The sequence below is a fragment of the Pseudomonas sp. IT-P260 genome, from assembly GCF_949768395.1.
GTDB classification, from domain to species: Bacteria; Pseudomonadota; Gammaproteobacteria; order Pseudomonadales; family Pseudomonadaceae; genus Aquipseudomonas; species Aquipseudomonas parakoreensis.
This window is the reverse complement of sequence record NZ_CATKPO010000042.1, coordinates 283383-339013: the sequence shown is the minus strand read 5'-3', so window position 1 is coordinate 339013 and position 55631 is coordinate 283383. Positions and strand designations below refer to the sequence as shown.

The following is a 55631-nucleotide window of genomic DNA, read 5'->3' as shown; positions in this document are numbered from 1 at the left end:
CAGCTCGGCGATGCGCGCGGTGGCGGCCGGCTTCTCGGCGCTCTTGCCCAGCTTGGCGTCCACGGCGAACTCGAAGTTCAGCTCTTTGGCGCAGCTGTCGCAGTTGACCTGCCAGGTGTGGATCGCCAGTTCGCCGAACACCGGGCCGGTGGTCATCGCGGTCCATTGTCCTGGCGGATTGATCAGGTGGCGCACAGTGTCGACAGTCAGGCGCATGGACAAGTCCTTGCTGCCTTTGAGCGTGACCAACAGGACATCACCGTTGCGGATCGAGCCACCATTGCCGGTGACCTGATAGCGGCCCGGTACGAGGGCGCGGCATTCGGTGAGGGTGTGTTGCGGGTTCATCAGGGTGTAGCGGAAATCGTGTTCGACCATGGGTCCTCCAAATCTGCGCGACATGCTAGCACGGGCTGGATTGCAGGATGGCGTACGCGTGCGACCTTCGATCCGGTTCAAATCGGTTGGCGCTCATGGCAAACTGCCGCCCTTCAATCTGAGGGAACGGAACATGGCGTTGATCGAATGTTATGAATGCAAGCGCAGCATCAGCTCGGAAGCCAAGGCGTGCATTCATTGTGGTGCTCCGATGGCGCAGCAGCACGAGCACACACCGGCGCAAGCCGCCGCGACGATTTCATTCGGCAGCCTGCCGCGCAACAAATCCGTGCCCGAAGCCTTTGTTCCGCCACCAGCTCCGGAGCCGACGCCGAAAGTGACACCGGCCGCTGTCGGCCGGCGCCGTCGGCAGCCCGAGCCCGCGCCGCAGCCTCAGGCCAACGCTGATGGTTCACGTCCGGTGGAAGGCTGGTTGAAGATCATGGTGTTTCTGTTGCCGATGGTCTTTGTCTGGTTCCTGCTGCGCAACGGCCACTCGATGAAACAGCGCTTTTTCGGGTTTGGCTGGCTGGCGCTGCTGATTCTGGCCTCGTCGCTGTCGCCCAAATAAGCCGCCAATCCTCAGCCTTCGACCTGGTTCTGCGGCGTGCCTGCGGCCCAGGTCGCGATGTTGTGCAGGGTGGTCGCGGCAATCGCATCCAAGGCTTCATGGGTCAGGAACGCCTGATGCGCGGTGACGATCACGTTCGGAAACGTCAGTAACCGCGCCAGCACGTCGTCCTGCAACGGCAGGTCGCTGCGGTCCTCGAAAAACAGCTGCGCTTCTTCCTCATACACATCCAGTCCCAGATAGCCCAATTGGCCGTCCTTCAGTGCATCGATCAACGCCGGTGTGTCCACCAGGCCGCCGCGCCCCGTGTTGATCAGCATTGCCCCCGGTTGCAGATGGGCCAGTGACTCCCGGTTGATCAAGTGTTTGCTTTGCGCATTGAGCGGGCAATGCAGGCTGATGATCCGCGACTGCGCGAGCAGCTCCGGCAGGCTCAGATACCGCGCGCCCAAAGCCACAACCTCCGGATTTGGATACGGATCGTAGGCCAGCAACTGACAACCGAAGCCATGCATTATTTTCGCGAACGTCGCGCCGATCTGCCCGGTGCCAACGATGCCGACCGTTTTGCCCACCAGATCGAAACCGGTCAGGCCGTGCAGGGTGAAATCGCCTTCGCGGGTGCGGTTGTAGGCGCGGTGCAGGCGCCGGTTGAGCGCCAGAATCAGCGCCACCGCATGTTCGGCCACCGCATGTGGCGAATAGGCCGGCACCCGCACCACGGCCAACCCGAGGCGTTTCGCCGCGAGCAGATCGACATGGTTGTAGCCCGCCGAACGCAGGGCGATCAGGCGCGTGCCCCCGGCCGCCAGACGCTCCAGCACTGGCGCACTGAGATCGTCATTGATGAAGGCGCAGACCACCTCGTGGTGCTCGGCCAGGGCGGCGGTGTCGAGACTGAGCCGGGCCTGCTGAAAGTGCAGTTCTATCCCGCCCGGGCAATCGACGGCGAGGAAACTGTCGCGGTCGTAGGTCTGGCTGCTGAAAACGAGCGTGCGCATGTATTCCTCCTGGAACGGGGTGGCGAGTCAATATTGACCACCACCACTTTAACGGCGGTTGCGAACGCCGGTATTGCCATGGGTCAGGCGCTGATTCTGGCCTGGGTCGCGAGGCGATTGATCGCCCGCTCCAATTCCTCCAACGCCGCCGGTGCTTTCGGATCGCCCTGTTTGAGCAGGGTTTCACTGCGCTGGCAGGCCGCGCGCAATTGCGGCACGCCGCAATACCGGGTCGCGCCGTGCAGGCGATGCACACGCTCGATCAGTGCATTCTGATCGCGGGCTTCACTGGCGGCGCGAATCGCTTCGCGGTCGGCTTCCAGCGAGGCAAGCAGCATCGCCAGCATGTCCGCCGCCAGATCGGCCTTGCCGGCGGCCAGGCGCAAGCCTTCTTCGTGGTCAATCACGGGCAGTTCGTTGCTGCCCGTCGCACTCTCGCTGGCGCGCTCCGCGCCTTGATTGCGCAAGGCCAGCCCCGTCCATTTCAGCACCACTTGCGCCAGTTGCCGCTCGCTGATCGGTTTGGTCAGGTAGTCGTCCATGCCGCTTTGCAGCAAGGCGCGTTTTTCGTTGGCCATGGCGTGGGCGGTGAGGGCGACGATCGGCAGCGGTGTGCAATGCCGTTCGCTTTCCCACTGGCGGATGGTTTCGGTGGTCTGGCGTCCGTCCATGCCCGGCATCTGCACATCCATCAGCACCAGATCGAAGGATTCGCTCTGCACCGCCTTGACCGCCGCGTAGCCGCTTTCCACGGCCAGCACCTTGGCGCCCATGTCTTCGAGCAGGGTCTGCACCAGCAACAGGTTGGCTGGGTTGTCGTCGACGCACAGCACTTTCGGAGCACGGCTCGACAGCGGTTCGCCCGGTTCATGGCGCGGCTGGCGCGGGTTGGCCAGATCCGCCAGCGCCCGACGCAATTTGCGCGTGCAGGCCGGTTTGGCCTGGAGCTGACTGTGCGGGTTGGGCACCGAGAGATGGAACAGCGTCTGTTCGGTGGTCGGGCACAACACCAGCACTTTGCAACCGAGGTGTTCGAGATCCCAGATGTGCTGGTTCAGGCGCTCCGGGAGCATGTCGTTGCTGGTGATGCCGAGCACCGCAAGGTCGATGGCCTGATCGGTCTGGTGCGCGCCGGTGACGCCGTTGGTCAGGCTCTCCAGGGTATTGAATGGCGTGACATCGAGGCCACAATCTTCCAGTTGATGCTGCAAGGCCTGGCGCGCCAGTTCGTGATTTTCCAGCACCGCCACGCGGCGTCCGAGTAGCGGTGGGGCCGGCAAATCTTCGGTGTCGTCGCGGGTTTTCGGCAGGCTCAGGCTGATCCAGAACTCCGAACCTTCGCCCGGGGTGCTGTCGACGCCGATTTCGCCGCCCATCTGTTCGATCAGGCGCTTGGAAATCACCAGACCCAGACCGGTGCCGCCGGGCTGGCGCGACAGCGAGTTGTCGGCCTGACTGAACGCCTGAAACAACGCTCGCACATCCTGACTCGACAGGCCGATGCCGGTGTCCTGAATGCTGATGCGCAGTTGCACGCTGTCTTCGTGCTCTTCCTCAAGCATGGCGCGCGCGACGATGGTGCCTTCGCGGGTGAACTTGATCGCGTTGCTGACCAGGTTGGTGAGGATCTGTTTCAGCCGCAGCGGGTCACCGACCAGCGACAGCGGCGTGTCGCGATAGACCAGGCTCACCAGCTCCAACTGCTTGGCGTGCGCCGCCGGCGCCAGAATCGTCAGGGTGTCCTGCAACAGGTCGCGCAGGTTGAACGGGATATGGTCGAGCACCAGCTTGCCGGCCTCGATCTTCGAGAAGTCGAGGATCTCGTTGATGATCCCGAGCAGGCTGTCGGCGGACTTTTCGATGGTGCCCAGATAGTCGAGCTGGCGCGGGGTCAGTTCGCTTTTCTGCAACAGATGCGTGAAACCGAGAATGCCGTTGAGCGGCGTGCGGATCTCGTGGCTCATGTTGGCGAGGAACTCGGATTTGATCCGGCTCGCCTCCAGCGCTTCTTTGCGCGCCAGATCCAGTTCGATGTTCTGGATCTCGATGGTTTCCAGGTTCTGCCGCACGTCTTCGGTGGCCTGATCGACGCTGTGCTGCAGTTCTTCGCGCGCGTTCTGCAGGGTCCCGGCCATGCGGTTGATGCCCGAGGCCAACTCGTCCAGCTCCTGGCTGCCGAGCGGTGGCAGACGGGTTTCCAGATGACCGTCCTTGAGCTGGGCGACCGCGTGTTTGATCTGGCTCAGCGGGCGGTTGATGGTGCGGCCCATGCGCAAGGCGAGCAGGGCCGCACCGGCGAGGCCCGCGGCGATCAGCAGCAGGCTGGCAAACAGACTGCGATAACCGCGCAGCAGCATGCCGTTGTGCGACAGCTCCAGTTCGACCCAGCCGAGCAGGCGCTCGGATTCTTGCGGGATCACGTCGCCGGCGAGGTTGCGATGCTTGCCGAACACCGGCATCAGATAACGTGTGGCGTCATTGCCGCTGCGCCGTTGCAGTTGTGCACTGTCGCCACTGGGGGCTTGATTGAGCATGGTCGGACCGGCGTGCGCCAGCGGTGTGCGATCAGGGGCAAGGAAGGTGACGGCGCGCACGTCAGGCTGTTCCAGCGATTGAGTGGCGATGCGCTCCAGCAGATCGGTGTTGCCGTGGCCCATGGCGGGCGCTACCAGTGGCGCCAGTTGCTCGGCGATCATTTCACCGCGCTGCATCAGTTGGGTCTGCAAATCGGACTGTTGCATCCAGGTGAAATAGCCACCGAGCACCAACGCCATCAGGCTGGTGGGCAACAGGGTCAGCAACAATACCCGACCTTTGATTCCCAGTTTCTTGAGCACACCCATCTCCTGCATCCCGCTGAACTGTTGACTCGCACGTGCGTCCGGCACGCGACATTGGCGCAGTGTAGCGATTTGCAGGCAGGCAATCTTCGGAAAAATCATCTCGCCCTCGGCCGTCAGGGCGAGGCGCGTTTGTCCGGCCGGTCAAGCTTGGGTTGCCCGATGGCGGGCAATCTTGAATAATCGGCCAACTGAGAATTATTTGCAGATACTCATGACTCCTGTTTCCACCGACCTGCCACGCATTCTTGCCATCGAGGACGACCCGGTGCTCGGTGCCTATGTTCACGAACACCTGGGCCGGAGTGGCTTTGCGGTGACCTGGTGCCAGAACGGGCAGGAAGGGCTGAACATCGCTCGCCATCAGCCGTTCGACGTGGTGCTGATGGACATTCTGTTGCCGGGGCTCGATGGCCTGAAGGTGCTGACGCAGTTGCGCCAGAGCCATTCGACGCCAGTGCTGCTGATGTCGGCGCTGGGCGCCGAGGCCGATCGCATCAGCGGCTTTCGTCTGGGCGCCGATGATTACCTGCCCAAGCCGTTCAGCATGGCCGAGCTGCATGTGCGGATCGAGGCGATCCTGCGCCGGGTGGCGCTGGATCGGCGCCCGGCAGCCATTGCACCGGCGGCGATTCATGGCGCGCTGCGCTTCGACGACGAACAATGCGAAGTCTTCTATAACGCACAAGCCGCCGGTCTGACTCGCAGCGAATACCGTCTGCTGGAAACCCTCAATCGCAACGACGAAGAAGTCCTGAGCAAGGCCTTCCTGTATCAGCACGTGCTGCAACGCGGCTATGCGGCCCACGACCGCAGCCTCGACATGCACATCAGCCAGATCCGCCGCAAACTCAAGGCCATCGGCTACACCGAACGAGAAGTGCGCACGGTGTGGGGCAAGGGTTATGTGCTGAGTGCGCCCGATGAAAGTCTCTGACTTGCCGGGGCGGCATTCGCTGTTCTGGAAACTGGCGTGTCTGCTGGTGGCGTTCTGTCTGCTGATGATCTGGCTGAGCTGGTCGTGGGGGCGCTACATGGAGGAGCGCAACCAGTTCCTCTCCGACGAGGCGCGCGGCACCCTCAGCCGTTATGCCGGCGAGGCCGAGCGGGCGTGGCAGCGCGGTGAGCGCGACGGTGTCGATAACTGGTTGCAGAGTATGGAGTTGCGCGAGGCGGCCTGGGTCGGGGTGATCGACCGCAATCTGCAATCGTTGAGCAGCGAGCCGCTGAATGAACAGGAAATCCAGCACCTGACCTTTTTGCGCGGCCTCGACTGGCCGATCCACAAAAAGGGCCGGCCGTGGCTGCGCGTGCCGTTTCCGAAGGACCCGTCCGCCGGCAGTCTGGTGATTGAGTTGCCCGAGCGTTTCCTGCCGGGGAAATACCGGGTGTTCTGGCGGGTGATCACCAACGGCGTGATTCCGGGGCTGTTCACCTTATTGCTGTGCATTGGCCTGTATCGCTTGCTGGTAGTGCCGTTGAATAACTTGCGTGAGCAGGCTAACGCCTGGCGTGCCGACCAATTGCATGTGCGTCTGTCGAGCGGCATCACCCAGCGCCCGGACGAACTCGGCGAGCTGGCGCGGGCCTTCGATTCCATGTCCGAACGCCTGCAATCCACCGTCGCCCTGCAACAGCAGCTGCTGCGCGACCTGTCCCATGAACTGCGTACGCCGCTGAGCCGGCTGCGGGTGGCCAGTGAGAGCGAGCAGGATCTGCGGCAACTGCGCGAGCGCATCGGCCGTGAAGTCGACGGCATGCAACGGCTGGTCGAAGACACCTTGCAACTGGCCTGGCTCGACACCGAACGCGCGCCGCTGCCTGACGAAGCGATCCAGATCCAGGCGCTGTGGGAAATGCTCACCGACAACGCCTGTTATGAAAGCGGCTGGCCGAGCCTGCAATTGCAGTGCGCGGTGCCGGCGTCGTGCTGGGTGCGCGGCAACCTCAATACTTTGGCGCAGGCGCTGGAAAATATTCTGCGCAATGCCATCCGTCATTCGCCCGAGGGCGGCATCGTGCGCCTCGATGGACGGCGCGATGGCGATTACTGGCATTTGTGGCTGGAGGATCAGGGCGGCGGGGTAGCCGAGGGCGATCTGCAACGGATCTTCTCGCCCTTCACCCGCCTCGACGGCTCACGCCCGGGGGATGGCGGGTTTGGGTTGGGGTTGAGCATTGCGAGGAATGCGGTGCAGCGCCAGGGCGGAATGTTGTGGGCGGAGAATGCCGGGGCGGGGTTGCGCCTGAATTTGCGGCTGGTGGCGGATGACGCTGCACTCAGTTCCGACGCCATCGCTGGCAAGCCAGCTCCCACAGTGAACTTCTGTCAGACAAATACCGTGTGAACACCTGAAGCCCTGTGGGAGCTGGCTCGCCAGCGATAAGGCCACTTGCATCACTCTGGAAACTTCAGAACTGCCCGATCATTTGTCTCACCACTGGTGAGACTTTTACTGCTTATTCCCAGAAACCATAAGCACCGCACTTTGCGTGATATGGCCTGCGAACGTTTGCCGGTATGATAGGCGCCCCCGCACGTCTGGATTGCGAATACGCCATGACCCTGCAGTACCCAACCATCGCCGATTGCGTCGGCAACACGCCGCTGGTGCGTTTGCAGCGCCTGCCCGGTGCTACCAGCAACACCCTTTTGCTCAAGCTTGAAGGGAATAACCCGGCGGGTTCGGTCAAGGACCGTCCGGCGTTGTCGATGATCACTCGCGCCGAGTTGCGCGGGCAGATTCACGCTGGCGATACATTGATCGAAGCGACCTCGGGCAACACCGGCATCGCGCTGGCCATGGCTGCCGCGATCAAGGGTTACAAAATGATCCTGATCATGCCGGACAACTCCAGCGCCGAGCGTAAAGCGGCGATGACCGCATACGGTGCCGAGCTGATTCTGGTCAGCCAGGAAGAGGGCATGGAAGGCGCGCGCGATCTCGCCCAGCGGATGGAAGCCGAAGGCCGTGGCAAGGTGCTCGATCAGTTCGCCAACGGCGACAACCCTGAGGCGCACTACACCACCACCGGCCCGGAAATCTGGTGTCAGACCCAGGGCACCATCACCCATTTCGTCAGTTCTATGGGCACCACCGGCACCATCATGGGCGTGTCGCGCTACTTGAAAGAGCAGAGCGACAGTGTGCAGATCATCGGTCTGCAACCGATGGAAGGCTCGGCCATTCCCGGCATCCGGCGCTGGCCGCAGGAATACCTGCCGAAGATCTATCAGGCTGACCGCGTCGACCGCATCGTCGACATGGCGCAAAGCGAAGCCGAGGACGTCACCCGACGTCTGGCTCGCGAAGAAGGCATCTTCTGCGGCGTGTCCTCGGGCGGTGCGGTGGCAGCCATGCTGCGCCTGTCCAAAGAAGTTGAAAACGCGGTGATCGTCGCGATCATCTGCGACCGTGGCGACCGTTACCTGTCGACCGGCATTTTCGACGCGGCCAACTGATGGCCAAGCATGAGAGAGGCCTGCGCTTCCAGCCCACCGGCGGCAGCAAGGCCGCGCAAATCCCGACCGGCAAAAAGCAGCGCTTGAACATCGAGCGCCTGGCCAATGACGGTCGCGGCATCGCGTTTTTCGAAGGCAAAACCTGGTTCGTCCTCGGCGCCCTCGCCGGTGAAGAGGTCGAGGCGCGGGTGCTTGGCGCCCGCGGCAAAGTGGTCGAAGCGCGCACCGAGCGCGTGTTCAAGGCCAGCGAACTGCGTCGCCCGGCTGCCTGTCAGCACGCCGGCCGTTGCGGTGGCTGCAGCGTGCAACACTTGCCCCATGCCGAACAGCTTGCCCTGAAACAGCGCATGCTCGCCGAGCAGCTGTCGAAGGTTGCCGGGGTCGCGCCTGAGGAATGGGCGGCGCCGCTGACCGGAGCGGAATTCGGCTATCGCCGCCGCGCGCGGATCGCCGTGCGTTGGGACATGAAAGCCAAGCAGCTCGAAGTCGGTTTTCGCGCCGCCGGCAGTCAGGACATCGTCGGTATCAACGAATGCCCGGTGCTGGTACAGCCCTTGCAACCGATCATGACCCGTTTGCCGGAGATGCTCCGTCGTTTGAGCAAACCGCAAGCGCTGGGGCACGTCGAGTTGTTCAGTGGTTCTTCGCTGGCGGTATTGCTGCGGCACATGGCGCCGCTGTCCGAAGCCGACCTGACGATCCTCAAGGATTTCTGCCAGTTCCATGACGCGCAACTGTGGCTGCATGGCGACGGCGAGCCGCAACCGGTGGATGCCACGCAGTCGCTGGGTTATCGCCTGGAACAGTGGGATCTGGATCTGGCCTGGCGGCCGGGGGATTTCATCCAGGTCAACGCCGGGGTCAACGAGGCGATGGTGGCGCAGGCACTGGACTGGCTGAAGCCGACCGGTGACGAGCGCGTGCTCGATCTGTTCTGCGGCCTGGGCAACTTCGCCTTGCCATTGGCCAAAAGCGTGCGCGAAGTGGTGGCGGTGGAGGGCGTGCAGACCATGGTCGACCGCGCCGCTGCGAATGCCGCTAGCAACAATTTGCATAACACAAAGTTTTTTCAAGCCGATTTATCCCAGCCTTTGACCGATGTCGAATGGATCGGAAACGGCTTTTCTGCGGTACTCTTGGACCCACCGCGTGACGGTGCTTTCGAGGTGGTGCGCAAGCTCGCGACCCTGGGTGCCGAGCGGTTGGTTTATGTGTCGTGCAACCCTGCAACTCTGGCGCGCGATACGGTCGAATTGATCAAGCAGGGCTACCGGTTAAAACGTGCCGGGATTCTCGATATGTTTCCTCAGACGGCGCATGTCGAGGCCATGGCGTTATTTGAAGCGAGCCAGGATGGCTCGTCTGAATCCGTCTGATCTGTCCGCGCAGCGCTCGCTTCAGCCCCGCGAGCGCAAACGGGCATTAGGGATCAGCGATTTGACGCATTGAATCTGCGTCGTAGGGAAGGTAAAGCAGCATGGTACAGGTGAGAGCACACCAGCCGATCAACACCGACGGCAGTATCAATCTCGAGGCTTGGCTCGATCACGCGGTCAGTGTCGACATGGCACTGGATCGCGAAGCCTTGAAAGAAGCCTGCGAGTTCGCTCGCGAGGCCGAACAGCAGTCCAATGCCAAGAAGAATCTGTGGGCCGAGGGCAGCGGCAGTTTCAGTACGGGCCTGGAGATCGCCGAGATCCTCGCCGACCTCAAGCTCGACCAGGATTCGCTGGTCGCGGCGGTGCTGTACCGCGGCGTGCGTGAAGGCCAGATTGAACTCGCGGCCGTCAGCCAGCGTTTCGGTCCGGTGGTGGCCAAGCTGATCGACGGCGTGCAGCGCATGGCGGCGATCAGTGCCAGCCTCAGCCCGCGCCAGTCGATGGTGATGGGCACCCAGGGCCAGGTGGAAAACCTGCGCAAGATGCTGGTGGCGATGGTTGACGACGTCCGCGTCGCGCTGATCAAACTGGCCGAACGTACCTGCGCGATCCGTGCGGTAAAAACCGCCGACGACGAGAAGCGTAACCGTGTCGCTCGGGAAGTCTTCGACATCTATGCGCCGCTCGCGCACCGACTCGGCATCGGCCATATCAAGTGGGAACTGGAGGACTTGTCCTTCCGTTACCTGGAACCCGATCAATACAAACAGATCGCCAAGCTGCTCCACGAGCGGCGGCTGGACCGTGAGCGCTTCATCAGCGATGTGATGACCCAGCTCAAGGATGAATTGCAGGCCACCGGCGTCGACGCCGACATCAGCGGCCGGGCCAAACACATTTATTCGATCTGGCGCAAAATGCAGCGCAAGGGTCTGGAGTTCAGCCAGATCTACGACGTGCGCGCGGTGCGCGTGCTGGTGCCGGAAATGCGCGACTGCTACACCGCGCTCGGCATCGTCCACACCCTGTGGCGGCACATCCCGAAAGAGTTCGACGACTACATCGCCAACCCGAAAGAGAACGGCTACCGCTCGCTGCACACGGCGGTGATCGGTCCGGAGGGCAAGGTGCTTGAGGTGCAGATTCGTACCCACGCCATGCACGAGGAGGCCGAGCTGGGCGTGTGCGCGCACTGGCGCTACAAGGGCACCGACGTCAAATCCGGCTCCAATCACTACGAAGAGAAAATCTCCTGGCTGCGTCAGGTCCTCGAGTGGCATGAAGAGCTGGGTGATATCGGTGGTCTGGCCGAACAGCTGCGGGTCGATATCGAACCGGATCGGGTCTACATCTTCACCCCGGACGGCCACGCCATCGACTTGCCGAAAGGCGCGACACCGCTGGACTTTGCCTACCGCGTGCACACCGAGATCGGTCACAACTGCCGTGGCGCCAAGATCAACGGGCGGATCGTGCCGCTCAACTACAGCCTGCAGACCGGTGAACAGGTCGAGATCATCACCAGCAAGCACGGTACGCCGAGCCGCGACTGGCTGAACCCGAACCTGGGCTATGTCACCACCTCCCGGGCGCGGGCGAAGATTGTTCACTGGTTCAAGTTGCAGGCCCGTGACCAGAACGTCGCGGCGGGTAAAACCCTGATCGAGCGCGAACTCAATCGCCTCGGTCTGCCGGCGGTGGATTTCGACAAGCTGGCCGAAAAGGCCAACATGAAAACCGCCGAAGACATGTTCGCCGCCCTCGGTGCCGGCGACCTGCGTCTGGCGCAACTGGTCAACCTGGCGCAGCAACTGGTCGAGCCGGAACGCGGCAACGAACAACTGGAGCTGATTCCGCGCAAAGCGACCGGTTACAAGCCGGGCAAGCGCGGCGACATCCAGATCCAGGGCGTCGGCAACCTGATGACGCAGATGGCCGGCTGCTGCCAGCCGCTGCCGGGCGACGCGATTGTCGGTTACATCACCCAGGGCCGCGGCGTGAGCATCCACCGTCAGGACTGCGCCTCGGTGTTGCAACTGGCGGGGCGCGAGCCTGAGCGGATCATCCAGGTCAGCTGGGGCCCGGTGCCGGTGCTCACCTATCCGGTGGACATTGTCATCCGCGCTTACGACCGTTCCGGTCTGCTGCGTGACGTCTCGCAGGTGCTGCTCAACGAGCGCATCAACGTGCTGGCGGTCAACACCCGCTCGAACAAGGAGGACAACACCGCGCTGATGTCCCTGACCATCGAGATTCCGGGGCTGGATGCGCTGGGACGTTTGCTGGGGCGGATTTCGCAGTTGCCGAACATCATCGAAACGCGGCGTAACCGTACCCCATAACGCGGTCCCCTGTAGGAGCTGCCGAAGGCTGCGATCTTTTGATCTTGAAAATCAAAATCAAAAGATCGCAGCCTTCGGCAGCTCCTACACGGTTGAGTGAGATTTTGTATGCACAGCCTTGAAGACCTGCTCCACCTGATGAACCGCCTGCGTGACCCGCAGTACGGTTGCCCGTGGGACATCAAGCAAACCTACGCGACCATCGTTCCGCACACCCTCGAAGAAGCCTACGAAGTGGCCGACGCCATCGAGCGTGGTGACTTCGATCACTTGCAGGGCGAGCTGGGTGATCTGCTGTTTCAGGTGGTTTATTACAGCCAGCTGGCCCGGGAAGAAGGGCGCTTCGAATTTGCCGGGGTGGTCGACAGCATCACCCGCAAGCTGATCCGCCGCCATCCGCACGTCTTCCCCACCGGCGATCTGTATGCGCCGCTGGACGTACCACGCCTGAGCGAAGAGCAGGTCAAGCAGCGCTGGGAAGAGATCAAGGCCGAAGAACGCGCCGAGAAATCCGCCGCGCCCGAGCAGCTGTCACTGCTCGATGATGTACCTGCCGCGCTGCCGGCACTGTCGCGTTCGGCCAAGTTGCAAAAGCGTGCCGGGCAGGTCGGTTTCGACTGGCCGGATGCGTTGCCGGTGCTGGACAAAGTGCGCGAAGAGCTCGATGAAGTGCTCGAGGCCATGTCCGAAAATGATCCCCAAGCGGTGGCCGACGAGATCGGCGACCTGCTGTTTTCCGTGGTCAATCTGGCCCGGCATCTGAAGGTCGATCCGGAAACCGCGCTGCGTAGCGCCAACGCCAAGTTTGAACGACGTTTCCGTTTTATCGAACAGGCATTGCGCGACACCCGTCGTCCCATGGAAGATTGCACCCTCGAAGAGTTGGACGCCCTGTGGGGTGAAGCCAAACGCCAGGAAAAGAATCTGCCCAGCTGCGGCTGAGCCGTTGCCCAAGTGAGTAAGCATTAATGAGCCTTTCCCTTCGCGACCAGTTGCTCAAAGCAGGCCTGGTCAACCAAAAGCAGGCCAAGCAGGTCAGCAAAGACAAGCAGAAGCAACAGCGCTTGGCCCACAAAGGGCAGGCCGAACTGGATGATTCGCAGCAGCGCGCCGCTCAGGAAGCCATGGCCGAGAAGGTCAAGCGCGACCAGGAGCTGAACCGTCAGCAGCAGGAGAAGGCCGAGGCCAAGGCCCGTGCCGCGCAGGTCAAGCAGTTGATCGAAGTCTCGCGTCTGCCGAAGCTGACCACTGAGGACTACTACAACTTCGTTGACGACAAGAAGGTCAAGCGTATCTCGGTCAACACGCTGATGCGCAACAAACTCAGCAGCGGTTCGCTGGCGATCGTGCACCATGCCGGCGGTTACGAAGTGATCCCCCGTGAAGCGGCCCTGAAGATCCAGGAGCGCGACCCGCAGCGTATCGTGCAGCTCAACGTGCAGACCGAAGAGGTCAATGCCGAGGACGATCCGTACGCGGCCTATCAGATCCCTGATGACCTGATGTGGTAAACCGATAAAGCTGTAATAACGACAAACTGTGGCGAGGGAGCTTGCTCCCGCCGGGGCGCGGAGCGGCCCTTGTTTTAAAGCAGGGGCTGCTGCGCAGTCCAGCGGGAGCAAGCTCCCTCGCCACAGGTTCAATATTCGCCTAAGCGGATTTCAGATCCCGCTGCTGTTCCTGCAGTTCAAGTTCGGCCTTGTAGTTGTGGGCGTCGATCTCGTTGTGGAACATGCCGACCAGCAAGTCTTGTTGATGCACATCCCAGATCCGTACACCGGCGGCTACGCCTTCATGGGACATGTGTGAATCGTCGCGTTCAGTTACTTTTACAGTCATCTGCTAGCTCCAAATCTCAAGTTATCTGCAGCAAGGCGTGTGCAGGACTCTTTTATATGATTTGTTAGCTTGCTAAGTAAACGCTTGATTTGCGCAAGGTGTTGTTACGGTTTTTGCAACAGTGCTGCAGCCCGCTAAATCCGCGACATTCGGTCGCAGGGCGGGAAGTTGCATGACAGAAGTTTCATCTTGGAGGCTACTGATGTCCTCTGTAGGAGCTGCCGCAGGCTGCGATCTTTTGACTTTGATTTTTAAAGACAAGATCAAAAGATCGCAGCCTTCGGCAGCTCCTACAGGGCTTATGCATTACTCAGTCATTTCTGCAGACCAAAAAAAAGCCCCGAACCAGTCGGGGCGTTTTCCTGTGTGGCGCAAGCCTGGGGAATTACTTGCCTTCCCAGCGCTTCAGTACCAGCGTGGCGTTGGTGCCGCCGAAACCGAAGCTGTTGCTCATCACGGTGTTGATGGTGGCGTTCTCGCGGGTCTTGGTCAGCACCGGCAGATCGGCCACTTCAGGGTCCAGCTCGTCGATGTTGGCGGAACCGGCAATGAAGTTGCCTTCCATCATCAGCATGCAGTAGATCGCTTCGTGAACGCCAGCGGCGCCCAAGGAGTGACCGGACAGGCTCTTGGTCGAGCTGATCGCAGGCGCTTTGTCGCCGAACACTTCACGCACACCTTTCATTTCCGCGACGTCGCCGACCGGAGTCGAAGTGCCGTGGGTGTTCAGGTAGTCGATCGGGGTGTCGACGGTGGACATTGCCATCTGCATGCAGCGGATCGCGCCTTCGCCACTTGGGGCAACCATGTCGTAGCCATCGGACGTTGCGCCGTAGCCAACGATTTCGGCGTAGATCTTGGCGCCACGGGCCAGCGCATGTTCCAGCTCTTCAACCACGACCATACCGCCACCGCCAGCGATGACGAAACCGTCACGGTCGGCGTCGTAGGCGCGGGAAGCTTGTTCCGGGGTGTCGTTGCGCTTGCTGGACAGGGCGCCCATCGCGTCGAACAGGAACGACTGGCTCCAGTGCTCTTCTTCACCACCACCGGCGAAGACGATGTCCTGCTTGCCCATCTGGATCTGTTCCATGGCGGTACCGATGCAGTGAGCACTGGTGGCGCAGGCAGAAGCGATGGAGTAGTTCAGGCCCTTGATCTTGAACGGCGTGGCCAGGCAGGCGGAAACGGTGCTGCTCATGGTCCGCGTTACACGGTATGGGCCGACGCGTTTCACACCTTTCTCGCGCAGGATGTCCAGCGCTTCCATCTGGTTCAGGGTCGACGCGCCGCCGGAACCGGCGATCAGGCCGGTACGCGGGTTGGACACTTGCTCTTCGGTCAGGCCGGAGTCAGCAATGGCGTCTTTCATGGCCAGGTAGGCGTAAGCCGCTGCGTGGCCGACGAAACGATAGATCTTGCGATCGATCAGTTCTTCAAGGTTGAGGTCGATGGAGCCGGAAACCTGGCTACGCAGACCCATTTCAGCATATTCCGGGTTGAACCGGATGCCAGGGCGGCTTGCACGCAGGTTAGCGGAGACGGTCTCTTTGTCATTGCCCAGGCACGAAACAATGCCCAGACCAGTGATAACGACGCGGCGCATGCGAATAACCCTTAGAAGTTGTCAGTGGAGGTGAACACGCCGACGCGAAGGCCTTCGGCGGTGTAGATTTCGCGACCGTCGACAGTCACCGAACCATCGGCGATGGCCAGGTTCAGCTTGCCCTTGAGGACGCGTTTGATATGGATGTTGTAGGTGACTTTCTTGGCGGTCGGCAGGACCTGGCCGAAGAATTTCACTTCGCCTGAACCCAGCGCACGGCCACGGCCCGGCAGGCCTTGCCAGCCCAGGAAGAAACCGACCAGTTGCCACATGGCGTCCAGACCGAGGCAGCCCGGCATCACCGGATCGCCTTCGAAGTGGCACGCGAAGAACCACAGGTCAGGGTTGATATCCAGCTCGGCGACCAATTCACCTTTGCCGTACTTGCCGCCTTCTTCGCTGATCAGGGTGATGCGATCCACCATCAGCATGTTCGGGGCGGGCAGTTGCGCGTTACCTGGGCCGAACAGCTCACCGCGACTGCAGCGCAGCAGGTCTTCCCGAGTAAAGGCGTTTTGTTTGGTCATGCGAGCTCCTCAATAATCCCATGCGGCAGGTGGGGCAAATCTTCCCGGCCGATCGACGCGTTCATGCCTCGTACCGGCAGCCTACTCATAGACTATTGCGTTGTGGTGAAAGTCACAGCACCAAGGACATGAATGTACACTTGTGCACTGAAATTTTTATTCAAGCCCCTTTTGAGGCTCGTTCGGGTGCCTAAGACTGCCGCACTTTCGCTTTTCACGCCAGTCGCAGATGGTCGAAAAACCGTCACTACTGCACCCAGCGCTGCAGAATCTGTTGTAGGTCATTGCGTTTGAACGGCTTCGCCAGGTAATCGTTCATGCCCGCCGACAGGCAGGTTTCGCGGTCGCCCTGCAGCGCGTTGGCGGTCAGTGCGATGATCGGCACCTCGCCGCGTCCAGGCAGTTGGCGAATCTGCCGGGTCGCCTCATAGCCGTCGATGATCGGCAGCCGGCAGTCCATCAGAATCACTTCGAAATCATTGCCTTCAGCGCTGCGCACCGCTTGCGCGCCATCGGTGGCGACGCTGACGGCGAAGCCAAGGCTGCGCAGCATCGCCTCGATAACGGTCTGGTTGACCGGATTGTCCTCCACCAGCAGCACATTGCGCCCCTCACCATGCCCGTTGCCATTGGCTGCGCGCGGTGCCGCCAGTTGCGGTAGCGACTGCTTATATAAGGCCAGCGGGATTTCCAGGGTGAACACCGATCCCAGGCCTTCTTCACTTTGTGCGCGCAACGTTCCGCCCATGCGTTCGGCCAGGGTGCGGGCGATCGGCAGGCCGAGGCCGGTGCCGCCATAGCGCCGGGAAATTGAACTGTCAGCCTGCTGGAAGGCGTTGAACATCAACTCCAGACTTTCCGAGGAGATGCCGATGCCGCTGTCACGCACCGAACAGGTGAACCACAGCAACTCGTGATCCAGCGACTGCCATTGCGCTTCGATACTGACCCGGCCACGCTCGGTGAACTTCAACGCGTTGCCCACCAGGTTGACCAGAATCTGCCGGATCCGCGTCGGGTCGCCCTGCACCTGCAAGGCGCGCATGTCCTCGGGGATCCGCAGGTTCAGGTCCAGGCCACGCTGCACCGCGCTGTGTTGGAACGACTGGGCACACGCGCCGATCAGGTCGGCGAGGTTGAATGGAATGTGCTCAAGCTCCAGCTCCGAGCGTTCGATCCGCGAAAAGTCGAGAATGTCATTGATGACTTTCAGCAGGTGTTCGGTGGACTCGGAAGCGAGCGCCGCGTACTCGATCTGCTCCTCGGTCATGTCCGTGGTTTCCAGCAACTGCAACATGCCCAGCACGCCGTTCATGGGGGTGCGCAGTTCGTGGCTCATCATCGCCAGGAAATCGGATTTGGCATTGTTGGCCTTTTCCGCTTCTTCGCGGGTCTGGATCAGTTGCGCCATCGCCTGATGCTGTTCGCGGCTGGCCTGTTCCAGTGCCTGGGCGAGGTTGTTGATGTGCTGCGACAGGGCGCCCAGTTCCGTGTCATCGACAATCGGCAGCGGGGTCTTGTAGTCGCCTTGCTGAATCGCCTTGACCGCGTTGCCGATATCGCGGATCGGCGCCGACAGGCTGCCGGCCAGACGCCGCGCCAGCACAAACGTGAAGAGCAGGGCGAACAACGCCAGAATCCCGGCCTTGAACAGAATTTCCTGCTGGCGCTGACTGAAGGCATCGTTGGACAGACCGACGATCACCCGGCCCAGATAGTCCTCGCTGGTCACGTTGTTGCTGGCTTTGGCGTCGTGGAAAAAGTCGCTGTTGAGGGCGATCCGTTGCAAGCGCACCGGGGCCTGGAACACTTCGACCTGATGCGGTCGGTTGTGCGCGTCGGCGGCCTGTTCTACGTAGGCCAGGATCCGGTTGGCGCTGTCCTGTACTTCCAGAAAACGCACGTTTGGTGTGGCCAGGGTCGCTTTGAGCAGGCTCTCCAGCACTTCGTTGTTGCCGGAAATCACCCCGTACTCGGTGGCGGGCGCCAGTTGGTTGGCGATCAGTTGCCCGGTGTGATTGAGCTCCTGCCGCAAATCCTGAATCCGCACGAAGGTAAAGAAACTGATCAGCAGCAGCGTGAGCAGCAGGGCCGGGCCGAGGCTGATCAATTGCGTGCGGGTGTTGATGTCCCAGCGGCGACGCAGATTCATGGGTGGCTTTCTCCTTCAGCCAGCTGGCGGGCGACAGACGCTTCATCGATTGGCTCGATACCCAGGGAACGAGCGACCTGCGCATTACTTGAGACCTTGAAGCGATCGGGGTAGAGCGCGCGCGGCCATGTTGCCGGGGGGCGGTCCAGCAACCCGTCAAGGATCGCCAGCCAGTCGGGCTGATCGCTGTAAGTGCTGGCGAGGCTGCCGGCACGCACGAACGCAACGTTCGGCCCGACCAGCGCCACTTGCCGGGAGTAACTGCTGAGCAACAGGTTTTTCACGGTTTTCGGGTTGTACAGGTCGGGGTCGTCGAGGCCCAGCAGCACCTCGCTGTTTCTCAGCACGCCTTGCAACGGGCGACTGTCCTGGGTGTTGTCCCAGCGCTGGCTGACGATTTGCAGATTCAGCGGCGCTGCGGCCTGATGCAGCTCCTTGAGCAGGAATTCGCTGTGCTGGTCGAACAGCACGCCGACCCGCCGCACCTGCGGCAGAATCCGCCGAATCAATTGCAGTTGCCGCCCCAGCGGCGGATCGCTCCACAGCAGACTCAAGTGCGGTGGCTGTGCGGCACCCAGGCGTTTGCGCGCTTGCAGACGACTGATGCGCAACACCAGCGTCGCCGGCCCCTGAGACTCCTGCAGGCGCCAATCGAGACTGGGCAGATCGAGCAGAATCATCCGCAAATTGCCCGGCAACTTGCCCGGCGCCGGCAGGCTGGCCAGCGGCTGAAACCGCACGTTGTCGGTGGGGCGCAGCTCGCTCAGGGCCTGGACGAAGGCTTGTACCCCGGGGCTTTCTTCGGCGCCGGTCAACAGGATATCAGCGGCTTGCACCGCCACGCCGTGCAGCCACGCGGTCAAGAACAGACACGCACCCGCCAGCCAGTGGCCAAGGGTGGGCGTCTTGTTTGCCGTGGCGTAGCGCACCCTAGAACTCCAGCTCGGCGCTGAAATACAGCACCCGGCGCTCGTCGTACTGGTTGTCGACGAAAGTGGTCGGTTCGTTGTCGAGCCGCTGTTGCAGCACGCCGGCCAGTTGCAATTGCGCCTTGCCCAGCGGGATGCGTTTGGCGATGCGCGTGTCGACCCGTTCGAAGCGGTAGCCGTTGAGCGCATTGTCGCCGTAATAGAAGAGGGCGCTGTTCCAGCCGTGGCCCCAGTCGCGCAGCCAGCCGGCAGAGCCGCTGTTGCGCGAGGTGAATTGCTGATCCAGCGGATTGCTCGCCTCGGCATCGACGTAGGCATAAGTGAAGCGCAGGCGATCAATCATGCTCAGGCGCCAGTCGAGTTGGGTTTCGCTGCCGCGAAAGCGTGAGCTGTTGGCGTTGCTGGCGATGTACTGGTTGTTGCGCAGCGGCTCGCTGATCATCCCGGTGATTTCGTCGTAGAACAGCTTCACGTCCACGGCCAGCCCCCACTCGGCGAAATAGCCGTTGTAGCCCAACTCGCGCGAGCGCATGTGTTCCTGATCGAGATTGCCCGGGCCACGGGTCTTGACGAAGTAGCGCGCCGAAGACTGGCCATAGGCGGACGGCCGCAGGTTGCTCACCTGATAGCTCCAGTTGACGTTGTTCTCGAACATGTCCGGCGAGCGGATCGCCTCCGAGTACACCGCGCGCAGGCCATGGCGTGGGTTGATCAGGTAGTTGACGGCGAACCGGGGCGTCAGCGAACTGCCGATCAGTTGGGTGTTTTCAAACATGGCGCCGCCCTGCAACAGCCAGTGTTCACTGGCGCGCCACTCCAGTTGGCCGAACGCGCGCCAGGTGGTGTCGTCCAGCGTGCCGTTGAAGTAGGTCTCGGAGTCGGCCCGGTCGTAACGATAGTTCATGCCGCTGACCAGTCGCAGGCTGTCGGACAGGCTGAGCGTGTCCTGCAATTCCAGATCGTAGCGCGACTCGCGGGCGCTTTGGTCGATGTCGCCACACAAGGTCTGGCTGGCACCGTTGCGCCATTGATCCAGCACTTGATTGGCCAGGGCCATTTCCTGTGGCGTTCCGGCTTCCGGGCCGGGGCCGGTGAAGCGGGTGATGTTGCGTGCCAGCCGTTCGGTGTAGTTCGGGTTGAGCTGCCACAGTTGTGTCAGTTGCGGGCTGAACGACACTTCGGCATCACAGGCACGCCACACCTGTTGACGATCCCAGTGCTGCGCCGAGCCTTGTATATAAAGGCTGTGTTGCGGATTGATGTCGAGATTCCAGCGCACCGAGCCGGCGTAATCCTTGGCGACCACGTCGGAATTGTTCCCGGCAGCGGTAATCCCCGAGAACACCGGGCGGTAGGTATAAGGGCGCTGGTTGGTACCGTCCTTTGCATTGACCTGCCAGTCGAGGCTCTGGTTGTCACTCAGAGTCTGGCTGACGGCGAGGCTGAAGCGGTTCAAACGGCGGCTGTCACGGTAATCGGCGCCGGTGCGGTCGCTGTCAAAACCGTCGTCTTCCTGGCCGGACAGCGACAGACGCAGGTCGCCGCCATTCCAGCCCGTGCCCTGGCTGGCATAGAAATCGTTGATACCGCGCTGGCCACGGGTGACCTTCAGCCGAGTGCCGTGGCTGTCCGCCGGGTTGCGGGTGATGATGTTGACCACCGCCATCAGCGCGTTGGCACCGTAGCTGACAGTGTTCGGCCCACGGAAAACCTCGATGCGCTCGATGTCTTCCATGGCCACCGGAATGTCGCTCCAGTCCACCGTGGCCAGGCCCGCGCGGTACACCGAGCGGCCATCGATCAGCACCTGCATGCGTCGCGCTTCGCTGGCATTGGTCCCGTGATAGTTGACCGCCGCCTGATTGCCGCTGATGTTGCCGACCATCATTCCCGGCACCAGCCGCAGCAACTCACTGATGTCGCGGGCGCCACTGGCGTTGATCAGCTCACTGTCAAGTACGGTCATGCTCCCCGGCACTTCCGCCGGTGTCTGTTTCAGGCGTGTGGCCGTCAGCACCTGCGGCAGCGTTTCGCTGTCGACAAACAGGTCGTCCGCCTGCAACACCGGGCTGAACAGCAGCGCCAGCAACAGGGACGAACGTGAGGGGGGAGAGCCAAAAGACACGACACAGCCTTGATCACAAAGAATTGGCGCGCATGTTAACCGAGCACAGTGACTTTTCCAGTCACGATGCTGGCATTTTCCTAGGTTTTATTGGTCTTCTTCCTACAAGTGCCGGTAATTGACGCAGGGGCTGGCCGCGCTCCGGTCGCCCCGTATAATGCCGGCATCGCCACTGGTATGGATTAACGGATTGCATATGACTGAACAGCGCCCGATTGCGGTCCTGGGAGGCGGAAGTTTTGGTACCGCCGTGGCCAATCTTTTGGCCGAGAACGGCCATCAAGTCCTGCAGTGGATGCGCGACCCCGAGCAGGCCGAGGCCATCCGGGTCAATCGCGAGAACCCGCGTTACCTCAAAGGCATCAAGATTCTGCCGGGGGTGACTGCGGTCACGGACCTGCAGGCCACCCTCGACGCCTGCGAGCTGTGCTTCGTCGCGCTGCCGTCGAGCGCATTGCGCACGGTGTTGGCCGCCCACGCCGAGCGCTTGAGCGGCAAGATGCTGGTCAGCCTGACCAAGGGCATCGAAGCCCACACCTTCAAACTGATGAGCCAGATCCTCGAAGAGATCGCCCCGCAGGCGCGCATCGGTGTGCTGTCCGGGCCGAACCTGGCGCGGGAGATCGCCGAGCACGCGCTGACCGCCACGGTGGTTGCCAGCGAAGACGAAGAACTCTGCAAAGCGGTACAGGCTGCGTTGCATGGTCGCACCTTCCGCGTTTACGCCAGTGCTGACCGTTTCGGCGTCGAACTGGGCGGCGCGTTGAAAAACGTCTACGCGATCATTGCCGGCATGGCGGTGGCGCTGGAGATGGGCGAGAACACCAAGAGCATGCTGATCACTCGCGCCCTGGCCGAGATGACCCGGTTCGCGGTGAACCAGGGCGCCAACCCGATGACCTTCCTCGGTCTGGCCGGGGTCGGTGACTTGATCGTGACCTGCTCGTCACCCAAAAGCCGCAACTACCAGGTCGGGTTTGCCCTCGGTCAGGGCTTGAGCCTTGATGAAGCCGTGTCGCGTCTGGGCGAAGTCGCTGAAGGGGTCAACACCCTGAAAGTGCTCAAGGCCAAGTCCCAGGAGGTTGGCGTGTACATGCCGCTGGTCGCCGGGCTGCATGCGATCCTGTTTGAAGGACGCACGCTGGAGCAGGTGATCGGTCTACTGATGCGGGCCGAACCGAAAACCGACGTCGACTTTATTTCCACCAGCGGTTTCAACTGATTCAACAGGAAGCGAGCCATGAACGATCCGAAAACCGAAGCCAAGTACGAATCCATCCTCCTGCGGGTGCTGTGGATGATCGTCTACGTGCTGGTCTGGCAAGTGGCGCAGTTCATCCTCGGCGCGGTGGTGCTGGTGCAACTGATCTATCGTTTGATTTACGGCGCGCCGAGCGCCAGCTTGATGAACTTCGGCGACAGTCTGAGCCAGTTCCTCGCGCAGATCGGCCGCTTCGGCAGCTTTCACAGCGACCAGAAACCCTGGCCGTTCGCCGACTGGCCGACCCCGCGCGCCCCGGAAGGCGAGGCGCCGCACGCCGTGCCGCCAGCCCCACATCCGGCCCGCGATGAGGAACCCAAGCTATGAAACTCTGGGTATTGCGCCACGGTGAGGCCGTGCCTTATGGCTCGTGCCCCGACTCCGAACGGGCGTTGACCGAACACGGTCGCAAAGAAGCGTTGAGCAGCGCCGCGCAATTGATCGGCCAGCCACTGACGGCGATCTACGCCAGCCCTTATCTGCGTGCGCAACAGACCGCACAGATTGTCCGCGAGGCGCTGGGGTTCGAGCCGGAGATCCGCACGGTCGATTGGCTGAAGCCAGAGAGCGATCCGGACAAGGTCACCGATCAGTTGGTGTCGGTGAGCAATGTGCTGCTGGTCAGCCATAACCCGCTGGTGGGCAATCTGCTCAGCTATCTGCAGCACGGCGCCGGTTATCCGCCGGAGAAGGTCAGCACCGCTGGCCTGGCCGAATTGGAAAGTCCTGAGTTGTTGATTGGCTCGATGACCCTCAACAGCCTCAAGCACCCTTAACAGCAAAAGATCGCAGCCTGCGGCAGCTCCTACATTGATCCGTGTAGGAGCTGCCGCAGGCTGCGATCTTTTGATCTTGTTTCTTTTGGTAAAAAATCCAACCAAGCACTTGCTTGGTTGACTACGCTTGCTCCAGACCCAAAAAACAGGAGCGAGTCGCATGTCTGCCGCCTTCCGTTTGCCGCTGGACGTGTTCTACGAGCGTGAGGCCCGGCATCCGCGCCAGCGTTTTCTGGTGCAGCCCATTGGCGGCGGGCAGGTCGAGACGCTGACCTGGGCCGATGTCGGCCATCAGGCCCGTTGCGCCGCGCACTGGCTGCGCGCACGGGAATTGCCGCAAGGCAGCCACATTGCACTGATCTCGAAAAACTGCGCGCACTGGATCATTGCCGATCTGGCGATCTGGATGGCCGGACACGTCTCGGTGCCGCTGTATCCCAACCTCACTGCAGACTCGGTGAATCAGGTCCTGACACATTCGGAAAGCGTGCTGGCGTTCATCGGCAAGCTCGATGACTGGCCGGGCATGTCGGTCGGTGTGCCGGCGGATTTGCCAACCATCAGTCTGCCGCTGCATCCGCCCGGCGAGTTCGATTTCAGTTGGGATGACCTGCAAGGGAGCTCGCCGATCCAGGACGATCCACGCCCGGCGGCCGAACAACTGGCGACCATCATCTACACCTCCGGCACCACCGGGTTGCCCAAAGGCGTGATGCACAGTTTTGCCAATCTGGGCTTTGCCACGACTCGCGGCACGCAACTGTTCGGGCTCAACGAGCAAGACCGCCTGCTGTCGTACCTGCCGCTGTGCCATGTCGCCGAACGAATGTTCGTTGAACTGGCCGCGATCTATACCGGGCAAACCGTGTTCTTTGCCGAAAGCCTCGACACCTTCATCACCGATCTGCAGCGGGCGCGGCCCACGGCGATGTTCGGCGTGCCGCGCATCTGGACCAAATTCCAGATGGGCGTGTACGGCAAGATCCCGGCCAAGCGCCTGGATTTCCTGCTTGGCCTGCCATTCATTGGCAAGCGGGTCGGGCACAAGGTGTTGGCCGGGTTGGGCCTTGATGCCTTGCGCGTTGCCCTGTCCGGTGCGGCACCGGTGCCGCAGACCCTGCTCAGCTGGTATCGGAAACTCGGCCTCGATGTGCTGGAGGTCTATGGCATGACCGAGAGTTGCGGCTATTCGCACATCTGCCTGCCGGGTCAGTACAAGCAAGGCTGGATCGGCAAGCCGTGCCCGGAGGTCGAGGTGCGGATCGACGAATCCGGTGAGGTGCAGGTGCGCAGTCAGGCGAACATGCTTGGCTATTTCAAGGAGCCGCAGAAAACCGCCGAGACCCTCACCGAAGACGGCTTCCTGCGTACCGGCGACAAGGGCGAGCAGGATGCCGAGGGGCGCTTGCGCCTGACCGGCCGGCTCAAGGAAATCTTCAAGACCAGCAAAGGCAAATACGTGGCCCCGGCGCCGATTGAAAACCGCCTGGCGGTGCATTCGCGGATCGAACAGGTCTGCGTGGTTGGCGATGGCCTGAGTGCGCCGCTGGGCTTGTGCGTGCTGTCGAACGTCAATCAGGAGGAGGCGCGGGCGAGTCTGCATTCGAGCCTGGAGAAGCTGCTCGAAGAGGTCAACGCCGTGCTCGACAAGCACGAGCGCCTGCGCCGACTGGTGGTGGTCAAGGACAGCTGGGCGGTGGAAAACGGCTTTCTCACGCCGACCTTGAAGATCAAGCGCAACGTCATCGAAGACACTTACGGTGCGCGGTTTGAAGAATGGAGCGCGCGCAGCGAGGCGGTGCTGTGGCAGGATTGAGTGACGATCAAAACAACAAAGGAAGCCTGCGATGACCTTGTGGCGCACCACTCCGAACATCGAGCAGTTGAACGCAATCCAGAAAAACACCATCGGCGAAGTGCTGGATATCCGCTTTGAGTCCTTCGACGAAGCGTCGTTGACGGCGAGCATGGTCATCGATCACCGCACCCATCAACCTTATGGTCTGCTGCACGGCGGCGCTTCGGTGGTGCTGGCGGAAACCGTCGGTTCCATGGCCAGTTACCTGTGCATCGATGCCAGCAAATTCTATTGCGTGGGGCTGGAGATCAATGCCAACCATCTGCGCGGTTTGCGCAGCGGGCGGGTGACCGCAGTGGCCTCGCCAATTCACATCGGTCGCACCACGCATGTCTGGGACATTCGCCTGACCAGTGACCAGGGCAAGGCCAGTTGTGTGTCGCGGTTGACCATGGCGGTGGTGCCATTGGGCGAGCAGCCGCCCTCACCCTAACCCTCTCCCGGAGGGAGAGGGGACTGATCGGGCTGGATGTTCGAGTTGCGCCGACCTGAGCTATCGAGCCGAGTTCAGGTTTTGAAATTCATGCAGATCAGCTCCCTTTCCCCCTCGCCCCCTTGGGGGAGAGGGTTGGGGTGTGGGGGAAGCGATCTCCCTGAAACACCATCATGCTGTCCGGACTGTCATCATTCCTGGCAGTTACGGTCATTGCTCAGGGCCGCGCTCTTGCGGACAATCAGCGGCATGTTTCCGTTCATGGATAAGTCCGCATGTCGCAACCGATCTTTTTCACCCACGCCAACGGGTTTCCCTCGGGCACCTATGGCAAGTTGTTCGCGGCGCTGGCGCCCGAGTACCGGGTTGCGCATCTGGAGCAGCATGCCCATGACCCGCGTTTCCCGGCGGACGACAACTGGTACAACCTGGTCGACGAACTGATCCACCATCTGCAGCAGCAAGATCAACCGGTGTGGGGCGTCGGCCATTCCTTTGGCGGCGTGTTGCACCTGCACGCCGCATTGCGCTGCCCAGAGCTGTACCGCGGCGTGGTCATGCTCGACTCGCCGGTGCTGACCCGCACAGACCAGTGGGTGATCCGCGCGGCCAAACGCTTCGGCTTCATCGACAAACTGACCCCGGCCGGACGTACGTTGGGGCGGCGCGAAGAGTTCGCCGATCTCGACACGGCGCGCAGCTATTTTGCCGGCAAGACCCTGTTTCGCGGTTTCGATCCGGAATGTTTCGATGCCTACCTGCAGCACGGGCTGCAGACGGTTGGCGACAGGTTGCGTCTGCGCTTCGACCCGGCCACCGAAATCAGCATCTATCGCGGCGTGCCGCACACCAGTCCCGGTCGCACTCGTCAGCTGAAAGTGCCGCTGGCGGTGGTGCGTGGGCACAAGAGCCGGGTGGTCATGCGTCATCACACGCGGTTCGTCGGGCGCCTGCCCCAGGGTGAAGCCCTGAGCATGCCCGGCGGGCACATGTTCCCGCTCGAACGTCCGCAAGACACCGCGCGCCTGCTCAAGGAGCTGTTTACGCGTTGGGAGCGCCGCCAGCAGAAGGACTGCGCATGAGCCCGACCTTCGAAGACGTGCGCCTGAGCCTGCCGCATATCGAACTGGCGGCGCACTTGTTCGGCCCCGAGGACGGTCTGCCAGTGATCGCCCTGCATGGCTGGCTCGACAACGCCAACAGCTTCGCGCGCCTGGCGCCGAGGCTCAAAGGCCTGCGCATCATTGCCCTGGACATGGCCGGGCATGGGCATTCCGGGCATCGCCCGAACGGCGCCAGTTATGCGCTGTGGGACTACGCCCATGATGTGCTGCAGGTCGCCGAGCAACTGGGCTGGAAACGCTTTGGCCTGCTCGGGCATTCGATGGGCGCTATTGTTTCGCTGGTGCTGGCCGGATCGTTGCCGGAGCGCATCAGCCATCTGGCGCTGATCGATGGGGTGATTCCGCCTACAGACAAAGGCGAAAACGCTGCCGAGCGTATGGGCATGGCCTTGCAGGCGCAGCTGGATCTGCGCGAGAAGCGCAAACCGGTCTACAACACCCTCGATCGTGCCATCGAAGCCCGGATGAAGGGCTTGGTGGCGGTCAGTCGCGAAGCCGCCGAACTGCTGGCGCAGCGCGGCCTGATGCCGGTGCCCGGCGGTTATACCTGGCGCACCGACAATCGCCTGACCCTGCCATCACCGCTGCGCCTGACGCAGGAGCAGGCGATGGCGTTCGTCCAGCGCATCACCTGTCCGGCGCAACTGGTGGTGGCCGCCGACGGCATGCTGGCCAGACATCCGGAGTTGCTGGAGCGTCTACCCTTTAGCCAGGAACAGCTGGCGGGCGGGCATCATCTGCACCTGAACGATGAGTCCGGTGCCGACCTTGTCGCAGACTGTTTCAATCGCTTCTTCGCCATTCCTTGACTTGCACCGGGCAACTGTCGAGGCTGGGCGGGTTGAAATGGGAGACAAACACGATGGATTTCTATACCGCTGCGACCCCGACCCGCCAAGCCATGCCGATCCGATGAGCCTGACTATGCGGTCACTCAGTCTGTTGGCGCTGTGCTGTTTCAGTCCCGTTCTCTTCGCTGCCGATGTGCCGGGCAGCCAGGATCTGCAGATCGTGCCGCGACTGGCCGATGCGCAGATTGTCGACTATCGCCCTCCGGTGGAGCTCGAGCGGATCTATCCGCTGGGCTCGATTCGCAAGATCAGCGGCCAGTTGCGCTTCGACGGCCAGGTCACCGCGCGCGGCCAGACCACTTCGGTCACCTACGAATTGCCGCCTGAGCATTCCGCCACTGAAGCCTTCACTGCTGCTCGCGAAGCCCTGCAAAAGCAGGACGCCGAGTTGCTGTTCTGGTGCCAGGCCCGCGACTGTGGCGAAAGCAGCCTGTGGGCCAATGAAGTGTTCGGCAACTCCAAGCTGTACGGTGCCGACGAGCAACAGGCCTATCTGCTGTTGCGTCTGGCCGCACCGAAGGACAACACCCTGGTGGCGCTCTACAGCATCACCCGTGGCAATCGCAAAGCCTACCTGCATGTCGAACAGTTCGAAGCGGGCGCGCCGTTGGGCGAGTTGCTTCCGACCTCGGCCACGCTGTTGCGACAGCTCAAAAGCACCGGTGAACTGGACTTTCCCAAGCTGACCGGCGACCCGGATGACACCTGGCTACGACTGATTTCCCGTGGCTTGAACCTCGACACCACCCAGCGCGTGACGATTGCCGGGCCGAAGGCCGAGGCCTGGCGTCAGGCATTGATCGGTCAGGGCGTGCGCGCGGCGAGGATGGAGGCGGGGAGCGCCGACGGCGCTGGCCTGCGCATTGATCTGTTGCGATAAGCTGCATCCGACGTGCACGCATGGCGTGTTCGCCTACGCTTTGTCCGACTGACTTCTTCGAGACTTTACATGCTCAATAATGATCGGCTGTTGGTGCAGATCCTCTTGCTGGTGCTGTTTGGTGCCAGCCTTTGGGTGATGGCGCCGTTCTGGTCGGCGCTGTTCTGGGGTGCGGTGCTGGCGTTCGCCAGTTGGCCGCTGATGCGTCTGTTGACCCGTTGGCTCAATGGCCGCGAATCGCTCGCTGCGGCTATTTTGACCCTCGGCTGGATGCTGCTGGTGGCGGCGCCACTGGTGTGGCTGGGGTTCAACCTGGCCGATCACGTGCGCGATGCCACGGCGTTCATCAAGGATGTACAGGTCGACGGCCTGCCGGAAGCACCGGCCTGGCTCGGCAGCGTGCCGCTGGTCGGCGAGCGGCTGGTCGGGGTCTGGAACAGCATCGATCAGCAGGGCGCCGCGCTGATGGTGTCGATCAAGCCGTATCTGGGGCAGGTCGGCAACTGGTTGCTCGCGCGCAGTGCGCAGATCGGCGGCGGGATCCTCGAGCTGACCCTGAGCATTGTCTTCGTGTTCTTTTTCTATCGCGACGGGCCGCGACTGGCGGCGTTTGTGCACGGTTTGCTGCAGCGCCTGATTGGCGAGCGGGCCGGGTATTACATCGAGCTGGTGGCCGGTACCGTGCAGCGGGTGGTCAACGGAGTGATCGGTACGGCAGCGGCGCAGGCGATTCTGGCGTTGATCGGGTTCCTGATTGCCGGGGTTCCTGGGGCGCTGGTGTTGGGGATCGTGACGTTCCTGTTGAGCCTGATTCCGATGGGGCCGCCGTTGGTGTGGATTCCGGCGACGGCCTGGCTGGCGTGGGAGGGCGAGTACGGGATGGCGGTGTTTCTCGGGATCTGGGGCACGTTCATCATCAGTGGCGTGGATAACGTGTTGAAGCCTTATCTGATCAGCCGGGGCGGGAATCTGCCGTTGGTGATTGTGTTGCTTGGGGTATTTGGCGGGTTGATTGCGTTTGGGTTTATCGGGCTGTTTATCGGGCCTACGTTGTTGGCGGTGGCTTATAGTTTGTTGACGGATTGGAGTAAGAGTCAGGCTCGGGTTTAGGCGTTGCGGCAGGCTTTTTTGGGATGGCGGGCATATCCGTTTTTTTGGGTGTTGCGGCTGGCGGTTTCGCCCTTACGGCGAGTCACTTTGGCAAACGCCCCAAAGTAACCAAAGGTCTTGGCCCCGGCGTACGGCCCTCGCCTAGGCTCGGGTTCCTTCGTTGCGGGGTTCATCCGGGGGCATCGCCTCCGGTTTGCTTCGCTGCACCTCCTCTCGATGTGTTTGGCTTCGCCAAACGTCGCTGCGCTCCCACCCCCGGATAAACCCCTCCACTCAGCCTGCCGAAGGGGCCGGCACGGCAAGATCAAGAGCTGCAGCCGAGCTAACGCTCATCCTGTTGAGTGGTGAAAAGCATGCGGTCTGCCTGGACTGCTTTGCTTTTCTGTGGGAGCCAGCCTGCCAGCGAAGGCGGCCTATGGGCCGACCAATTTCCAACAGACCGCACACAATTCACCTGTGGGAGCGAGCCTGCTCGCGAAGGCGGCCTGACAGCCGACCAATCTCCAACTGAACCCACCCAATCCACCTGTGGGAGCTGGCTTGCCAGCGAAGGCGGCCTGACATCCGACCAATTTACAACTGAATACACTCATTTCCACTGTGGGAGCGAGCTTGCTCGCGAAGGCGGCCTGACAGCCGAGCAATCTCCAACTGAACCCACCCAATCCACCTGTGGGAGCTGGCTTGCCAGCGAAGGCGGCCTGACATCCGACCAATTTACAACTGAATACACACATTTCCACTGTGGGAGCGAGCTTGCTCGCGAAGGCGGCCAGACAGCCGACCAATTTCCAACAGACCGCACCCATTCCCACTGTGGGAGCGAGCCTGCTCGCGAAGGCGGCCAGACAACCGACCAATTTCCAACTGAACCCACCCAATCCACCTGTGGGAGCTGGCTTGCCAGCGAAGGCGGCCGGACAGCCGACCAATCTCTAACTGATCACACCCAATCCCACTGTAGGAGCCAGCCTGCTGGCGATGAGGCCTCTCAGGCAACCACTCTCTTCTCGCTGTACCCGAATGACCGTTCCCACACCTTTGCATGGAAACGATCACCCATCACCCCATCAACTCAAGTCGCCACATTCAGGTACTTGCCCACCGGCGCAGCATTGTCCAGCGAATACTGCTTGCTCAAGTTGGCAATCATCCGGTTCAGCGCTTCGCTGGTGGTCTGGGTGCTGGCGGTTCTTTCTTCAGGCGGACGTTCCCGGCCGACCTGCAATGCTGCTTTCAGTTCGTCGCTGCTCACGCTGCCACTGCTGTCGCTGTCCAGCGCTTTGAGCAGTGCGGCGCTGGTGTCGGTGCTGGTCGTAGAGGTGTTGTCGCGGGTCTGTAGCGCGCTGCTCAGTTCGGTCTCGCTGATGCTGCCGTCACCATCGGCATCCAGTTGGCTGAACAATTCATCATTGGGGGGTTGCTGCGTTAGCGGTGGTGGCGGGGTGAGGCTGGCGGTGAGTTCGTCCTGACTGACGGTGCCATCCTTGTTCTTGTCCAGCGCAGAGAAGATCTGGTTGCTGTCGGCGCTGCTGCCGGCGCTGGTGAGGCCGTTGCTCAGTTCGTCGCTGCTGATGGCGCCGTCGCCATCGGTGTCGAGGGCGCTGATCAGGGCGTCGGCGAGGTCGGTGTTCGGGGCCTGGTCGTTGGCCGGCGGAGGGGGCGCCATGGCGGTCATTTCTTCGGCGCTGAGGCTGCCGCTGGCGTCGCTGTCCAGGTCGCCGAATTGCTTGCTCAGGTTGACCAGCAAACCGTCGTCGGACTTCTGCGACAGGGCGCTTTTCAGTTCGTCCTGGTCCACCGCGCCGTCGCTGTTGCTGTCGAGTCTGGCGAACAGTTGCTTTTGCAGTTGCTGGCTGCGGGCGTTCTGGGTGCCGCTGGTGCTGGTATAGCTCGTGTAGTTGCTGACGCTACCGATCATGGGCTCACTCCTTGGACTGTAAAGCCGGTCGGTGTACCGGCTTGTACAGACTCAAGGAGCAAGTTGTCCTGGGTATTTGGGTTTTGTACCGGGTGGTACACAGTGGCGGGAACACCAGAAATCCCCTGGGAGATACGTGTTCTTCTCAGGCGCGCGGCAGGCGGATGATGGCGGTCAGGCCGCCGCCGGGTGTTTCTTGCAGATTCAGCTGCCCACCCAAACGCTGCGCCGCTTCGCGGGCGATGGTCATGCCCAGGCCGACGCCGCCGGAGTTGCGGTTGCGGGAGCCTTCCAGGCGATAGAACGGTTCGAACACCGCCTCGCGTTGGTCTTCGGCTATGCCCGGGCCGTGGTCGATCACGCGGATCAGCAGTTGTTCGCGTTGATCCTGCAGTTCGATACGCGCCTGCCCGGCGTAGCGCAGGGCATTGTCCATCAGGTTATTGATGCACGAGCGCAGCGCCATCGGTTGCACCTGCAGCGGTGCGCAATGGCCGCTGACTTCAACGTCTGCGCCTTGATCCTGAGCGTTCTCGCACAACGATTCGACCAGCGCCTGCACATCCATCAACTGCAGGGCTTCGCTGGTGCGTTGTTCGTGCAGGTAGGTGAGGGTGGCGTCGAGCATGCCGATCATGTCGTTGAGGTCCTGGCGCATCTGACCTTGCAGCTTTTCGTCGTCGATCTGTTCCAGTCGCAGTTTCAGTCGCGACAGCGGGGTGCGCAGGTCGTGGGAGACGGCGCCCAGCATGCGTGCTCGTTGTTGCACCTGTTCGCGGATGCGTTGTTGCATCAGGTTGAAGGTGTGCGCCGCTTGCCGTGCCTCACGCGGGCCGGACTCGTCCAGCGGTGGGCTGTCGAGGTTTTCGCTCAGACGTTCGGCGGCGTCGCTCAGGCGCTGGATCGGTCGGCTGAGCAGTTTGGCGCCGTACCACGCAGCAATCATCAGCGAGATGAACTGGAAGGTCAGCGGCACCAGCGGCCCGCCGAACCACGGACGTGGCGGGCGATGGGCGAAACGCGGATCCGGCGGCGGATGTTGGCCGTCGACCCCCTCGGCAAATTCCGGCGGGGGCGGCGGTGGGGGCGGGCCGTAGTGGTGAAACCAGGCAAAAGCCAGCAGATGCGCGAGGACGATCGCCACGAACAGCATGCCAAACAGGCGGCCGAACAGCGTGTCGAAGCGCCCTCGCATCAGCCGATGTCCCGCGCGTCGAACAGGTAACCTTCACCGCGCACGGTTTTGATCAACTGCGGGGCTTTCGGGTCGTCGCCGAGTTTTTGTCGCAGGCGCGACACCAGCAAATCGATGCTGCGGTCGAACGCTTCGATCGAACGGCCCCGGGCGGCGTCCAGCAGTTGTTCGCGGCTGAGTACCCGACGCGGGCGTTCAATGAACACCCAAAGCAAGCGGAATTCGGCATTGGACAGCGGCACCACCAGACCATCGTCGGCAATCAGCTGACGCAGCACGCTGTTCAGGCGCCAGTTGTCGAAGCGGATGTTGGCCCGCTGTTCGGTGCGGTCATCGCGCACCCGGCGCAGGATGGTCTGGATCCGCGCCACCAGTTCCCGTGGCTCGAACGGTTTGGCCATGTAGTCGTCGGCGCCCAGTTCCAGGCCGATGATGCGGTCGGTGGGCTCGCAGCGGGCGGTGAGCATGAGGATCGGGATGTCCGATTCGGCACGCAGCCAGCGGCACAGCGACAGGCCGTCTTCGCCGGGCAGCATCAGGTCGAGCACCACTACGTCGAAATGTTCGGCCTGCATCGCCTGGCGCATGGCTGCGCCGTCGGTGACGCCGCTGGCGTGGATGTTGAAGCGCGCGAGGTAGTCGATCATCAGCTCGCGGATCGGCACATCGTCATCGACGATCAGCGCGCGGATGCTCCAGCGCTTGTCGTCTTTCTGCTCATCAGTCACGGTCGTTTGGGTGTTGTGCATGGGGCTGTTCATCTGCCAGTAGGCCGCCAACCACAAAGATGGGCTGCGAGGTGGTGGTTTCAGCATAGGCGTCCTGCCGTGAGGCGGGAAGTGCTGATGTAAGGACGTGTTGCGGCTGGCGAGGCTAGCGCGGGCGCTTGTTGGCGGCGTGTCGGTTGTGTATCGGGTTCGACACAATAGCCGCGAGCGCTATGCTGATCACGGTTGCGGCGACGATTTACCGATCATCGGGTGCCGCGCCGTCGCCGCTTCCGCTACAATGCGCGCCGATTTCGACTTGCCTGAGAGCCCATCCATGTCCGCCTGCCAGACTCCTATCATCGTCGCCCTGGATTTCCCCACCCGTGACGCCGCACTGAAGCTGGCCGACCAGTTGGACCCGAAACTGTGCCGGGTCAAAGTGGGCAAGGAACTGTTCACCAGTTGCGCCGCGGAAATCGTCGGCACCCTGCGTGACAAAGGCTTCGAGGTGTTCCTCGACCTGAAATTCCACGATATTCCCAACACCACCGCGATGGCCGTGAAAGCCGCTGCCGAGATGGGCGTGTGGATGGTCAACGTGCATTGCTCCGGTGGCCTGCGCATGATGGCGGCCTGCCGTGAAGAACTCTCCAAGCGCAGCGGCCCGCAACCGCTGCTGATCGGCGTGACCGTGCTGACCAGCATGGAGCGCGAGGATCTGGCCGGCATCGGTCTGGACATCGAGCCGCAAGAGCAGGTGCTGCGTCTCGCCGCGCTGGCCGAGAAGGCCGGAATGGACGGTCTGGTGTGCTCGGCGCTGGAAGCCACCGCACTGAAGTCGGCGCACCCGTCGCTGCAACTGGTGACCCCGGGGATTCGCCCGGCGGGCAGTGCGCAGGACGATCAGCGCCGTATCCTGACCCCACGTCAGGCACTGGATGCCGGTTCCGATTACCTGGTGATCGGCCGTCCGATCAGCCAGGCGGCGGATCCGGCCAAGGCACTGGCGTCGGTCGTGGCAGAACTGGCCTGATCAGTTTCCGCAGGTATTAGCATTACCTGTAGGAGCTGCCGAAGGCTGCGATCTTTTGATTTTGCTTGTTAAAGGCAAGATCAAAAGATCGCAGCCTTCGGCAGCTCCTACAGAGGCTGCGATCTTTTGTTTTAGATTTTCAGCACCAACTTGCCGAAGTTCTCCCCGCTGAACAATTTCATCAGTGTCTCTGGAAAGGTCTGCAGACCTTCGACGATGTCTTCCTTGCTTTTGAGTTGTCCCTTGGCCATCCAGCCGGCCATTTCCTGCGCGGCACTGGCGTATTGCGCGGCGTAGTCCATCACCACAAAGCCCTCCATGCGTGCGCGGTTGACCAGCAATGACAGGTAGTTGGCCGGGCCTTTGACCGCTTCCTTGTTGTTGTACTGGCTGATGGCGCCGCAGATCACCACCCGGGCTTTTGGCGCCAGACGACTGAGCACGGCGTCGAGGATCTCGCCGCCGACGTTATCGAAATACACATCCACGCCTTTCGGGCACTCGCGCTTGAGCCCGGCCAGCACGTCTTCGTGCTTGTAATCGATGGCGCCGTCGAAGCCCAGTTCATCGATCAGGTACTTGCACTTGTCGGCCCCGCCGGCGATGCCCACCACCCGGCAACCCTTGATCTTGGCGATCTGCCCGGCAATGCTGCCTACCGCGCCCGCAGCCCCGGACAGCACCACGGTGTCACCAGCCTTTGGTGCGCCGACGTCGAGCAACGCGAAGTAAGCGGTCATGCCGGTCATGCCCAGTGCAGACAAATACACCGGCAGCGGCGCTAGTTTCGGATCGATCTTGTAGAAACCTCTGGGCTCGCCGAGGAAGTAATCCTGCACACCGACGGCGCCGTTGACGTAGTCGCCGACGGCAAAGCCCGGGTTATTCGAAGCGATGACTTTGCCGACGCCCAGAGCGCGCATCACTTCACCGATTTCCACCGGCGGGATGTAGGACTTGCCCTCGTTCATCCAGCCACGCATGGCCGGGTCGAGGGACAGGTATTCGTTCTTGACCAGAATCTGCCCTGCCGCAGGTTCGCCGACCGGGACTTCCTGATAAGTGAAGGTCTCGCGGGTGGCAGCACCCACCGGGCGTTTGGCGAGCAGGAATTGGCGATTGGTCTGGCTGGTCATGGCAGGCACTCGAACTGAATGAAGCCTTGTTGATAGACCCTCAAGGCCAATGCTGCAAGGTGGGCTGATGCGGCGAATGCACAATGATCCAGTGCAGTGATAGTCGCCCGGCGGGTTTTATCACTGCGACGCATGAAGGCATAAACAGCCTTCTGATAGTGCTGATGCGGGGCGGGCCGTGATGGCTATGCTGCGAGTCTGCAAACCCTCCTGCATCTCTCCTCCGAGGACATAACAATGAGCATGACGTTTTCCGGTCAGGTTGCCGTAGTCACTGGCGCGGCCAATGGCATTGGCCGCGCGACCGCCCAGGCGTTCGCCGCCGAAGGCCTGAAAGTGGTGGTGGCCGATCTGGATGCGGCAGGGGGCGAGGGTACGGTGGCGCTGATTCGTACAGCCGGTGGTGAAGCAACCTTCGTACGCTGCAACGTTACCGTCGAAAGCGAAGTGAAGAATCTGATGGACGAGGTGATCAATACCTACGGTCGCCTCGACTACGCCTTCAACAATGCCGGGATCGAAATCGAGCAAGGCAAGTTGGCCGATGGCTCGATGGACGAGTTCGACGCGATCATGGGCGTCAACGTCAAGGGCGTCTGGCTGTGCATGAAGTACCAGTTGCCGTTGCTGCTGGCCCAGGGCGGCGGGGCGATCGTCAACACTGCTTCGGTGGCAGGGCTTGGCGCGGCACCGAAGATGAGCATCTATGCGGCGTCCAAACACGCGGTGATTGGCCTGACCAAATCGGCGGCGATCGAATACGCGAAGAAGAAAATCCGCGTCAACGCTGTGTGCCCGGCGGTGATCGACACTGACATGTTCCGCCGGGCCTATGAGGCCGATCCGAAAAAGGGCGAGTTCGCCAATGCGATGCACCCGGTGGGGCGTATCGGCAAGGTCGAGGAAATCGCCAGTGCCGTGCTGTATCTGTGCAGTGATGGCGCGGCGTTCACCACCGGTCACTCCCTGGCGGTGGATGGCGGCGTCACTGCTTTCTGAAACGGTTCTGTCAGCCATGAAGAAACCCGCCATCGTGCGGGTTTTTTCATGGCTGGCGATCCGTCCCGTTAAACCGCTAAACAATGTGTATCAAACGGTTAGAACGGCTGCTTTTGACGGCGTTGTCGCACAGCCTGAACGACGCGGCTGTGATTTACTGCCGCCAGCAAAACGGACAGGAGTTTGCGTGCTCATGGAATTGAGAATTGACCGACAGGCAATGGTGCCGGTCGTACAGCAGATTGTTGATGGAATGACCGAGTGGATCTCGCGAACGGGTGTGGCGCCGAGCACGCGACTGCCCTCCGTCAGACAGATAGCACGCTCCAATCTGCTCAGCCAGTCGTGTGTGGCCGAGGCCTGCGAGCGGCTGGTGGCGCAAGGTATCCTGGCCCCGCGGCAGGGCGCGGGATTCATGGTCGCCGCGCACAGCCGCGCTTTGCTCGGGCTTGAATACGGGCGGGCCGAGAGCAGTTTGAAACTCGGCGAGGGCGGTTTGCCGCAAAGCTGGCGCGAGTCCGATGACCTCAGCTATGCAATCCGTCAGGTGGCGCGAACCGACATGGCGAGTCTGTTCAATTACAGCACCCCGCTGGGGTTGGCGGCGCTGCGTGCGCAGATCGTCAGGCGTCTCAGGCTGATCGACATCCAGGCCCCGGCGGAACAGGTGCTGACGACCTCCGGTGCCAGCCAGGCGCTGGATCTGCTCGTGCGCACGCTGGTTAAGGCCGGGGACTGCGTTGTTGTCGAAACCCCGGGCTATGCGCCGCTGTTCGAGCTGTTGCGCCTGCGTGGCGCGCAGTTGCTGGAAGTCCGGCGTACGCCAAGCGGGCCTGACCCTCAGGCGCTGGAGGCACTGTTGCGCCAGTGCCGGCCCGTCGCGATGTTCGTCAACAGCCATCACCACAATCCCACCGGCTCCTGCCTGAGTCCGTGTGTGGCACAGCAGATCCTGCGATTGTGCAACGCGCACGATGTGCAACTGATCGAAGACGATGTCTACGCCGATCTGCACAATGGCAACGGTGTACGCCTGGCGGCACTTGATGAACGGGTGATTTACGTCGGCAGTTTTTCCAAGACGCTGAGCAGCTCGCTGCGCGTCGGGTTTGTGTACGCCGGGCCAGAACTGATCGCGCGTCTGGCCCGGGTCAAGATGATCAGCAGCATGGGCGCCTCGAGTTTCAATGAAGCGGTGCTGGCGAGCCTGCTGGCCAGTGGCGCCTATCGAAAAATGGTCCAGCGCCAGCGTCAACGCCTGAATACCGACCGCGTCGCCGCATTGCAGGCATTGGAGGACGCAGGCTGGGAGGTTTTCGGCAAGCCGTGTGGCGGCCTGTTCATCTGGGCCCGCTCCCCGCTGAGTGATCCGGAGCGCTTGCACAGGCATGCGCAGTGCAGTGGTGTCAGCCTTAGTCCTGCGGGGGCTTTCAGTCCGAGCGGCGAGATCAGTCAGTGGCAGCGAATCAATGTGGCCTATGCCTGTGATCCACGGGCCCGGCAGTTTTTTCGCAGTACCGGCGTGAATCGACCTCAAGCGTTCTGAAAACGACGCGTGCGTAGCTTTTTGCCATTATTCCGACGCCAGAGACTTGTGCTGCTCCATGACCGTTGCGAATCTTCGGCAACAGACTTTGGCAGGGGACTACGCGCAATGATTTCGGCCGTGCAAGGACGTTTTGCCAACCTCGGTATGGCAAAGAAACTGGGTCTCGGGTTCGTACTGGTGCTGCTGTTGACTGCGCTGGTGGCTGCCATTGGAGTCTGGTCCCTGCAGACCATCAGCCAGCGCTTCGACGGCTTGAAGCAAATGTCGTCGCTCAACAGTGCCTTGCTCAAGGTGCGGTTGCTGGAGCAGGACTATGCGCTGCACAGCAACCCGAAAACGGTTGATGCCGTGCACGAGGGCGTCGACGGTCTGTTGGCCCAGGCCGCGCAACTCAAGGCGCAGACGCCGGCGAACGGGGCGGTGATGAGCGATGTCGAGCAAGCCTTGGGCGACTATCGCAAGGCGTTTGACGAGTTCGTTTCACTGACCCAGGCCAAGGATCTGGCGCTGGAAATGGCCAGTTGGTCGGTGTCCAGCGTGGCCAATAACCTGGACGTGCTGCAAGCCGGGCTGGCCGATGATGGCGCGTACACGTTGAAGGACAGCGAAGGCAAGGATGGCGCGCAGTTCATCGAACAGGCCAGTCAGGTCAGTCAGGTGTCGCGGTTGATGCTGCAAGCGATGAACGAGGCGCGGATTCGTCTGGATCAGAGCCGCAAGGGTGATGCCGACAGTGCCGGCAAGGGCAGCATTGAACAGGCGGCCCAGGCCCAGGCTCAGGCCGAGCAGTTAAAGACCACGGTCAAGGATGAGGGCTATTTGACGGTGCTCAACGAAGTGTCCGGGCACATTGCCGGTTTCAACGACAAACTGGCCGAGTACACCGGTTTGCTGGCCCAGGAAAAAACCGTCTATGAACAGTTGCACCAGCGCGCGGCGCAGGTGATGTCGCGTGTCGACCAGGCCTATGTGGCCGAAGACGGCGCGATGCAGGTGGAATTGAAGAAAAACTCGGTGTTGATCCTCGGTTCTTCGGCGTTGGCCTTATTGGTGGGGCTGATTGCCGCGTGGGTCATTACCCGGTTGATCGTCGCGCCGCTGCGCGCAGTGATGCGCGTTGCACAACAGATTGCGGCCGGGGATTTGAGCGCAAAAGTCGAGGTTACCCGGCGTGATGAAATCGGCCAGTTGATGCTGGCGATGCAGCAGATGGGGGCCGGGTTGAGCACGATTGTCAGCGGATTGCAGGCGGGCATCGAGCAGTTGGCCAGTTCCGCGCAATCGCTGTCGGCGGTCACCGAGCAGACCAACCTCGAGGTCAACAGCCAGAAGGAAGAGACCGAGCAGGTGGCCACGGCCATGAACCAGATGACCGCCACCGTGCATGACGTGGCGCGCAATGCCGAAGAAGCCGCGCTGGCTGCGCAAACCGCGGATGGCAAGGTCGAGACCGGGCAGCAGGTGGTGCGCCAGAGCATGGCGCGGATCGAGCAACTGGCGGATTCGGCAACGTCGGCCAGTTCGAGCATCGAAAGCCTCAGTGCGCAGATCCAGAATATCGGTACGGTGCTGGATGTGATCAAAAGCGTTGCCGAGCAGACTAACCTGCTGGCGCTCAACGCGGCGATCGAAGCAGCGCGGGCCGGGGAGCAGGGCAGGGGCTTTGCGGTGGTGGCCGATGAGGTTCGTGCGTTGGCGCGACGTACGCAGCAGTCGACCGAGGAGATCGAGCGGCTGGTCAGCGCGTTGCGGTCGGCTGCGCATGCTTCCGTGCAGCAAATTCAGAGCAGTGGCGAGTTGGTGAAGCTTGCCGTCAGTGATGCCCTGCAGACCGAAAGTGCGCTGGGGAGTATTGCGGCGGCGGTGTCGTTGATTCAGCAGATGAATCAGCAGATTGCGGCGGCGGCCGAGGAACAGAGTTCGGTGGCTGAGGAGATTAATCGCAGTGTGACGAGTATTCGTGCGAGTGCGGATCAGTCTTCGATGGCGATGCGGGGGAATGCGGTTTCGAGTGTTGAGCTGGCGCGGTTGGGGGGGGAGCTCAAGGGGATGGTGGGGCATTTTCGGCTTTGACTTGGCGGCCTCTGGGCCGACCAGGTTCTTGGGGGTTTGGGTGAATATCCGTTGCTGCGGTAACGGCTTCTTGTGGTTCCGCTCTTACAGCGGCTCACTTTTCCAGACGCCGAAAAGTAAGCAAAAGGCTTGGCCCCAGCGTTCGGCCCTCGCTTAGGCTCGGGTTCCTTCGTTGCGGGATTCATCCGGGCGCATCGCCTCCGGTTTGCTTCGCTGCACCTCCTCTCGATGTGTTTGGCTGCGCCAAACGGTCGCTGCGCTCCCACCCCCGGATAAACCCCTCCACTCAGCCTGCCGACGGGGCCGGCACGGCAAGATCAAAAGCTGCAGCCGAGCTTGCGCTCATCCTGTGTAGGAGCTGCCGAAGGCTGCGATCTTTTGATCTTGATCTTGATCTTGATCTTGATCTTGATCTTGATCTTGATCTTGATCTTGATCTTGATCTTGATCTTGATCTTGATCTTGATCTTGATCTTGATCTTGATCTTGATCTTGATCTTGATCTTGAACTTGTGGGAGCTGGCTTGCCAGCGATGGTGGCCTGACAGCCGACCAATCTCTAACTGAATGTTCTCAATGGCAGTCAACCCACCACTCACAAAAAAGCCACCTCTCGGTGGCTTCTCTTAACTCTCGACACTTAGTCGTAGATCACTTTCTTCTTCCAGTCCGCATCGGCTTCAACTTCCTTGAGGCCTTCGGTCAACTGGTTCACTTCGCCTTCGACCGGTGCAATTTTGTCCATGACCTGAGCGTTGGCGCGGGCCAGCAGTTTTTCCAGGTATTGCAGTTGTTCCGAGTACATCTGCGGGTCTTGCTGTTTGCGCAGGTATTGCACGCCGCGTTCGAAGGCGAGGCGGGCCTGGCCTGGCTGGTTTTGTTGCAGGGATTGTTGGCCGAGGTTGTTGAAGAACTCGATGTGCAGCAGGACCAGGATGTGGCGGACTTCCTTGATCCAGTGTTTGGCTTCGTTCGGCGGCAGGAAGCCGTCGTGGGCGGCGCGGGTGATCTGGCCGTGGAGGGCTTCGAGCAGGAAGCGGACGTCCTTGGCTTTGGCTTCGGTCAGGATCGGTGCCGGCGGGTTGTTGACCGGGATCGATTCGCCTTGGGCCACCAGTGCGCTGAGTTCAGTGATCCGTGCCTTGATCGTGGCGCTGGTTTTTTCCAGGTTCAGCAGACGCTGGCAGACGTTCAGTTCCAGACGCGTCAGCAGCAGCTTGAGTGCCGGCGTCATGAACTGACCGGGGAAGGTTTCGGTCAGTTCGCCGCAGCGGCGCAGGCGGTCGTTGAGTTCGACTTTGGTGCGGGCCTTCTCCAGTTTGTTGTTTTCCACCACATGGTTCATGTAGCCAATGGCGATCAGAATTGCGATCCCGGCTACGACTAGCAGGGTGATCATGAGTGGTGTCACCGGTAAGACCTCTTTATAGGGTTCGCATGCGAGTGTAGTGGCTGGACATTCAGGCGCCCAGCGCCGCTCGACGAGTTGATTCAGCAGCTTCTGTGTATATCGGCTGCACACTGCTTATATGAATGCTGGCGCAGAGTGCGCAGATTGCCATCATTGTGTTGCGGACTATAACGTCTTGGCGAGTGGCGGAATATAGGCGTCAATCGTCGGGCGACGGAAAAGCCCGAATGCTCTCGTAAAGCAGGTCGAAGTCATTGATTTAAATAAATTTATATTCGGGGGTTGACGACCTCTCAAACCATCCATAGAATGCGCGCCACTTGCAGCGTAAAGCACACAGCGAAACGCGGCAGGGAGTGAATGTTGTAGTGTGTCCCCTTCGTCTAGTGGCCTAGGACACCGCCCTTTCACGGCGGTAACAGGGGTTCGAGTCCCCTAGGGGACGCCAATGCGGGAATAGCTCAGTTGGTAGAGCACGACCTTGCCAAGGTCGGGGTCGCGAGTTCGAGTCTCGTTTCCCGCTCCAATTTTAAACAGCACTGCTTTCGGGCAGGGCTGAGTGAAACCAGAACCTGATCTTCGGAGATGGCTCTGGACACCGAAACACACACCATGTGTTCCGGGTAGCGTGTCCCCTTCGTCTAGTGGCCTAGGACACCGCCCTTTCACGGCGGTAACAGGGGTTCGAGTCCCCTAGGGGACGCCATTGCGGGAATAGCTCAGTTGGTAGAGCACGACCTTGCCAAGGTCGGGGTCGCGAGTTCGAGTCTCGTTTCCCGCTCCAATTTCACAAAAACGCCGATCAGTGATGATCGGCGTTTTTGTTTGTGCAGCATTTTGCACGCAACAAAAAAGGACCTTCGGGTCCTTTTCTGTTTTCACGTCAGGCCCGCTGAATCACGGGCCCGTGTCTAGTCAGAGCTTCGGCAGTTGGCCGACACGGCCCATCATCTCGGTGACGATCTGCAGGTCCAGCAGGAACTGGTCAACCGTCTTGAACTCACCGTCAGTATGGCCGGTGTATTTGACTTCAGGACGGGCCAGGCCGAATTGCACGCCGTTCGGCAAGTCATGCACCGAGGTCGCCCCGGCCGAGGTGCCGAACTCGTGCTCCATGCCCAGGTTCTCCGTGGCCACCGCCAACAGTGCTTTGACCCATTCGCCTTCCGGGTTGCGGTACATCGGTTCGTCGATCGAGTAGGTGAAGTCCGCGGCGACGTGGGTTTTCTTGCTCCAGGCGGCGAGTTTGTCAGCGATTTCCTTCTGCAGCACTTCTGGCGATTTACCCTTCGGCACGCGCAGGTTGACAGCCAGTTTGAAGGCCTTGTCGTCCACACCGACGTAGGTCAGCGAAGCAGTCAGCGGGCCCATGAACGAATCGGAGAAGCCGACGCCAAGTTTTTTCCCCAGATAATCCAGGCCCCAGTTGTTGGACGCATAGCGTGCAGCGTCGGTGATCTGGTTGTGCTTGAGCGCCACCTTGCCGTCGAGACCGTTGATGAAGTCGAGCATCCGCGCGACCGGGTTGACGCCGGACTCGGGTTCGGAGGAGTGCGCGGACACACCGGTGACGCTCAGCTTGACGTCTTTGCCGTCAACCTTGGCCGCCACTTTGAAGTCGCCACCGTGTTTTTTCGCGTACTCGTTGCCGGCCTTTTGCAGGCTCGCCGCCAATGGCTCCGGCTTGTCGGTGACGAGGGTAGCGACCGAAACCGACGGAATCTGGTTGGTCGCCAGGCCGCCGGTCATCGAAGTGATTTCGGCGCCACTGCCTTCAGCCTTGCGCAGCGGAAAATTGGCCATGACCGTGCCGTAGCCTTTCTCGGCGATGACCACCGGGTAACCGCCATCCAGTGCCATGTTGTAGTTCGGCGTCGGGTTGTGTTCGAAGTAATAGGGGATCGCGTCACCCGTGGTTTCTTCAGTGGTGTCCACCAGCAGTTTGAAGTTGCGTGCCAGTGGCAGCTTTTCTTCCTTGATCACTTTCATGGCGTACATGGCGACGACGATGCCGTTTTTGTCGTCTTCGGTGCCACGGCCATACATGCGGTCGCCGATCAACGTCACTTTGAATGGATCGAGTTTGGTGCCGTCCTTTAGCACCCAGTTTTCCGGGGTGACCGGGACCACGTCGGCATGCGCGTGAATGCCCACGACGTCATCGCCGCTGCCGTCGAGGGAAATTTCATAGACACGATTGTCGACGTTGCGGAATTTCAGGTTGAACGATTCGGCGAGGTTTTTGATCTTTTCGGCGATCTTGATGAACTCGGGATTGTCGTGCTGGGCCACGCCTTCTTTGCGGAAGGTCGGGATTTCCACCAGCTCGCGCAGGGTCTCGAGGGCGGCCTTGCCGTACTTGGCGCGGGTGTACAGGCCCAGTAGACGGTGGATCTCGTTCTGCTGCTCGGCGGTCAGGGTCTTGTTGTCGAGAAAAACATTGATCGCCGGGGCGAGGTTGTCGGTCTTGCCCGGATTGCTGTTCGCTACCGCACCGAGAAACTGACGAAAATCGCTGGCCGTCGTATCGCTGAAGGCCTTGAGGATCGCAGCACTTTGCTCGGGGCTGATGTTGGCCTGGGCCGGCAGGGTGAACGACGAAAGACTGGCCAGAACCAGGCTGGCGGCAGCCAGACGCTTGAGGGAAAAATTCATTGCAGTGGGCATTCCTTTGCAGGCATTTACAGGGGAAGTGTTTGAAAGTTGAAACAAATCTTTTCCAAACTAACACCGCGAAGGTGTTGAAGGGGAGCCCCTGAAGTGGGATCCGTCGCACAGAAATGCAAAAGCGGCGCACAAACGAAAAAGGCCCGAGCAGTGTGCAACTGATCGGGCCTTGTCTTTGGGCGCAGCGTTTACATCGACAGCACCAGCCTGCCGGCGAACAGAATCAGGATCACGCCCATGCTGCGTTCGAACCAATGGCCCATGCGCATGAACAGGGTCCGCACCCGGCTGCTGGAAAAAAACAGTGCGACGATCACGAACCACAGCGCGTTGACCAAGCACATCCACACCCCGTACAGCGCCTGGATGTTCAGCGGGGTAGTGGCGCTGATGATCGTGGTGAAGATCGCCAGGAAAAACAGCGTGGCCTTGGGGTTGGTGGCATTGGTCAGAAAACCGGTGCTGAACGCCTTGAACAGTGACTGCGCAACCAGCGGCTCGTCGGTATTGTTTTCACCCTCGAGCGTGGACTTCGGTTTACTGCGAATCAGGCTGATGCCGAGGTAAAAGATGTACGCGCCACCGATCACCTTGGCCACGGTCAGCAACCACGGCGTGGTGTGCATGAGCGCGCCAACGCCGAGCAAAGTGTAGAGAACGTGCACCGAAATACCGGCGCCGATGCCCAGTGCGGTGCAGATGCCCACCAGTCGGCCGAAGCGTACGCTCTGGCGGATGGTCACGGCGAAGTCCGGGCCGGGAGCGACCACGGCCAGAAAGTGAATGGTGGCCAGCGCCAGAAACTCGCCCAGGTAGTTCGATAACATCTCAGCTCCAGAAGGTCAGGGGTGAAGCATTGCCGCGATAGCCGACAAAGAATGAAAGGCTCAGTCGCGGATCCGCTACACCCGGCGTCACCGAGTGCATGCAGCGCGAATTGAACATGATGAAATCGCCCGGCTCCGGCCGCACTTCCAGGGTCGGTGGGCCGAGCAGCGCCGGGTCGATGCCGTAGCTGTCGCCGCGCATCTCGTCGAAGCGGTCCGGGCTGATATCGTCGTCCCACATCTGCAGCGCACCTCCCTCGGTCGGCATGTTCAGGTACACGTTGCAGGCGAACTGCGCCTCCAGGCTGCGGGCCTGAAAGCTGTCCGGGGCGTCCTTGGCGAAAATGTCGTGATGAGCGAGGAAACACACACCGGGTTTGACCACTCGCGACAGGCCGACATACATCTTGCGGCCATAGAGGTTTTCCAGATGAGCGCCGGCCGGCCAGGACTCGTCGAGCATGCAGCGCAGGGTATCGACCGGCGAGGAGTAGGGGGCGCAACGTTCGCGCAGTTCCGCGATGTTGCGGGTGGCGCGTTCGAAGTAGTCCTCGATCAGCAGCGGCTGGTTCTCCGCCTCGTAAAACGCCATGCCGATGCGGCCGATGCTCGGCGCGTTGATGTAGCCCTCAAAGCCCGGAGCCAGAATCTTGTCGCCAAGCTGAACCGCCAGCGGCTCCGGCAGAAAGCCTTTGACGCGAATGGCGAGGACTTCTTCGTTGGCCAGTTTTTTTATGCACGTCTCATCGAGACGCTCGACGTCTAGCATCATTGTTTTTAGGTCCATCTATCGATAGTCAACGGAACCGGCGAGTGCGGTTCCCCCGGCGTCGAACGCTGCGCGGAGCAGCGCCCGAGATGCTTAATCCACGCTGTAGTGGACGGATAACGTGCCTTTCTTCTGCGAAAGCGAGGCGATCGTGACTGTGCCCAAATCCTTCAGGCTGCGTACATGGGTGCCACCGCAGCCATAGGCCGGCAGCTCGCCAAAACCGATTTCCCGCGCGCCTTCGCGCAGTGAGGTCAGGCGCGGCAGATCGTGTTCGATCCACTGACGGATACCGTATTGAACGGTAGGTGCGTCGACTTCCTGCGCGGCATCGCCCGGCTTGAATTGCACTCGGCCCTCGTCCGGCCAGTGGTGCGCCTTGATCGGCGTCCAGCCCATGGCCTGCACGAAATGCCCGATCAGGTGCCCGGCCGAATGCATGCGGGTGTTGTAGCGGCGACGTTGTTCATCGACGTGGATGCAGGTCATGCCCAGTTTCACCGGACGGTCGACGTAATGCACGATCCGGTCAGGTTCCTGCACCACGCGCAGCACCTGGCTTTCGCCGATCATGCCGGTATCGCAAGGCTGCCCACCGCCTTGCGGATGAAACAGCGTGGCGCGCAACACCACGGCAAATTCGTTCTCGTGGGGCGTGCAGTCGAGGACTTCCACATTAGCCTTGAGGTCATCACTATGGAAAAAGAGGCGAAGCGTCATATTCCATGCCCTTATTAAAGTGTCTTTTTTTATTATATGAATCGTGCAATAACGTGATAATCCGTTCAAACATCAAAGGACTTGTGCGCTGTGAGCATCAATCTTCCGCTGCCGCTGCTCGGTGAAATGGCGATCTTCGTCAAGGTCGTGGAGACCGGCAGTTTCTCCGAAGCCGCCCGCCAGCTGGGTTCCTCGCCGTCGGCGATCAGTCGCAGCATTTCCCGACTGGAAAAAGCCCTGGCCACGCGTTTGCTGCAGCGGACTACGCGCAAACTGCGCTTGAGTGACGGTGGCGAGGAAGTGTTCAAGCGCTGTCAGGAGATGGTCAGCGCCGCCAAATCGGTGATGGAGATCAGCGGGCAGTTCACCCACGAGGCGGAAGGGCTGGTGCGGGTCAGCGTGCCGAAAGCGGTCGGACGCTTCGTGATTCATCCGCACATGCCCGAGTTTCTGCGGCGTTATCCGAAGGTCGATGTCGAGTTGTTGCTGGAAGACCGCCAGGTTGATTTGATTGACGATCATGTCGACCTGGCGATTCGTATTACGGACCGTCCGCCGGCCGGGCTGGTCGGGCGACAGTTGCTGACCATCGACCATTTGCTCTGCGCCACCCCGCAATACCTGGCCGACCACGGCACACCGACGCATCCGCATGATCTGCTCAATCACAGTTGTATCTATCTGGGAGAAACCCCGAGCGATGCCCGCTGGAAATTCAAGAAGGGCAGTAAAGCAGTGACGGTCGGCGTGCGTGGCCGCTATGCCGCCAACCATACCGGCGTGCGGCTCGGAGCCGTGTTGCAGCACATTGGTATCGGCAGCTTGCCGTACTTCACCGCGCGTTATGCGCTGGAGCAGAAACTGATTGTACAGGTGCTGCCGGAGTGGACATTCCTCGCGTCCTATCACGGTGGGCTGTGGCTGCTGCATTCACCGACGCGTTATCTGCCGCCGAAGCTGCGGGTGTTCATCGATTATCTGGTGGAGTGTCTGGAAAAAGAGCCGACGTTGAGCAAGCCGGGGAAGGCGGGGGCGCCGAATAATCTGGCGATGGCGTATGAATTGCCGGAGAGCGAGGGGCTGCTTTAAAAGCAAAAGATCGCAGCCTGCGGCGGCTCCTACATGAATCACATGATTCCCTGTAGGAGCTGCCGAAGGCTGCGATCTTTTGATCTTTGGAAACTTAGTGCTTGCTGTCTTGAGCAGACATCGCCAGCAGCTGTTTTTCCTGATTCCAGTCGAACGGTTCGTCGTTCTGTTCGGCTTCGTAGCGACGTTCTTCCAGTGCCTGATACAGGTCGATTTCTTCATCAGACAAGTAGTGCAGGCAGTCACCAGCGAAGAACCACAGCAGATCCCGCGGGATCAGGTGGGCAATTTGCGGATAGCGGGTAATCACTTGGGTCAGGATGTCCTGGCCCAGGTACTGGCTTTCGATCGGATCGATCGGCAGGGACGCCAGCAGTTCGTCAAAGCGCTCCAGGAACAAGGCATGGCTTTCTTCGGGAACCTGATCGGCCTCACCTACGGCGACCAGGATACTGCGAAGGTGGTCGAGCAAAACCAGATGATCGGCAACGACGTTGGACACGAGATAAGTCCTCAAGAGCAAAACGGGCGCGGGAGTATAAAGCTCTCGCGCCCGTTTTTCACAAATAAACAGCTACACGGTCGTCAGCATCAGCGGACTTTGCCTTCTGCCTGTTTCAGTTCTTCCTTGTCGAAATCATCGACATCGATCACCTTGCGCCGAGCCGCTTCAGCATCGCGCAGGGTTTGCGCCTCCGCCGCTTGCAACACCCCGGCCTCCAGCGCGGCGTCGATAGCGTGTTCGCCTGCCGCCGGTTTGACCTGGCCGCTTTTCAGCGCAGTGTGCAGTTTCTTGTGCAACGGCTGGGCAGTATTCAGCAGATCGCTGGCGTGTTGCAGGGCACCCACGGCATCGTCGGCGGACTGCGGGCGATAGCAGCCGGCAAGCAGTTCTTCGAGGGTCGGATCGCCTTTGGCGCGACCGATCACCGCTGCCACTTCGGCACCGAGCTTGTCCGATGGGCCTTTGTGGCGACGGCCGAACGGGAACACGATCACCCGCAGCAGGCAGCCAAACACTTTGTTCGGGAAGTTGCTCAGCAGCTCATCCAGTGCCCGTTCCGACTGACCGAGGCTTTCTTCCATCGCCCAACGGAACAGCGGCTCCATATGCGCCGGCGAATCCAGGTCGTGATAACGCTTGAGCGCGGCGGAGGCCAGGTACAGGTTGCTCAATACATCGCCGAGACGCGCCGACAGGCGTTCGCGCCGCTTCAGTTCGCCACCCAGCAACATCATGCTGAAGTCGGCGAGCATGGCGAAAGCCGCTGCCTGCCGATTGAGTGCGCGGAAATAACCTTGGCTGATCCTGTCCCCTGGCGCATGTTCGAAGTGGCCAAAGCCCAGGTTCAGCACCAGGGTACTGGCGGCGTTGCCGACGGCAAAACCGATGTGCTTGAGCAGCAGGCCGTCGAATTCTTTCAGTGCCTGATCCTTGTCCTCACGGCCGGCGAGGGCCATTTCCTTGAGGACGAACGGGTGGCAGCGAATGGCGCCCTGACCGAAGATCATCAGGTTGCGCGAAAGGATGTTGGCGCCTTCCACGGTGATGAAGATTGGCGCGCCGTTCCAGCTGCGCCCGAGGTAGTTGTTCGGCCCCATGATGATCGCTTTCCCGCCGTGCACGTCCATGGCGTGGGTGATGCACTCGCGGCCGCGTTCGGTCAGGTGGTACTTGAGGATCGCCGACAGCACCGACGGTTTCTCGCCCAGATCCACTGCGTTGGCAGTCAGCATCCGCGCGGCGTCCATCATCCAGGCGTTGCCACCGATGCGCGCCATGGCTTCCTGAATGCCTTCGAAGGCCGACAGCGGGACGTTGAACTGCTCACGAATCTGCGCATATTGCCCAGTCACCAGACTGGTGAACTTGGCCGCGCCAGTGCCGACGGCTGGCAGCGAAATCGAACGCCCGACTGACAGGCAGTTCATCAGCATCATCCAGCCCTTGCCGAGCATTTCCTGACCGCCGATGAGAAAGTCCAGCGGGATGAATACGTCTTTGCCCGAGTTCGGGCCGTTCATGAACGCAGCACCCAGTGGCAGGTGCCGACGGCCGATTTCCACGCCCGGTGTATCGGTGGGGATCAGCGCCAGACTGATACCGAGATCTTCCTTGTCGCCCAGCAGATGCTCCGGGTCATAAGCCTTGAAGGCCAGACCGAGCAGGGTCGCGACTGGGCCGAGGGTGATGTAGCGCTTTTCCCAGTTCAGGCGCAGACCGATGACTTCCTGGCCGTCCCATTGACCTTTGCAGATGATCCCGGTGTCCGGCATGGCGCCAGCATCGGAACCGGCCAGCGGGCCGGTGAGGGCGAAGCACGGAATATCGTCGCCACGGGCCAGTCGGGGCAGGTAGTGATTGCGCTGTTCGTCGGTGCCGTAATGCAGCAGCAGTTCGGCCGGGCCGAGGGAGTTGGGCACCATCACGGTGGAGGCGAGGTCGCCGCTGCGGGTGGCGAGTTTCATCGCCACTTGCGAGTGGGCATAGGCGGAAAAGCCCTTGCCGCCGAATTCCTTGGGAATGATCAGGGCGAAGAAGCCGTGTTCCTTGATGTGGCTCCAGGCTTCGGGCGGCAGGTCCATCGACTGGCCGATCTGCCAGTCAGTGACCATCGCGCAGAGCTCTTCGGTGGGGCCGTCGATAAAGGCCTGTTCCTCTTCGCTCAGTTGCGCTTTCGGGTAGGACAGCAGCTTGTCCCAGTCCGGACGGCCGCTGAACAGCTCGCCGTCCCACCAGACGGTACCGGCATCGATCGCGTCGCGTTCGGTCTGCGACATCGGCGGCAGGGTTTTCTGGAACCAGTTGAACAGCGGCGCGGTGAAGTGTTTGCGGCGCAGGTCGGGCAGCAGCAACGGCGCGGCAACCACCGCGAGCACGACCCACAGCACCAGCAGCAACCAGCCCGGGGCATGGCTGAAAATACCCATCGCCAGCAGGTAAATGGCGACGATGCCCAACGCGGGCAGCGGGGCGATGCGGCGGTGAGCGAGGTACGCCACACCGACGATCAGAACCAGTATCCACAACAACAGCATATGTAATCCTCCGTGAACCAAGGCCAACCGACCCACCAGAGCTTAGACGGCATCTGTAAAACGGGTGGTCAGAACATGGTGATTGAACTCGTGGGAAACCCCGGATGGTTTTCGTAGGTTCGGTGGGCAACACCCGTGGGAAATCGTTCGCCGTTCCCGCATCTTCGCGTGCATGTTTGGCCGAAACGTCGTTATCTCTGTGCTTGAGCTGTCGCTAGACTCGGGGCTCCCCCAGGAGAACATCGTCATGCGCGAGTATCTGAGTCCCGGCCGCTTCATCGATAGTGACCACCCGGCGGTGGTGGAGTTCGCCGAACAACACCGCGGTGCCAGCCGCGACCCGCTCGAGCAGGCGCTCGGTCTCTATTACGCCGTGCGCGAAGCAGTGCGTTACAACCCGTACACGTTCAGCCTCGACCCGCAGACCCTGTGTGGCAGCCATGCGTTGGCGACCGGAGAAAGTTATTGCGTGCCCAAGGCCACCTTGCTGGCCGGGTGTGCGCGGCATTGCGGCATCCCGGCGCGTATCGGTCTGGCCGACGTCAGGAATCACCTGTCGACCCCGCGGTTGCTGGAACTGCTGCGCAGCGATGTGTTCGCCATGCACGGCTACACCGAGCTGTTCCTTAACGACCGTTGGGTCAAGGCCACGCCGGCCTTCAACCAGCAGCTCTGCGAACTGTTCAACGTCGCACCGTTGGAGTTCGACGGCATCCATGACAGCGTTTTCCACCCGTACAACCGAGACGGCGCGTTGCTGATGGAGTATCTGGTCGATCACGGGCAGTTCGCCGATGTGCCGGAACAGTTCTTCTTCGAACATCTGGAAAAGTGCTACCCGCACCTGTTCGGCGAACATCAGGTGAAGGTGCTGGGCGATATGCAGAGTCATTTGAGCCGCACATGATCCGGCGTATGCTGGCTGCCCACGCATTGGAAAAGAGGCGGTCATGCTGAAGATCTGGGGACGGAAAAACTCATCGAATGTCAGGAAGCCATTGTGGGCCGCCGAGGAGCTTGGCCTGGCTTATCAGGCGATTGACGCCGGTGGCGCCTTCGGGGTGGTCGACACACCTGAATATCGTGCGATGAACCCGAACGGCCGGGTCCCGGTGATCGAGGATGACGGCTTCGTGCTGTGGGAATCGAATGCGATCGTACGTTACCTGCTGGCCAAACATGCGCCGAACAGCCAATGGTTTCCGGCAGACCTGCAAGCCCGGGCCATCGCCGACAAATGGATGGACTGGACCACCTCGAGTTTTGCCGGACCTTTCCGTACCGTGTTCTGGGGGGTGGTGCGTACGCCAGCGGACCAGCAGGATTGGCCGGCGATCAACGCCGCGATCAAAGAATGCACGGCGCTGCTGGCCATGGCCGATCAGGCCCTCGCCAGCCAGCCATACCTGTCCGGCCGCGAAATCGGCATGGGCGATATTCCCCTCGGCAGTTTCATTTATGCCTGGTTCGAGATGCCCATCGACCGTGCCGCGCAGCCGCATCTGGAGGCCTGGTACGCACGGTTGAAGCAGCGTCCGGCTTATCAGAAAGCGGTCATGACCGCGTTGACTTGATAATAACTATCGACACTCTTGACTGTACTTGTGTGGCGGCGGCAAGCACCATTGCGTTCACGCGCCGTGGTTGTTTTGTTCGCCGCCCGGCCCAATCTTTCCTTTTCTTCCCTTCTTGGTGCGTAAATCCGATATGAGTTCCGCTCTGTCCATCCGGCAGCTAACCAAAACCTACGGCAACGGGTTCCAGGCCTTGAGTGGTATCGATCTGGACGTCGCCGAAGGTGACTTTTTCGCCTTGCTCGGCCCCAATGGCGCGGGCAAATCCACGACCATCGGCATTCTCTCGACCCTGGTCAACAAGACCAGCGGCACGGTGAATATCTTCGGTCATGACCTGGACAAGAACCCCGCCGCGCTCAAGCGCTCGATCGGCGTGGTGCCCCAGGAATTCAACTTCAACCAGTTCGAAAAGACCTTCGACATCGTCGTGACCCAGGCCGGTTACTACGGCATTCCGGCGAAAGTCGCCAAGGAGCGCGCCGAGCAGTACCTGACCCAGCTTGGCCTGTGGGACAAGCGCGATGTGCCGTCGCGCTCGCTGTCCGGCGGCATGAAGCGGCGTCTGATGATTGCCCGCGCCCTGGTGCATGAGCCGCGCCTGCTGATCCTCGATGAGCCGACCGCAGGCGTCGACATCGAACTGCGTCGTTCGATGTGGACATTCCTCACCGAGCTGAACCAGAAAGGCATCACCATCATCCTCACCACGCATTATCTGGAAGAGGCTGAGCAGTTGTGCCGCAACATCGGCATCATCGACCACGGCACCATCGTCGAGAACACCAGCATGAAACAGCTGCTGGGCCAGTTGCACGTCGAGACCTTCCTGCTGGATCTGAAAAACGACTTGCACGCTGCGCCACCATTGATCGGCTATCCCGCGCGGTTGCTCGACGGCCATACGCTGGAGGTCCAGGTCGACAAATCCATGGGCATCACCGCGCTGTTCACTCAGTTGGCGCAACAGAACATTGAAGTGCTGAGCCTGCGTAACAAAACCAATCGCCTTGAGGAGCTGTTCGTGTCCCTGGTGGAGAAAAATCTGTCGAAGGTGGCGGTATGAGTTCCGAATTGCGCCCCAACCTCGTCGCCCTCAATACCATCGTTTACCGTGAAGTCCGGCGTTTTACCCGGATCTGGCCGCAGACCCTGCTGCCGCCGGCGATCACCATGGTTCTGTATTTCGTGATCTTCGGTAACCTGATCGGCAAGCAGATCGGCGGCATGGGTGGCTTCAGTTACATGGAGTACATCGTGCCGGGGCTGATCATGATGTCGGTGATTACCAACTCCTACGGCAACGTGGTCTCGAGCTTCTTCGGCAGCAAGTTCCAGCGTTCCATCGAGGAACTGATGGTCTCGCCAGTGTCGCCGCATACCATTCTGATCGGCTACACCATCGGCGGCGTGCTGCGTGGTCTGATGGTCGGGGTGATCGTGACCATCCTGTCGCTGTTCTTCACCCATCTGCAGGTGCATCACCTCGGCGTGACCTTGTTGGTGGTGATTCTGACCGCGACGATCTTCTCGCTGCTGGGCTTCATCAACGCGGTGTTTGCGCGCAACTTCGATGATATTTCGATCATCCCGACGTTTGTGCTGACGCCGCTGACCTACTTGGGTGGCGTGTTCTACTCGATCACCTTGCTGCCGCCGTTCTGGCAGACCGTGTCGCTGGCCAATCCGGTGCTGCACATGGTCAATGCCTTCCGCTACGGCATTCTCGGGGTGTCGGATATCCGCATCGGTATCGCGATCACCTTCATGCTGGTGGCGACCGTGGTGTTGTACCTCGGTTGTGCGCGGTTGCTGGTGAGTGGGCGCGGAATGCGGACCTGATCCAATGTGGGAGCGAGCCTGCTCGCGAATGCAGACAACACAAAAATAAACGGCCTCCCACTGCGGAGGCCGTTTTGCATTCAATGCATGCGGTTTTTTTTGCGCCGCGCCCATTGCCGCGCCACCCACCAGCGCCAGTACAGCATCACCGTGAAGTAGGCGAGGATGCCCAGAAGCAGTCCGCATACCACCGACCCCAGCAAAAACGGCTGCCACATGGTCGAGAGCTCTCCGCTGATCCATTCCCAGGTCAACGAATCGGGCAGGGTGCGGGCGGGCACATTCATCAACCAGGCTCCGGCCTGATAAGTACAGAAAAACACCGCCGGCATGGTGATCGGGTTGGTCAGCCACACGAGGCTGACGGCAATCGGCATGTTACCGCGCACGGTGATCGCCAGTGCGGCCGCCACCAGCATCTGCGCCGGAATCGGCAGGAACGCGGCGAACAGGCCGACGGCCATCGCCCGGGCCACCGAGTGACGATTGAGGTGCCAGAGGTTCGGGTCATGCAACAACTTGCCGAGAAAGCGTAAGGATTTGTGTTCCCTGATGCTCGTCGGGTCGGGCATGTAACGTTTGAATAAGCGCCGGGGCATAAGGCTTCTCGGTCGGTTAAGGCGGCAAGTATGTCTGGATTCTACGAAGCGCCCATTCAGACTTTGTGACAATTGTTGACGACGCCCCGCCTTCGCAGCAGCTATGCCTAACGCAGGAACCCTCAAGGACAGGCTTATGCGCACAGGGATGATGGCGCTGGCAGTCGGTCTGCTGGTACCCGTTTTTTTGCCGGTTTTACCGCCGGTCGGGTTGATGATGGTGTTGCCGCTGGTGGGGCTGATGTTGCTGCCGTTTCGCAGCTATCCGCTGGCGTTTCTGCTGTTCGGTTTTACCTGGGCGTGCGTCAGTGCGCAGTCGGCGTTGAATGATCGCCTGCCCGCAGCGCTTGATGGCGAAACCCGTTGGGTCGAGGGGCGGGTGGTCGGCTTGCCGCAAACCGGCGAGGGCGTCGTGCGTTTCGAGCTGGCCGATGCCCGCTCGCGACACGAGAAATTGCCGTCGTTGATGCGTCTGGCGTGGCACGCCGGGCCGCCGCTCAACAGCGGCGAGCGTTGGCGGCTGGCGGTGAAGCTCAAGCGCCCGAGTGGCCTGCTCAATCCCGATGCGTTCGATTACGAAGCGTGGCTACTGGCGCAACGCATCGGCGCGACCGGCACGATCAAGGACGGTCAGCGCCTGGCCGAGGCCAGTTGGGCGTGGCGCGACAGCATTCGCCAGCGCTTGCTTGAAGTGGACACGCAAGGCCGGGGCGGTGCATTGGCGGCGCTGGTGCTCGGTGACGGCTCCGGGCTCAGTCGCGAGGATTGGCAGATCCTGCAGGACACCGGCACCGTGCATCTGCTGGTGATTTCCGGTCAACACATCGGGATGTTGGCGGCGGTCATGTATCTGCTGGTCGCCGGGCTGGCGCGCTACGGCTGGTGGCCGCTGCGCTGGCCCTGGCTGCCATGGGCCTGTGGGCTGGCGTTTGCCGCAGCGCTCGGCTACGGCTTGCTCGCCGGGTTCGATGTGCCGGTGCAACGGGCCTGCGTGATGGTTGGGCTGGTGTTGTTGTGGCGCCTGCGCTTTCGC

Annotated in this window: 49 protein-coding genes, 4 tRNA genes and 1 pseudogene (2 of these 54 cut by a window edge); 32 read left to right on the top strand and 22 right to left on the bottom strand. The window is 61.2% G+C overall.

Annotated elements, in window-relative coordinates; translation table 11 throughout:
• Positions 1-378 carry the 5' portion of a hypothetical protein gene (locus ACM6HV_RS24460; protein ID WP_041067531.1) on the bottom strand. The gene continues 57 nt to the left of window position 1, outside the view, so 378 of the gene's 435 nt are visible here — the first part of the coding sequence; its start codon is at positions 376-378; the stop codon falls past the left edge of the window.
• A gap of 133 nt (positions 379-511) precedes the next feature.
• Between ACM6HV_RS24460 and ACM6HV_RS24455 the strand changes: the two genes are divergently transcribed.
• A complete protein-coding gene (locus tag ACM6HV_RS24455; protein ID WP_041067528.1) occupies positions 512-949 on the top strand; it encodes a hypothetical protein in 438 nt (145 codons plus the stop codon).
• A gap of 11 nt (positions 950-960) precedes the next feature.
• Here ACM6HV_RS24455 and ACM6HV_RS24450 read toward each other — a convergent pair whose 3' ends face one another.
• The gene (locus ACM6HV_RS24450; RefSeq protein ID WP_414905490.1) at positions 961-1950 is read right to left on the bottom strand and encodes a 2-hydroxyacid dehydrogenase; all 990 of its coding nucleotides are present in this window, start codon (positions 1948-1950) and stop codon (positions 961-963) included.
• 83 nt (positions 1951-2033) lie between these two features.
• Entirely contained in the window at positions 2034-4787 is a 2754-nt protein-coding gene (locus tag ACM6HV_RS24445) for a response regulator (protein ID WP_108184422.1), read from the bottom strand.
• 217 nt (positions 4788-5004) lie between these two features.
• Between ACM6HV_RS24445 and ACM6HV_RS24440 the strand changes: the two genes are divergently transcribed.
• The 7 genes from ACM6HV_RS24440 (at position 5005) to ACM6HV_RS24410 (ending at position 13485) form a co-directional block, all read left to right on the top strand.
• Entirely contained in the window at positions 5005-5727 is a 723-nt protein-coding gene (locus ACM6HV_RS24440; protein ID WP_414905489.1) for a response regulator transcription factor, read from the top strand.
• Positions 5714-7138 carry a histidine kinase sensor domain-containing protein gene (locus tag ACM6HV_RS24435; protein ID WP_414905488.1) on the top strand — a complete coding sequence of 475 codons (1425 nt, stop codon included), beginning with the start codon at positions 5714-5716 and terminating at the stop codon, positions 7136-7138. The genes ACM6HV_RS24440 and ACM6HV_RS24435 overlap by 14 nt, the downstream gene beginning before the upstream one ends.
• Before the next feature lie 212 nt (positions 7139-7350).
• Positions 7351-8253, top strand: coding sequence for a cysteine synthase CysM (gene cysM / locus ACM6HV_RS24430; RefSeq protein ID WP_414905496.1), 903 nt, complete (start codon positions 7351-7353; stop codon positions 8251-8253).
• Positions 8253-9629, top strand: coding sequence for a 23S rRNA (uracil(1939)-C(5))-methyltransferase RlmD (rlmD, locus tag ACM6HV_RS24425; protein WP_145594350.1), 1377 nt, complete (start codon positions 8253-8255; stop codon positions 9627-9629). The genes cysM and rlmD overlap by 1 nt, the downstream gene beginning before the upstream one ends.
• Positions 9630-9730: 101 nt before the next feature.
• Entirely contained in the window at positions 9731-11974 is a 2244-nt protein-coding gene (gene relA / locus ACM6HV_RS24420; protein ID WP_041067509.1) for a GTP diphosphokinase, read from the top strand.
• A gap of 108 nt (positions 11975-12082) precedes the next feature.
• Positions 12083-12916 carry a nucleoside triphosphate pyrophosphohydrolase gene (mazG, locus tag ACM6HV_RS24415; protein WP_414905487.1) on the top strand — a complete coding sequence of 278 codons (834 nt, stop codon included), beginning with the start codon at positions 12083-12085 and terminating at the stop codon, positions 12914-12916.
• 26 nt (positions 12917-12942) lie between these two features.
• Complete coding sequence (locus tag ACM6HV_RS24410) at positions 12943-13485, top strand: DUF2058 domain-containing protein (protein WP_007968960.1); 543 nt, start codon at positions 12943-12945, stop codon at positions 13483-13485.
• Between the two features lie 139 nt (positions 13486-13624).
• Here ACM6HV_RS24410 and ACM6HV_RS24405 read toward each other — a convergent pair whose 3' ends face one another.
• The 6 genes from ACM6HV_RS24405 to ACM6HV_RS24380 all read right to left on the bottom strand — a co-directional run bounded on the left by ACM6HV_RS24405 (position 13625) and on the right by ACM6HV_RS24380 (position 21152).
• Entirely contained in the window at positions 13625-13813 is a 189-nt protein-coding gene (locus tag ACM6HV_RS24405; protein ID WP_003227153.1) for a hypothetical protein, read from the bottom strand.
• Positions 13814-14198: 385 nt separating this feature from the next.
• The gene (gene fabB / locus ACM6HV_RS24400) at positions 14199-15419 is read right to left on the bottom strand and encodes a beta-ketoacyl-ACP synthase I (protein WP_003227152.1); all 1221 of its coding nucleotides are present in this window, start codon (positions 15417-15419) and stop codon (positions 14199-14201) included.
• Positions 15420-15430: 11 nt separating this feature from the next.
• A complete protein-coding gene (gene fabA, locus ACM6HV_RS24395) occupies positions 15431-15946 on the bottom strand; it encodes a 3-hydroxyacyl-[acyl-carrier-protein] dehydratase FabA (protein ID WP_003227150.1) in 516 nt (171 codons plus the stop codon).
• Positions 15947-16193: 247 nt separating this feature from the next.
• Positions 16194-18098: a response regulator gene (locus tag ACM6HV_RS24390; protein ID WP_414905486.1), complete on the bottom strand. Its 1905-nt coding sequence runs from the start codon at positions 18096-18098 to the stop codon at positions 16194-16196.
• A complete protein-coding gene (locus ACM6HV_RS24385; RefSeq protein WP_414905485.1) occupies positions 18095-19027 on the bottom strand; it encodes an ABC transporter substrate-binding protein in 933 nt (310 codons plus the stop codon). Before ACM6HV_RS24385 ends, ACM6HV_RS24390 begins: the two co-directional genes overlap by 4 nt.
• Before the next feature lies 1 nt (position 19028).
• Positions 19029-21152, bottom strand: coding sequence for a TonB-dependent receptor plug domain-containing protein (locus ACM6HV_RS24380; protein ID WP_414905484.1), 2124 nt, complete (start codon positions 21150-21152; stop codon positions 19029-19031).
• 196 nt (positions 21153-21348) lie between these two features.
• Here ACM6HV_RS24380 and ACM6HV_RS24375 point away from each other — a divergent pair, with 196 nt between their 5' ends.
• The 9 genes from ACM6HV_RS24375 (at position 21349) to ACM6HV_RS24335 (ending at position 29445) form a co-directional block, all read left to right on the top strand.
• The gene (locus ACM6HV_RS24375) at positions 21349-22374 is read left to right on the top strand and encodes an NAD(P)H-dependent glycerol-3-phosphate dehydrogenase (protein WP_047295760.1); all 1026 of its coding nucleotides are present in this window, start codon (positions 21349-21351) and stop codon (positions 22372-22374) included.
• 18 nt (positions 22375-22392) lie between these two features.
• The gene (locus ACM6HV_RS24370) at positions 22393-22740 is read left to right on the top strand and encodes a DUF4389 domain-containing protein (RefSeq protein WP_007968953.1); all 348 of its coding nucleotides are present in this window, start codon (positions 22393-22395) and stop codon (positions 22738-22740) included.
• Complete coding sequence (gene sixA, locus ACM6HV_RS24365) at positions 22737-23189, top strand: phosphohistidine phosphatase SixA (RefSeq protein ID WP_414905483.1); 453 nt, start codon at positions 22737-22739, stop codon at positions 23187-23189. The genes ACM6HV_RS24370 and sixA overlap by 4 nt, the downstream gene beginning before the upstream one ends.
• Positions 23190-23349: 160 nt before the next feature.
• A complete protein-coding gene (locus ACM6HV_RS24360) occupies positions 23350-25005 on the top strand; it encodes an AMP-binding protein (protein WP_414905482.1) in 1656 nt (551 codons plus the stop codon).
• Positions 25006-25036: 31 nt separating this feature from the next.
• Entirely contained in the window at positions 25037-25480 is a 444-nt protein-coding gene (locus tag ACM6HV_RS24355; RefSeq protein ID WP_414905481.1) for a hotdog fold thioesterase, read from the top strand.
• Between the two features lie 275 nt (positions 25481-25755).
• The gene (locus ACM6HV_RS24350) at positions 25756-26562 is read left to right on the top strand and encodes an alpha/beta fold hydrolase (RefSeq protein WP_414905480.1); all 807 of its coding nucleotides are present in this window, start codon (positions 25756-25758) and stop codon (positions 26560-26562) included.
• Positions 26559-27413 (top strand): alpha/beta hydrolase, encoded by an 855-nt coding sequence (locus ACM6HV_RS24345; protein WP_414905479.1) that lies wholly within the window; start codon positions 26559-26561, stop codon positions 27411-27413. The genes ACM6HV_RS24350 and ACM6HV_RS24345 overlap by 4 nt, the downstream gene beginning before the upstream one ends.
• Before the next feature lie 115 nt (positions 27414-27528).
• Positions 27529-28335: a DUF4892 domain-containing protein gene (locus tag ACM6HV_RS24340; protein WP_414905478.1), complete on the top strand. Its 807-nt coding sequence runs from the start codon at positions 27529-27531 to the stop codon at positions 28333-28335.
• A gap of 69 nt (positions 28336-28404) precedes the next feature.
• Entirely contained in the window at positions 28405-29445 is a 1041-nt protein-coding gene (locus ACM6HV_RS24335) for an AI-2E family transporter (protein WP_414905477.1), read from the top strand.
• 1075 nt (positions 29446-30520) lie between these two features.
• On the opposite strand, the gene xopAW is transcribed toward ACM6HV_RS24335, so the two are convergent.
• From xopAW to ACM6HV_RS24320, 3 genes are all read right to left on the bottom strand, one after another.
• Positions 30521-31366 carry a XopAW family type III secretion system calcium-binding effector gene (gene xopAW / locus ACM6HV_RS24330; RefSeq protein WP_414905476.1) on the bottom strand — a complete coding sequence of 282 codons (846 nt, stop codon included), beginning with the start codon at positions 31364-31366 and terminating at the stop codon, positions 30521-30523.
• 145 nt (positions 31367-31511) lie between these two features.
• Complete coding sequence (locus tag ACM6HV_RS24325; RefSeq protein WP_131671690.1) at positions 31512-32561, bottom strand: sensor histidine kinase; 1050 nt, start codon at positions 32559-32561, stop codon at positions 31512-31514.
• Positions 32561-33322 carry a response regulator gene (locus ACM6HV_RS24320; protein WP_371260451.1) on the bottom strand — a complete coding sequence of 254 codons (762 nt, stop codon included), beginning with the start codon at positions 33320-33322 and terminating at the stop codon, positions 32561-32563. Before ACM6HV_RS24320 ends, ACM6HV_RS24325 begins: the two co-directional genes overlap by 1 nt.
• Before the next feature lie 283 nt (positions 33323-33605).
• Here ACM6HV_RS24320 and pyrF point away from each other — a divergent pair, with 283 nt between their 5' ends.
• Entirely contained in the window at positions 33606-34304 is a 699-nt protein-coding gene (gene pyrF, locus ACM6HV_RS24315) for an orotidine-5'-phosphate decarboxylase (RefSeq protein WP_047295723.1), read from the top strand.
• Positions 34305-34435: 131 nt separating this feature from the next.
• Here the strand turns inward: pyrF and ACM6HV_RS24310 are convergent, their stop codons facing one another.
• Positions 34436-35440, bottom strand: coding sequence for an NADP-dependent oxidoreductase (locus ACM6HV_RS24310; protein ID WP_414905475.1), 1005 nt, complete (start codon positions 35438-35440; stop codon positions 34436-34438).
• 237 nt (positions 35441-35677) lie between these two features.
• On the opposite strand from ACM6HV_RS24310, the gene ACM6HV_RS24305 reads away from it, so the two are divergent.
• The 4 genes and pseudogenes from ACM6HV_RS24305 to ACM6HV_RS24290 all read left to right on the top strand — a co-directional run bounded on the left by ACM6HV_RS24305 (position 35678) and on the right by ACM6HV_RS24290 (position 40061).
• Complete coding sequence (locus ACM6HV_RS24305) at positions 35678-36439, top strand: SDR family oxidoreductase (RefSeq protein WP_041073750.1); 762 nt, start codon at positions 35678-35680, stop codon at positions 36437-36439.
• 193 nt (positions 36440-36632) lie between these two features.
• Positions 36633-37985 (top strand): PLP-dependent aminotransferase family protein, encoded by a 1353-nt coding sequence (locus tag ACM6HV_RS24300; RefSeq protein WP_145594327.1) that lies wholly within the window; start codon positions 36633-36635, stop codon positions 37983-37985.
• 108 nt (positions 37986-38093) lie between these two features.
• Positions 38094-39200 (top strand): annotated as a pseudogene (locus ACM6HV_RS24295) (HAMP domain-containing protein); the annotation flags it as partial.
• Complete coding sequence (locus tag ACM6HV_RS24290; RefSeq protein WP_374011142.1) at positions 39180-40061, top strand: methyl-accepting chemotaxis protein; 882 nt, start codon at positions 39180-39182, stop codon at positions 40059-40061. The pseudogene ACM6HV_RS24295 and the gene ACM6HV_RS24290, both read left to right, overlap by 21 nt.
• A gap of 317 nt (positions 40062-40378) precedes the next feature.
• Here the strand turns inward: ACM6HV_RS24290 and ACM6HV_RS24285 are convergent, their stop codons facing one another.
• Positions 40379-40648, bottom strand: a complete 270-nt coding sequence (locus tag ACM6HV_RS24285) for a hypothetical protein (protein WP_414905474.1) — start codon at positions 40646-40648, stop codon at positions 40379-40381.
• A 53-nt stretch (positions 40649-40701) separates the two neighbouring features.
• Positions 40702-41460: a hypothetical protein gene (locus ACM6HV_RS24280; RefSeq protein WP_174377049.1), complete on the bottom strand. Its 759-nt coding sequence runs from the start codon at positions 41458-41460 to the stop codon at positions 40702-40704.
• A gap of 384 nt (positions 41461-41844) precedes the next feature.
• Between ACM6HV_RS24280 and ACM6HV_RS24275 the strand changes: the two genes are divergently transcribed.
• From ACM6HV_RS24275 to ACM6HV_RS24260, 4 genes are all read left to right on the top strand, one after another.
• Positions 41845-41920: transfer RNA gene (locus ACM6HV_RS24275), tRNA-Glu, on the top strand.
• A gap of 2 nt (positions 41921-41922) precedes the next feature.
• Positions 41923-41998 (top strand) — tRNA-Gly (locus tag ACM6HV_RS24270).
• Positions 41999-42102: 104 nt separating this feature from the next.
• Positions 42103-42178: transfer RNA gene (locus ACM6HV_RS24265), tRNA-Glu, on the top strand.
• Positions 42179-42180: 2 nt separating this feature from the next.
• Positions 42181-42256 (top strand) — tRNA-Gly (locus ACM6HV_RS24260).
• Positions 42257-42387: 131 nt separating this feature from the next.
• Here ACM6HV_RS24260 and ACM6HV_RS24255 read toward each other — a convergent pair.
• From ACM6HV_RS24255 to ACM6HV_RS24240, 4 genes are all read right to left on the bottom strand, one after another.
• On the bottom strand, positions 42388-44127 hold the full coding sequence (locus tag ACM6HV_RS24255; protein ID WP_414905473.1) for a dipeptidase: 1740 nt from the start codon (positions 44125-44127) through the stop codon (positions 42388-42390).
• A 200-nt stretch (positions 44128-44327) separates the two neighbouring features.
• Complete coding sequence (locus ACM6HV_RS24250; RefSeq protein ID WP_414905472.1) at positions 44328-44966, bottom strand: LysE family translocator; 639 nt, start codon at positions 44964-44966, stop codon at positions 44328-44330.
• Position 44967: 1 nt separating this feature from the next.
• Entirely contained in the window at positions 44968-45738 is a 771-nt protein-coding gene (locus ACM6HV_RS24245) for a 2OG-Fe(II) oxygenase (RefSeq protein WP_095668580.1), read from the bottom strand.
• A gap of 90 nt (positions 45739-45828) precedes the next feature.
• The gene (locus ACM6HV_RS24240) at positions 45829-46455 is read right to left on the bottom strand and encodes an alanyl-tRNA editing protein (RefSeq protein ID WP_414905471.1); all 627 of its coding nucleotides are present in this window, start codon (positions 46453-46455) and stop codon (positions 45829-45831) included.
• 90 nt (positions 46456-46545) lie between these two features.
• Between ACM6HV_RS24240 and ACM6HV_RS24235 the strand changes: the two genes are divergently transcribed.
• Positions 46546-47544 (top strand): LysR family transcriptional regulator, encoded by a 999-nt coding sequence (locus tag ACM6HV_RS24235; protein WP_041069083.1) that lies wholly within the window; start codon positions 46546-46548, stop codon positions 47542-47544.
• 94 nt (positions 47545-47638) lie between these two features.
• Here the strand turns inward: ACM6HV_RS24235 and ACM6HV_RS24230 are convergent, their stop codons facing one another.
• Both ACM6HV_RS24230 and ACM6HV_RS24225 read right to left on the bottom strand, forming a co-directional pair.
• A complete protein-coding gene (locus tag ACM6HV_RS24230) occupies positions 47639-48046 on the bottom strand; it encodes a PA2817 family protein (protein WP_041069086.1) in 408 nt (135 codons plus the stop codon).
• 89 nt (positions 48047-48135) lie between these two features.
• Positions 48136-50583, bottom strand: a complete 2448-nt coding sequence (locus ACM6HV_RS24225; RefSeq protein WP_414905470.1) for an acyl-CoA dehydrogenase — start codon at positions 50581-50583, stop codon at positions 48136-48138.
• Positions 50584-50830: 247 nt separating this feature from the next.
• On the opposite strand from ACM6HV_RS24225, the gene ACM6HV_RS24220 reads away from it, so the two are divergent.
• The 4 genes from ACM6HV_RS24220 to ACM6HV_RS24205 all read left to right on the top strand — a co-directional run bounded on the left by ACM6HV_RS24220 (position 50831) and on the right by ACM6HV_RS24205 (position 53999).
• Positions 50831-51490: a transglutaminase-like domain-containing protein gene (locus ACM6HV_RS24220; RefSeq protein WP_414905469.1), complete on the top strand. Its 660-nt coding sequence runs from the start codon at positions 50831-50833 to the stop codon at positions 51488-51490.
• A gap of 43 nt (positions 51491-51533) precedes the next feature.
• Positions 51534-52157, top strand: a complete 624-nt coding sequence (locus ACM6HV_RS24215) for a glutathione S-transferase (protein WP_145594306.1) — start codon at positions 51534-51536, stop codon at positions 52155-52157.
• A 133-nt stretch (positions 52158-52290) separates the two neighbouring features.
• Positions 52291-53223 carry an ABC transporter ATP-binding protein gene (locus tag ACM6HV_RS24210; protein WP_414905468.1) on the top strand — a complete coding sequence of 311 codons (933 nt, stop codon included), beginning with the start codon at positions 52291-52293 and terminating at the stop codon, positions 53221-53223.
• Entirely contained in the window at positions 53220-53999 is a 780-nt protein-coding gene (locus tag ACM6HV_RS24205; RefSeq protein ID WP_041069097.1) for an ABC transporter permease, read from the top strand. Before ACM6HV_RS24210 ends, ACM6HV_RS24205 begins: the two co-directional genes overlap by 4 nt.
• 80 nt (positions 54000-54079) lie before the next feature.
• Here the strand turns inward: ACM6HV_RS24205 and ACM6HV_RS24200 are convergent, their stop codons facing one another.
• Positions 54080-54598 carry a DUF2062 domain-containing protein gene (locus tag ACM6HV_RS24200; RefSeq protein ID WP_041069099.1) on the bottom strand — a complete coding sequence of 173 codons (519 nt, stop codon included), beginning with the start codon at positions 54596-54598 and terminating at the stop codon, positions 54080-54082.
• Between the two features lie 136 nt (positions 54599-54734).
• On the opposite strand from ACM6HV_RS24200, the gene ACM6HV_RS24195 reads away from it, so the two are divergent.
• Positions 54735-55631, top strand: the start of a protein-coding gene (locus ACM6HV_RS24195) for a DNA internalization-related competence protein ComEC/Rec2 (RefSeq protein ID WP_414905467.1). The gene runs 1317 nt beyond the window's last position; 897 of the gene's 2214 nt are visible here — the first part of the coding sequence; it begins with the start codon at positions 54735-54737; the stop codon falls past the right edge of the window.

Excerpts from the sequence above, each read along its gene's own strand:
- ACM6HV_RS24405 (WP_003227153.1), bottom strand. The coding sequence starts at position 13,813 with ATGACTGTAAAAGTAACTGAACGCGACGATTCACACATGTCCCATGAA.
- ACM6HV_RS24290 (WP_374011142.1), top strand. The coding sequence starts at position 39,180 with ATGCTGGCGATGCAGCAGATGGGGGCCGGGTTGAGCACGATTGTCAGC.
- ACM6HV_RS24255 (WP_414905473.1), bottom strand. The coding sequence starts at position 44,127 with ATGAATTTTTCCCTCAAGCGTCTGGCTGCCGCCAGCCTGGTTCTGGCC.
- ACM6HV_RS24200 (WP_041069099.1), bottom strand. The coding sequence starts at position 54,598 with ATGCCCCGGCGCTTATTCAAACGTTACATGCCCGACCCGACGAGCATC.
- ACM6HV_RS24440 (WP_414905489.1), top strand. The coding sequence starts at position 5,005 with ATGACTCCTGTTTCCACCGACCTGCCACGCATTCTTGCCATCGAGGAC.
- relA (WP_041067509.1), top strand. The coding sequence starts at position 9,731 with ATGGTACAGGTGAGAGCACACCAGCCGATCAACACCGACGGCAGTATC.
- ACM6HV_RS24375 (WP_047295760.1), top strand. The coding sequence starts at position 21,349 with ATGACTGAACAGCGCCCGATTGCGGTCCTGGGAGGCGGAAGTTTTGGT.
- ACM6HV_RS24335 (WP_414905477.1), top strand. The coding sequence starts at position 28,405 with ATGCTCAATAATGATCGGCTGTTGGTGCAGATCCTCTTGCTGGTGCTG.
- ACM6HV_RS24325 (WP_131671690.1), bottom strand. The coding sequence starts at position 32,561 with ATGCGAGGGCGCTTCGACACGCTGTTCGGCCGCCTGTTTGGCATGCTG.
- ACM6HV_RS24305 (WP_041073750.1), top strand. The coding sequence starts at position 35,678 with ATGAGCATGACGTTTTCCGGTCAGGTTGCCGTAGTCACTGGCGCGGCC.
- ACM6HV_RS24300 (WP_145594327.1), top strand. The coding sequence starts at position 36,633 with ATGGAATTGAGAATTGACCGACAGGCAATGGTGCCGGTCGTACAGCAG.
- pyrF (WP_047295723.1), top strand. The coding sequence starts at position 33,606 with ATGTCCGCCTGCCAGACTCCTATCATCGTCGCCCTGGATTTCCCCACC.
- ACM6HV_RS24370 (WP_007968953.1), top strand. The coding sequence starts at position 22,393 with ATGAACGATCCGAAAACCGAAGCCAAGTACGAATCCATCCTCCTGCGG.
- ACM6HV_RS24390 (WP_414905486.1), bottom strand. The coding sequence starts at position 18,098 with ATGAATCTGCGTCGCCGCTGGGACATCAACACCCGCACGCAATTGATC.
- ACM6HV_RS24250 (WP_414905472.1), bottom strand. The coding sequence starts at position 44,966 with ATGTTATCGAACTACCTGGGCGAGTTTCTGGCGCTGGCCACCATTCAC.
- xopAW (WP_414905476.1), bottom strand. The coding sequence starts at position 31,366 with ATGATCGGTAGCGTCAGCAACTACACGAGCTATACCAGCACCAGCGGC.
- ACM6HV_RS24355 (WP_414905481.1), top strand. The coding sequence starts at position 25,037 with ATGACCTTGTGGCGCACCACTCCGAACATCGAGCAGTTGAACGCAATC.
- ACM6HV_RS24360 (WP_414905482.1), top strand. The coding sequence starts at position 23,350 with ATGTCTGCCGCCTTCCGTTTGCCGCTGGACGTGTTCTACGAGCGTGAG.
- ACM6HV_RS24240 (WP_414905471.1), bottom strand. The coding sequence starts at position 46,455 with ATGACGCTTCGCCTCTTTTTCCATAGTGATGACCTCAAGGCTAATGTG.
- ACM6HV_RS24345 (WP_414905479.1), top strand. The coding sequence starts at position 26,559 with ATGAGCCCGACCTTCGAAGACGTGCGCCTGAGCCTGCCGCATATCGAA.
- fabA (WP_003227150.1), bottom strand. The coding sequence starts at position 15,946 with ATGACCAAACAAAACGCCTTTACTCGGGAAGACCTGCTGCGCTGCAGT.
- ACM6HV_RS24435 (WP_414905488.1), top strand. The coding sequence starts at position 5,714 with ATGAAAGTCTCTGACTTGCCGGGGCGGCATTCGCTGTTCTGGAAACTG.
- ACM6HV_RS24220 (WP_414905469.1), top strand. The coding sequence starts at position 50,831 with ATGCGCGAGTATCTGAGTCCCGGCCGCTTCATCGATAGTGACCACCCG.
- rlmD (WP_145594350.1), top strand. The coding sequence starts at position 8,253 with ATGGCCAAGCATGAGAGAGGCCTGCGCTTCCAGCCCACCGGCGGCAGC.
- mazG (WP_414905487.1), top strand. The coding sequence starts at position 12,083 with ATGCACAGCCTTGAAGACCTGCTCCACCTGATGAACCGCCTGCGTGAC.
- fabB (WP_003227152.1), bottom strand. The coding sequence starts at position 15,419 with ATGCGCCGCGTCGTTATCACTGGTCTGGGCATTGTTTCGTGCCTGGGC.
- ACM6HV_RS24310 (WP_414905475.1), bottom strand. The coding sequence starts at position 35,440 with ATGACCAGCCAGACCAATCGCCAATTCCTGCTCGCCAAACGCCCGGTG.
- ACM6HV_RS24320 (WP_371260451.1), bottom strand. The coding sequence starts at position 33,322 with ATGAACAGCCCCATGCACAACACCCAAACGACCGTGACTGATGAGCAG.
- ACM6HV_RS24410 (WP_007968960.1), top strand. The coding sequence starts at position 12,943 with ATGAGCCTTTCCCTTCGCGACCAGTTGCTCAAAGCAGGCCTGGTCAAC.
- ACM6HV_RS24210 (WP_414905468.1), top strand. The coding sequence starts at position 52,291 with ATGAGTTCCGCTCTGTCCATCCGGCAGCTAACCAAAACCTACGGCAAC.
- ACM6HV_RS24455 (WP_041067528.1), top strand. The coding sequence starts at position 512 with ATGGCGTTGATCGAATGTTATGAATGCAAGCGCAGCATCAGCTCGGAA.
- sixA (WP_414905483.1), top strand. The coding sequence starts at position 22,737 with ATGAAACTCTGGGTATTGCGCCACGGTGAGGCCGTGCCTTATGGCTCG.
- ACM6HV_RS24350 (WP_414905480.1), top strand. The coding sequence starts at position 25,756 with ATGTCGCAACCGATCTTTTTCACCCACGCCAACGGGTTTCCCTCGGGC.
- cysM (WP_414905496.1), top strand. The coding sequence starts at position 7,351 with ATGACCCTGCAGTACCCAACCATCGCCGATTGCGTCGGCAACACGCCG.
- ACM6HV_RS24205 (WP_041069097.1), top strand. The coding sequence starts at position 53,220 with ATGAGTTCCGAATTGCGCCCCAACCTCGTCGCCCTCAATACCATCGTT.
- ACM6HV_RS24450 (WP_414905490.1), bottom strand. The coding sequence starts at position 1,950 with ATGCGCACGCTCGTTTTCAGCAGCCAGACCTACGACCGCGACAGTTTC.
- ACM6HV_RS24340 (WP_414905478.1), top strand. The coding sequence starts at position 27,529 with ATGCGGTCACTCAGTCTGTTGGCGCTGTGCTGTTTCAGTCCCGTTCTC.
- ACM6HV_RS24225 (WP_414905470.1), bottom strand. The coding sequence starts at position 50,583 with ATGCTGTTGTTGTGGATACTGGTTCTGATCGTCGGTGTGGCGTACCTC.
- ACM6HV_RS24245 (WP_095668580.1), bottom strand. The coding sequence starts at position 45,738 with ATGATGCTAGACGTCGAGCGTCTCGATGAGACGTGCATAAAAAAACTG.
- ACM6HV_RS24215 (WP_145594306.1), top strand. The coding sequence starts at position 51,534 with ATGCTGAAGATCTGGGGACGGAAAAACTCATCGAATGTCAGGAAGCCA.
- ACM6HV_RS24280 (WP_174377049.1), bottom strand. The coding sequence starts at position 41,460 with ATGATCACCCTGCTAGTCGTAGCCGGGATCGCAATTCTGATCGCCATT.